Consider the following 57,671-nt stretch of genomic DNA (forward strand, 5'->3'; position numbering starts at 1 on the left):
ACGCTCGCGATCCCGGCATCCCGGCAGGCACGGGCGACACGAACAGCGATTTCGCCACGGTTGGCGATGAGCACCTTGCGCACGATGGCTCCCTCAGCTCTCTTAGAGCCACAAGCCTCCTAGGAGCCCCATATCCGCTTCAATGGACCGCCCTCCAGAAATGGGACCGGATCGGCAAGAGAGCGCAACACTTCCCCACCGGGGACAGGGGAACGTCAAATCCTCGTCAAACGCGGAAAAAGAATCCGCGCAGGCCGAATTCCTCGCGGAAGCCGGCCTGCGCGGACGGGGGGCGGTGCGGACTCAGTAGCGGTAGTGCTCCGGCTTGTACGGGCCCTCGATCTCGACGCCGATGTAGGAGGCCTGCTCCGGGCGGAGGGTCGTCAGCTTGACGCCGAGGGCGTCGAGGTGGAGGCGGGCGACCTTCTCGTCCAGGTGCTTCGGCAGCGTGTACACGTCCGTCGGGTACTGCTCCGGCTTCGTGAAGAGCTCGATCTGGGCCAGGGTCTGGTCCGCGAAGGAGTTCGACATCACGAAGGACGGGTGACCCGTCGCGTTGCCCAGGTTCAGCAGACGGCCCTCGGACAGGACGATGACGACCTTGCCGTCCTCGAAGGTCCACGTGTGGACCTGCGGCTTCACCTCGTCCTTGACGACGCCCGGGATCTTCGCCAGGCCGGCCATGTCGATCTCGTTGTCGAAGTGACCGATGTTGCCCACGATCGCCTGGTGCTTCATCCGGGCGATGTCGGACGCCATGATGATGTCCTTGTTGCCCGTCGTGGTGATGAAGATGTCGGCGGTCTCGACGACCTCGTCCAGGGTCGTCACCTGGTAGCCGTCCATCGCCGCCTGCAGCGCGCAGATCGGGTCGATCTCCGTCACGATGACACGGGCGCCCTGGCCGCGCAGCGACTCGGCGCACCCCTTGCCCACGTCGCCGTAACCGCACACGACGGCCGTCTTGCCGCCGATGAGGACGTCGGTGGCGCGGTTGATGCCGTCGATCAGGGAGTGACGGCAGCCGTACTTGTTGTCGAACTTCGACTTCGTCACGGCGTCGTTCACGTTGATCGCCGGGAAGAGCAGGAGGCCGTCCCGGTGCATCTCGTACAGACGGTGGACGCCCGTGGTGGTCTCCTCCGTGACACCCCGGATGCCGGCGGCGAGCGCCGGCCAGTCCAGCGGGCTGTTCTCCAGCAGGGCGCGCACGACGGCGAGTTCCTCGTTCTCCGCCTCCGGGAGCGCGCCGGTCTTGCGGTACTCGACGCCCTTGTGGACGAGGAGGGTGGCGTCGCCGCCGTCGTCGAGGATCATGTTGGGGCCGTCGCCGCCGGGCCAGGTGAGGGCCTGCTCGGTGCACCACCAGTACTCCTCCAGGGTCTCGCCCTTCCAGGCGAAGACCGGGATCCCGGCGGCGGCGATCGCGGCGGCCGCGTGGTCCTGGGTGGAGTAGATGTTGCAGGACACCCAGCGGACCTCGGCGCCGAGGGCGACGAGCGTCTCGATGAGGACGGCGGTCTGCACCGTCATGTGCAGGGAGCCGGTGATGCGGGCGCCCGCCAGCGGCTGGGCGTCCGCGTACTCGCGGCGGATCGCCATCAGACCGGGCATCTCGTGCTCGGCGAGGGTGATCTCCTTGCGGCCGAAGGTGGCCAGGGACAGGTCGGCGACCTTGAAGTCGGTGAAGTCAGCGGGCGGCTGCGAGGACATGCGGTGTGCTCCTTGGGTTCGTTGCAGGGGAGTTCAGGACGTTGCGGTGGATCTCGACCGTCGCCGTCGACTTGTTGAGCGTGATGTAGTGCAGGCCCGGCGCGCCCTCGGCGAGCAGCCGCTCGGCCATCGCGGTGGCGTGCTCGACGCCGATGCGGTGACCGCGCACCGGGTCGTCCTTGGCGGCCTCCAGGCGGTGCGCCAGGTCCTCGGGGAAGGCGGCGCCGCTCAGCTCGGCGAAGCGCCGGATCTGGCGGACGTCGGTGGCCGGCATGATCTCGGGGATGATCGGGGTGTCGCAGCCCGCGGCGGCGACCCGGTCGCGCAGCCGCAGGTAGTCCTCCGGGTCGAAGAACATCTGGGTGATCGCGTAGTCGGCGCCCGCCGCGCACTTGGCGACGAAGTGCCGGATCTCGCTCTCCCAGTCGGCCGACCGCGGATGGCGCTCCGGGAAGGCGGCGACGCCGATCCTGAAGTCGCCCAGCGAGCGGACGAGTTCGACCAGCTCGTGGGCGTAGGTGAAGCCCTCGGGGTGGGGGGTCCAGGGGCCCATGGGGTCGCCGGGCGGGTCCCCGCGCAGCACGAGCACGTCCCGGACGCCGGCGTCGGCGTACTGCCCGATGATGTGCCGGAGTTCGGCGACGGAGTGGCCGACGGCGGTGAGGTGGGCGACGGGCCGGAGCGTGGTCTCGGCGGCGATCCGCTTCGTGACCTCGACCGTCCGCTCGCGGGAGGAGCCGCCGGCGCCGTACGTGACGGAGACGAAGTCCGGCCCGAGCGCCTCCACGCGCCGGATCGCGTCCCACAGGGTCCGCTCGCCCTTGTCGGTCTTCGGAGGGAAGAACTCGAAGGAGAAGGTGGGCTGCACAGGTGTCGGGGTCACAGGCGTCGGCCTCCCGCGTTGAAGTAGCTCGCCTCGGGGTGGTGGACGACGATCGCGTCCGTCGACTGCTCGGGGTGGAGCTGGTACTCCTCCGAGAGCTCGACCCCGATCCGCTCCGGCCGGAGCAGGTCGGCGATCTTCGCCCGGTCCTCCAGATCGGGGCAGGCCGGGTAGCCGAGGGAGTAGCGGCAGCCCTGGTACTCGGTGCGGAGCATGCCGGCGAGTCCCGCCGGGTCCGCGCCGCCGATGCCCCACTCGCGCCGCACCCGCGCGTGCCAGTACTCGGCCAGTGCCTCCGCCAACTGCACGGACAGACCGTGGAGTTCGAGGTAGTCGCGATAGGCGTCGGCGGCGAAGAGCCGGGCGGTCTCCTCGCCGATCCGCGGACCGACCGTGACGACCTGGAGGGCGACGGCGTCGATCTCGCCGGTCTCCTCCGCCCGGTGGAAGTCGGCGAGGCAGAGACGACGCCCGCGCTCCTGGCGGGGGAAGGTGAAGCGGGTCCGCTCGCTCCCGTGCTCGTCCAGGAGGATCAGGTCCTCGCCCTTGGACACGCAGGGGAACCAGCCGTAGACGACGGCCGCCTCCACCAGGCCCTCCCGCTCGACCCGGTCGAGCAGCGCCCGCAGCCGCGGCCGCCCCTCGGACTCGATCGACGCGGGGTCCTTCAGCCCCCACTGGCCCTTGAAGAGCGCGCTCTCGTCGAGCCAGGAGGCGTAGTCCTGGAGCGGGATGCCCTCGACGACCCGGGTGCCCCAGAACGGCGGGGTGGGGACGGGGTTGTCGGTGGCCACGTCGGAGCGGCCGCCGGGCTCGGGCTCCCGCACCTCCAGGGGCACCTCCCGCTTCGGCACCCGCCGCTGCTTCAGCTCGGGCAGCACGGCTCCGGGAACGCCCCGCTTCACCGCCATGAGCGCGTCCATGAGACGCAGCCCCTCGAAGGCGTCGCGGGCGTAGCGGACCTCGCCCCGGTAGATCTCGTGGAGGTCCTGCTCGACATAGGCCCTGGTCAGGGCCGCACCACCGAGGATGACGGGGTACTTCTCCGCCAGGCCCCGGGTGTTCAGCTCCTCCAGGTTCTCCTTCATGATCACGGTGGACTTCACGAGAAGCCCCGACATGCCGATGACGTCCGCCTTGTGCTCCTCGGCGGCTTCGAGGATCGCGGAGACCGGCTGCTTGATGCCGATGTTGACGACGTCGTAGCCGTTGTTGGAGAGGATGATGTCGACGAGGTTCTTGCCGATGTCGTGGACGTCGCCGCGCACGGTGGCGAGCACGATGGTGCCCTTGCCGTCCGCGTCGGACTTCTCCATGTGCGGCTCCAGGTGGGCCACCGCCGTCTTCATGACCTCGGCGGACTGGAGCACGAACGGCAGCTGCATCTTCCCCGCGCCGAACAGCTCGCCGACCGTCTTCATCCCGTCGAGCAGCACCTCGTTGACGATCTCCAGCGCCGGCCGCCGGCCGAGCGCCTCGTCGAGGTCGGCCTCCAGGCCGTTCTTCTCGCCGTCGATGATCCGCCGCTTGAGGCGCTCCTCCAGCGGCAGCGCGGCCAGCTCCTCGGCCTTGCCGGCCTTGAGGGACTTGGCGGTCGCGCCCTCGAAGAGCGCCATCAGCTTCTGCAGCGGGTCGTAGCCCTCCGCGCGCCGGTCGTAGATCAGGTCGAGCGCGGTGGTGACCTGCTCCTCGTCGAAGCGGGCGATCGGCAGGATCTTCGAGGCGTGCACGATCGCCGAGTCCAGGCCGGCCTTCACGCACTCGTCGAGGAAGACCGAGTTCAGCAGGATGCGGGCGGCCGGGTTCAGACCGAAGGAGATGTTCGACAGCCCGAGCGTCGTCTGCACCTCCGGGTGGCGCCGCTTCAGCTCCCGGATCGCCTCGATCGTCGCGATGCCGTCGCCCCGGGACTCCTCCTGACCCGTGCAGATGGTGAAGGTCAGCGTGTCGATGAGGAGATCCGACTCCCTGAACCCCCAGTTGTCCGTCAGGTCGGCGATGATCCGCTCGGCGATGGCGACCTTGTTCTCGACGGTACGGGCCTGGCCCTCCTCGTCGATGGTCAGGGCGATCAGCGCCGCGCCGTGCTCCTGCGCGAGGCGGGTGACCTGCACGAAGCGGGACTCGGGCCCGTCGCCGTCCTCGTAGTTCACGGAGTTGATGACCGCGCGCCCGCCGATCTTCTCCAGGCCCGCCCGCAGCACGGGCACTTCGGTGGAGTCGAGCACGATCGGCAGGGTGGAGGCGGTCGCGAACCGCCCCGCCAGCTCCTCCATGTCGGCGACGCCGTCGCGGCCGACGTAGTCCACGCACAGGTCGAGCATGTGCGCGCCCTCGCGGATCTGGTCCCGCGCCATCTCCACGCAGTCGTCCCACCGGCCGTCGAGCATGGCCTCGCGGAACTTCTTCGACCCGTTGGCGTTCGTCCGCTCGCCGATGGCGAGGTACGACGTGTCCTGCCGGAACGGGACGTGGCTGTACAGGGACGCCGCGCCCGGCTCCGGCCGGGGCTCCCGCGCGGCGGGCTCCCTCCCCCGTACGCGTTCCACGATCGCCCTCAGGTGATCCGGAGTCGTACCGCAGCAGCCGCCCACCAGCGAGAGGCCGTAGTCGCGGACGAACTGCTCCTGCGCGTCGGCCAGCTCGGCCGGGCCCAGCGGGTAGTGGGCGCCGTCGGAGGTCAGCACCGGAAGGCCGGCGTTGGGCATCACCGAGAGCGGGATGCGGGAGTGACGGGCGAGGTAGCGCAGGTGCTCGGCCATCTCGGCCGGGCCGGTGGCGCAGTTCAGGCCGATCATGTCGATGCCGAGCGGCTCCAGGGCCGTCAGCGCCGCCCCGATCTCCGAACCGAGCAGCATCGTGCCGGTCGCCTCCACCGTGACGGAGACGATGAGCGGCACGTCGTGGCCGAGGGCGTCGAGGGCGCGGCGGGCGCCGATGACGGAGGCCTTGGTCTGGAGGAGGTCCTGGGTGGTCTCCACGATCAGCGCGTCGGCGCCGCCGGTGAGCAGACCCTCGGCGTTCTGCTGGTAGGCGTCGCGCAGCACCGTGTACGGGGCGTGCCCGAGGGTCGGCAGCTTGGTGCCCGGGCCGATGGAGCCCAGGACCCAGCGCTGCCGGCCGTCGGCGGCCGTGAACTCGTCGGCGACCTCACGGGCGACGCGGGCGCCGGCCACGGACAGCTCGTGGACGCGGTGGGCGATGTCGTACTCCCCCAGGGCCGCGTGGTTGGCACCGAAGGTGTTCGTCTCGACGCAGTCGACGCCGGCCGCGAAGTACTCGCGGTGCACCGAGGCGACGATGTCCGGCCGGGTGAGGCTCAGGATCTCGTTGCAGCCTTCGAGGTTCTCGAAGTCCGCGAGGGTCGGCTCCTGGGCCTGGAGCATCGTCCCCATCGCACCGTCGGCGACGACCACCCGCTCGGCCAGCGCCTCGCGGAGCGCGGTGACGCGGCTCGCGGTCATGACCGCGCTCCCCACGACGGTTCGACCTCCCGCGCGGCCTCCTGGCCGTACGCGGCGGCGAACACCTCCGTCAGCCGGGCGGTGTCGGCCTCGTACGCCTGCGAGCCCACCGACTCCAGGGCCGCGCCCGCGACCACGCACCCCAGCCTCGCTGCCGTCCGTTCGGACAGGCCGCGGCTGAGCGCGGTGAGGAATCCGGCCCGGAAGGCGTCGCCCGCGCCGGTCGGATCGAGGGCACGCACCCCGGGGACCGCGGGCACGGTGAGCGGCTCCTCGCCGCGGCGGTCGATGCGGACTCCGGCCGCCCCCAGCGTGGTCACCCAGGCGCCCACCATGTCGAGCACGTCGTCCTCCGTACAGCCGAGGCGTTCCAGGACCAGGGCCTTCTCGTACTCGTTGGTGAACAGCCAGGCGGCGCCGTCCACGAGCCGGCGCACCTCCTCGCCGTTCAGCCGGGCCAGCTGCTGCGAGGGGTCGGCCGCGAAGGGCACCCCGTGGTCCCGGCACTCCTGCGTGAAGCGCAGCATGGCCGCCGGCTCGTTCGGGCAGACGAGCACGAGGTCGGGCCGGGCGGGGCCCGACAGCATGCCGCCCAGGCCGGTGTCCGCGGCCTCGGCCATGGCGCCGGCGTAGAACGCGGCGATCTGGTTGCCGTCCTGGTCGGTGAGGCACATGAACCGGGCGGTCTGCCGTGTCGCGGACACGTGGACCGCGCCGGTGTCGACACCGTGCCGCTTGAGCCAGAGTTCGTACTCGGCGAAGTCGTCGCCCACCGATCCCACGAGCTGGGGGGTGAGGCCGAGGCTGCCGAGCCCGAAGGCGATGTTGGCCGCCACTCCGCCCCGGCGTACTTCGAGGTCGTCGACGAGGAAGGACAGCGAGAGGTGGGCGAGCTGGTCGGGGACCAGCTGGTCCGCGAACCGGCCGGGGAACACCATGAGATGGTCTGTTGCGATGGATCCAGTCACCGCGATGCGCACGTCGTCACTCCTGGGATAGGGGCCCTCAGGCCGTCAGGCACGTCACCGTCGAAGCCCTGACGGTCAAAGCCCTGCGGCGGCCTTCAGCTGCGCGGCCCGGTCGGTGCGCTCCCAGGTGAACCCTTCGTCGTCGCGGCCGAAGTGGCCGTACGCGGCGGTGGCGGCGTAGACGGGGCGCAGCAGGTCGAGGTCGCGGATGATCGCGGCCGGACGCAGGTCGAAGACCTCGCCGATCGCCCGCTCCAGGTCCTCCTGGGGGACGGTGGCGGTGCCGAAGGTCTCCACGAACAGGCCGACCGGCTCGGCCTTGCCGATCGCGTACGCGACCTGCACCTCGCAGCGCTCGGCGAGCCCGGCGGCGACGACGTTCTTGGCGACCCAGCGCATGGCGTAGGCGGCCGAGCGGTCCACCTTCGACGGGTCCTTGCCGGAGAAGGCGCCGCCGCCGTGGCGGGCGTAGCCGCCGTACGTGTCGACGATGATCTTCCGTCCGGTGAGGCCGGCGTCGCCCATGGGGCCGCCGATCTCGAACTTTCCGGTGGGGTTCACCAGGAGGCGGTAGTCGTCGGTCGCCAGCTTGATGCCGTCGGCCGCGAGCTGCGCCAGCACGTGCTCCACCACGTGGAGGCGGATGTCGGGGGCGAGCAGGGAGTCCAGGTCGATGCCCGGGGCGTGCTGGGAGGAGACGACGATGGTGTCCAGGCGGACGGGCCGCTCGTCCTCGTACGCGATGGTGACCTGGGTCTTTCCGTCCGGGCGCAGGTAGGGGACGATCCCCTCCTTGCGGACCTCCGTGAGGCGGCGCGACAGCCGGTGGGCCAGGTCGATCGGCAGCGGCATCAGGGAGGGCGTCTCGGCGGACGCGTAGCCGAACATCAGGCCCTGGTCGCCCGCGCCCTGCTTGTCGAGCTCGTCGCCCTCGCCCTTCGGTGAGCCGCCCTCGACGCGCTTCTCGTAGGCGGTGTCCACGCCCTGCGCGATGTCGGGCGACTGCTGGCCGATGGAGACCGAGACGCCGCAGGACGCCCCGTCGAAGCCCTTGGCGGAGGAGTCGTATCCGATGTCCAGGATCTTCGCGCGCACGAGGGTGGCGATGTCGGCGTACGCCGAGGTCGTCACCTCTCCCGCGACGTGCACCTGGCCGGTGGTGACCAACGCCTCCACCGCGACACGGGCGTTCGGGTCCTGGGTGAGAAGCGCGTCGAGGATCGTGTCGCTGATCTGGTCGGCGATCTTGTCCGGATGTCCCTCGGTGACGGACTCCGAGGTGAAAAGGCGTCGGGACATGGCTCTCCTGAGTGACGAGGGGCATGGGTGGGACAGGGGACGGTGCGGTGAGCAGGGTCCGGCTCAAGCATGTTCGGGGAGGGCGCCGGCCTCCAGATGATCCGTTGCAGGACTCTGTCGGGATCGGCAAGCGGCCGGTGGCAGTTCGCGGTGCCGCCAAGTCGGGGTCAGATCTTTGCCAAGAGCTCCGGGTCCGGTGGCTCGTCCACCGGACCCGGAACGGTCGGTTCACACACGTGCGGTCGGTACGCGGGGGGCCGGGGTTCGTCGGCCGGCACCGCCCGTCACCCGAGTGGACGGCGTACTCGGCGACGGGTGCGGGTGCTTCCTGGCGTGCGTACGCGCTGACGCGTGCGTGTGCGTGGTGGCGTGTGTACCCGACGCCGCGGGTCTGTGCGTGGTGGCGCGCGTACCCGGCGCCGCGGGTCTGTGCGTGGTGGCGGGCGACGGATCAGCGGGTCCGGGGCGCCACGACGAGGTCGGTGGTGAACACCGGCTTGCCCCGCTGGGTTCCCTCGACCCGCACCAGCACGCCGTCGCCCCGTTCGCCCGGAACGGTCCGGGCCTCGATCCAGCACGGCGCCTCGAACTCGGCGTAACAGGTGAAGGAGCTCTTCAGACCGAGCACGAGCGCGTCGGGCATGCCGCTGACCGCGTGCGCGGCCTGCCGGGCGGCCTCGAGGAGGACCATGCCCGGGACGTGGTCCACCGGGTGGTCGAAGTAGGTCGGGTGAGCGGTGTCGACCCGCAGTTCCCAGCGGCCGTCCGTGTCCGGCGCGGGCACGGCGAGCACGACGTGCCGGGGGCTGGTGTGCCCCACGAGGCCCGGCTCGACGGCCGGCGGGATCGGTTGATCGCTGTGGGTGGGTGTGCCGCCGCGCAGGCGCTGGAACACCTGTGGGCTCATGCACCGGAAGGAGGCCTCCGCGGTGCCGAGTCTCCTGCCGTCCCGCTCCACGGTGACGACGTACGCCATGGAGGCCAGCGCGCCGTTGCGGCGGACGATGTCCCGGCACTCGGTGCGGAGGACGATCTCGGTGGGCGTGCTTCCCGCACGCAGCAGCTCGGGTTCGAGCGAGACGGACATGTCGTGCATCAGGAACTGGTAGCCGAAGGGGACGTCGAACTCGGCGTGGGCCAGCAGGGATCCGACCTGTCTCACCGACTCGATCAGGAGCAGGGGGTCCTGGTACTCGCCGTCGCGGGCGAACAGGGAGTGGCTGCGCGGCCATTGGGCGCAAACCACGAACTCCTGGGAACCGCCCTGCGGGTCGACGGGGCCGACCGCGTCCCACCCCGTCAGGAAGACCTCGGAGACCGCCGCGCGGTGGACGTACTCCCGCGGGACCGTCGACGTCAGGCGCTGCGCCGGGACCCGGGTTAAGGCCTGCTCCGCCACCGAGACCGGTCGCGTTCCCATGACCCGTGCCGTGGACGACTGCTCAGCGAAGTGCGGCATGTGCAGGACTCCTGTCGTATGCGGGCAGGGGACACCTACGGCACGCCGTCGCCCCCCGCTGCGGCTAACCTTCCGTGCCCAACATACAGACAGGTCTGCGTGGTCCTGGTTAACAACGTGCCAAGCTTTTTGGATCGCGTCGCGCAGTCGGGGCGCCATCTAGCACGCCACAGCCACTTCAGGGCATGCATTCACCCAACTGAACCCTTGACACGCAGGGCTGAGATCCCCTTGACATTCAGACACGTCTGTTTGTTATCGTCCTCGTCGCCGACTGCAGCGCCCCAGCCGCTGCGGCCACGCCACAGGAGGAACAGATGAATCGGCAGGCCGTGGATCTCCTCACCGCACCGACCGAGCACCCCCGCCCCCGACACCCGCAGGGCGGCCCCTCCCGGCCCCAGTTCGCCGCCCCGGCGACCCCGCACCGGCAGGAAGGACTGCGCGTCCTGGTCGTCGAGGCCAACACCCGGGACGCCGACACGCTCCTCCAGGGACTGACCAGGCAGGGATATGTGACGCAGAGTGCGAAGAACGGCGCCCAGGCGCTGCGTTCCCACTGCGACGCCGACCTCGTCCTGCTCGACCTCGACCTTCCCGACCTCGACGGGCTCGAAGTGTGCCGGGGCATCCGCACCGTCAGCGAGACGCCGATCATCACCGTGACGGCGCGCGACTCCGAGCTCGACCGCGTCCTCGGCCTGCAGGCCGGGGCCGACGACTACCTGGTCAAGCCGTACGGGTTCCGGGAGCTGCTGGCCCGGATGGAGGCCATCATGCGGCGGGTCCACCGCCAGACCACGCCGGCGCGCGTCGCCGTCCACCAGGGCCTGCGCGTCGACGCCGACGCGCGGACGGCCACGCTGGACGACGAGCCGCTGGACCTGACCCGCAAGGAGTTCGACCTGCTGTTCCTGCTCGCCTCGCAGCCGGACACGGTCATCTCGCGCCGCCAGATCATGGCCCAGGTCTGGGGGGACGCCTGGTCGCCCCGGGGTCGTACCATCGACACCCACGTCGGGACCCTGCGGGGGAAGCTCGGCTCCAGCGAGTGGATCCACACCGTGCGGGGCATCGGCTTCCGCCTCGGATGCCCGTAAGCGGGCCAGGGCAGGCCGATCAGCGTCGATCAGCCTGCGTCCCGCCCCAGCCCCACACCACGTTGCGTTAAGATACAGACAAGTATGTCAAAATTTTTCGCGGCGAGAGAGTGAAGATGGCCAAACAAGAACGGGCACAACGGACGCGTCAAGCCATCCTCACCGCCGCGGCGGAGCTGTTCGACGAGCGCGGTTACGACTCGGCGAGCACCACCGACATCCTGGCGCGGGCCGGCCTCACCCGCGGGGCGCTCTACCACCACTTCCCGTCGAAGGAAGCCATCGCCCTCGCCCTGCTCGACGCGCACATCGACGCTCTCCAGGTGGAGGAGCAGCCGGTGAAGCTCCAGAGCCTGATCGACCTGACCCTCAGGTTCGCCCAGCAGCTGCAGCGCGATCCGGCGCTCCGCGCCAGCGTCCGCCTGTCCGTGGAGCAGTCCTCGTTCACCGCGTTCCAGACCGGTTACGAGCAGTCCATCGAGGTCATACGGAGCCTCCTGCGGCAGGCCATGGACCAGGGCGAGATGCTGCCCGGTCTGGACATCGACGAGGCGACGCTCTTCATCGTCGGCGCCTACACCGGCGTCCAGACCATGGACCAGGCCTACAACGGCCGCGCCGACCTCATCGACCGGATCGGCTCCATGTGGCGCTTCGTCCTGCCCGGCCTGGCCACGCCCGGCCTCATCAGCCGGCTGCGGACCACGCCCCCGCCGGGCGCCCCGCGGCCCTCATCGGACTGACGGCCGCTCGGGCCCAGCGGGCGAAGGCACCGACGACCCCACCCGCGCCGCCCCACGACCGTCACCGGAACCGCCGGCGGAGTCGAACAGGGCCTGGAGCATCGGCCACAGCCGATCGACGCTCCGCCCCTCCCACCACTTGGGGTCACTGCGCCCCAGGCTCTCCACGCCCGCGGCGAGGAGCACGACGAGGTCGGCGAGGTCCTCCACGGGAAACGCCGCCCGCCGCCCGGCGAGCACGAGCCGCTCGTGGAGCATGGCCAGCATCTGGTCCCGCAGCCGCGGCGCCTGGAACGTCCCGTCGCCCGCCAGCTTCATCCCGGCCCGCACGATCGGATCCGTGCGCAGCGACTCGCCCAAGGTGACGAGAAAAGTCCGCAAGGCCTCCGCCGGCTCCCGGCTGAACGCCTCGTCTATGAGCGCGACGATCCGGTCGTGCGCTTCCTCGTAGACCGCGGCGGCCAGCATCGCGGTGGAGGCGAAGTGGTGATAGAGCGCACCCCTGCTCACCCCCGCCTTCTGGCAGACGTTGACCAGCCCCGCGTCCGAGGGCGGACCGTCCGCGACCAGCTCGGCCATGGCCCGCACAAGTGCTTGCCGGGTCCGGTGCGACCGGGTCTGCATGGGCCCTCTTTTCATGGCATCCGTCGAATGTTCAACCCCCCGGGCGTGACAGCCACGCGGAATCATACAACACTGTCTCTTCTACGCCAGCCCTCCCCCGTTCCCCCCAACCACCAGGCACAGCAACCGGATTGTTTGGCCGGAATCACGGCCACTTGTCACCCACCCACCCCCCGATCGACCCTCTTCACCAAAAAAACAAAACAGGGAAGTCGGTTTACACCCCTCCCCCGCTCACCCCGAACCGCCCACCCCGCCCTCCATCGACTGAACTCCCGCCGCCCGGCACCCCATCCCCACCTCTGCTCCGCCTCCAGCGGGATTCGAGAAAACCTCCACCACCTCTCGACCACCCCTCGACCGCCCCGCCCCGCCCCGCGCAGGACGGTCGTCGCGGAGCGGCCGGCCCGGCCGTCAGGCGGAACGCGCGGCCCGGTCCGCCAGGGCGTCCGCCCTGTCGGCCAGGGCTGTGACCGCGTGCGCCGCCGAGGCCAGGGTGATGTGCCGGTGCCAGCCGCGGAACGTGCGGCCTTCGTAGTCCTTGAGCCCGGCGCTCTTGCCGGCCTCGGTGGACTCCCGCTCGACCCGGCAGCCCAGCTTCGTCAGCCGCAGCAGCATGTCGACCGGAACCGTCGTCATGTTGGTCACCCACACCGCTCCCGGGCAGTCCTGCGGATGCAGCCACTCCCCCAGGAGTACGAGGGGCCGCGCACCGTCCGCGGAGGGTGTGGACGGGTCCGCCGGCTCGGGGCAGCCGACCCTGACCGTGACCGCCAGCGAACTGCGCCGGACGTCCAGCCCTCCCGTCCCCTCGGTCCACTCGACGGGTTTGCGGAGCCGCCTGGCCGAGTCCACGATCTCCAGGGCGTCGAGTACGCCGCCGGCGTGCACGGAGGGTCCGGGGTCGTCCACCGTGAACGGCGTGGCTCCGCTGACGCGTGCGATCACCGGCACTCCGGCGTCCGTGAACCGGCCCAGGATGTGCCGCACGCCGCGGACCTCGGTATTCAGCACGACCGGCCGGGACGGTAACCCCCAGGAGTTCACGTGCGTCAGGAAGGCCGCGGCGGCACAGTCCTCCAGGGGCTGCTCCTCGGCCGTCTCGGGTATGTCGGCCTGGCGCCGTCTGGTGCCGTCCCGCATCCATGAACCCGGGAGGTACAAGCGCCAGTCGACCGGAACGTTGAGCGGTCCGGTGGCGTGCCACACGCCGAACGCGCGCTGCCCCCGGAACGACCCGAGACCGGGGTCCTGCCCGCGGTGGACGCCGACGGAGTGCTCGCCGGCCTTCGGGATCGATATCGGCTGCACCACCCAGGCCCGGGCGGCCTCCACGTGCGCGAGGTACTGGGCGAGTGCCTGGCGCACGGGCATCCAGTCCCAGGTGGAGCTGCTGATGAAGTGGTGCAGACCCTGCTCCGCGGCGGGGCCTCCGACGTTGGCCGCGATGTTGCGGACGGACTTGCGGCCCTGCGCCCGTAACAGTCCGCGCAGATACTGTTCGCCCTTGTCCCTCTGGTCCCGCCGCGCCAGGGAGGCGAACAGCTGGGGGGCCAGGTACCGCGTCACGGCCTCCCTCGTGTCCTGCGGCGCCTGCGCCGTGGGACCCGGCAGGGAACGGTAGTCGGTGTACGTCTCTCGCCCGGTTCCGTTGGTTCCGTCCTCGCCGATTGGCACGATCACGAACTCCCTCATGATGTGACGGCTGTACAGCCGCTGTGATCAAGACGTGCCCAGGGCTCGGCCACCTGACGGACGCCGGCCGGACAGCGGCCGGAAGACCGTTCTCATACAGGTGCTCGATCGACGCGACCGGTCAGGAGGGCCGGGCCGCGGCCGCTTGGGCGCATGTCGGAAATCGTGACGTGTCGCGGTCTCTGGTGCGACGGAAGCCGGGCCCGCACCCGGCTGAGGAACCGAACCGTACCGGCGAGGCGGCAGGAACTCGCCCTCGCCCATGGCTCGTTCGGCACCCTAACGGATGATCACATGTGGCTCAACCGTCGTCGGCGCGCAGAGCGGTGCGGGCGGCAGGGATGACCAAAATTGATCGATCATCGATCGAAATCCCCACCGCCCCGTTGACCTCCGACTTGCCCGAGTCATAGGTTCGTAATGGAATTCATATTCCGCTTGTCGGAAAGTCACGTGTCAGTCGGGGACCTCTCCACCCTTCGGTCTCCAGCCGGGCCCACCCGCACGCCCGGTCGCTCATGGACCGTCCCCGGAACGAGAAAGGCACCGCCATGCCTCAGCTAGTGAGAGATCCCGACACGCCGTGCTCCCGCCTGCCCTCCTCGTTCAGGCCGCGGCGTACCCGCCGTCCACGAGGTGGAAGCCTCCGTAGGCGAACGACGCCCGGTCCGACAGCAGGAACGCGGTCAGCTCCGCCACCTCCTCCGGGGTGCCGAACCGGCCCGCCGGGTGCAGGTCCCTGAAGTAGCGCTTGGCCTCGTCGTCGAAGTCCACGAGGAAGTCGGTGTCCACGAATCCGGGGCCGATCGCGTTGATCCGCACTCCCAGGGGGGCGTATTCGAGGGCGGAGGTCTTGGTGAGACCGATGAGGCCGTGCTTGGCGGTGGTGTACGCCGGGGACCCGGGCAGTACCTTCACGCTCAGGATGGACCCGACGTTGACGACGGCGCCGCCACCGGACGCGACGATGGCGGGCAGTTCGTGGTGCAGGCAGTGGAAGACGCCGGTCAGGTTCGTGGCGATGACCCGCGCGAACTCCTCGGGAGGAAACTCTCCGGTGATGCCCTTGGGCCCGGGCACCGCGGCGTTGTTGACCGCCAGGTGCAGCCCCCCGAAGGTGTCCACCGCGACACGGACGGAGTCCGCCACCTCGTCCGAGGAGGTCACGTCGGCCCTGAAGGCGAGCGCGCGGCCTCCCTCGGCGGTGATCTCGCCGGCCGTCTTCTCCAGCTTCCGCGGGTCGCGGCCGGTGAGCACGACGGCCGCTCCGGCCCGGGCGAGGCGCAGGGCGATGGCCCGGCCGATGCCGGAGCCCCCGCCGGTGACCAGAGCGGTCCGGCCGGCGAACTCCTCCGGCACGATGGGCTCCTTCGGCACGGTGGACTCCTTCGGCTCGGACAACTTTTCGGACATGGTTCGGCTTCCTTCCGGTCAGGTGTGCTGGGTCGTGGACCGCGCCGGCGAACGGCGGGACACCGTCAGCGCGCGCAAGGCCGTGCGCGGTCGCAGCACGGCGGTCGGTGGCACGAGGAGCTGCTGGACGTCCATGAGGGTGCGGTTGACCGTCGCGGAGACGTGGCTGGCCAACAGGACCCGCTGGGTGTACCAGTTGAGGACCCGGGTGCCGCGCGGGCGCGGGCCCGTGGTCTCCGGGTGGGTGAAGTCGTTGCCGGCCGCCATCTGCCAGGGCCCGTCGATGGCACGCGCGGCGGCGGCGAAATAGGCGCGGGCCATGGCGGCGCCCGTGCCGCCGTCCTGGTCGAGGGCGCGGCCCAGGGCCGCCGCCTGAAGGGCGGCGAGGGTCATGCCCTGCCCGTACAGCGGGTTGAGGCTGCACAGGGCGTCGCCGACGACGAGGTATCCGGACGGCGGGGTACGCAGCCGTTCGTACCGGCGCCGCCGGGCGGCCGGGAAGGTGAACCTGCGGGCCGGCGAGGCGGCCAGCGGTTCGGCGTCGCGCACGATCTCGCGCACGGCCCGGCTGGGCAGCGCGCCGGCGAACGCGGTGAATCCGGCCGGGTCCACCGGGGCGTGGGCGCGGTGCCAGCCGCCCAGCGTGACCATCCACCGGTCGTCCTCCACCGCGAACACGGCCGCGGCCCGCTTGTCGCCGCCGGCGCCCGCCATCAGGTGCAACAGGCCGCCGTCGGCGAGGCGTTCGCCGGCACGGCGGTGGTAGAGGCGGGTGGTGTACCCGACGTCCACCTTGACCGAGTCGACCTCGGGAACCTCGCAGCCGAGTCCGCTCATCAGGGGGTCCGCCGGAGCCCCGCCGCGGCCCGAGGCGTTGACGACGAGGGCGGCGCGCAGCGTCTCACCGGTGTCCAGTTCCACGCCGGTGACGTGGCCGCGGGTGCCGGTGAGCGACCGTACGGTGGTCCGGTCCCGGATCTCCAGGCCGGCCAGGGCCGCCGTCCTGGCCCGGACGGCGGTCTCCAGCAGGGCGCGGGTGAGGCTGATTCCCCGGCCGGTGCTGTGGAAGCGGCGTCGCACTGCTCCCATCTGGTGCATGGAGAGATCGTGGCCGGGGTCGAACGGCACGGCCCCGGCCCGCAGCAGGTCCGCCTCAAGCCCGGGGAAGAGCTCTTCCAGCTGCTGTTTGCCCCGGAGCAGCAGGGCGTGCCCGTGGTCCCCGTGCGGCACGCCACGCCGGGGTTCCGCCCGGCCCGGCAGGGTGTCGCGGTCCAGGACCGTCACCTTGCCGAACCGGCCTGCGAGCACCCGGGCCGCGGCCAGGCCGCCCATCGACGCTCCGATCACGACCGCGTGGCCGCTGTCGCCCCTCATGCGTTCCTCTCCTTCTGTGGTGCCGTGTGCCGGCCGGCGCGCGGTGAGCCCACCGGCTCAGAGCCGTACGAGGGCTTTGCCGAGGTTGTCGCCGCGGAAGAGACCGAGGAAGGCCCGCACGGCGCCGTCGATGCCGTCGGTATGGGTTTCCCGCCAGGAGAGTTCACCGGAGCGGACCCAGGCGGAGACCTCCTCGGTGAAGCGCGGCAGGAGGTCCTGGAAGTCGGTGACGATCATGCCGCGGAGGGTCAGCCGCTTGCCGATGGCCTGGGCGAGGTTGCGCGGCCCGGGTGGCGCTTCGACGTCGTTGTACTGGGCGATGGCCCCGCACAGCGCGATCCTGCCGTGCTCGTTCATGGTCTGGATGGCGGCTTCGAGGTGGTCGCCGCCGACGGTGTCGACGCAGAGGTCGATGCCGTCGGGCGCGGCGTGGGCGAGCTGCTCGGCGACGGGTGCGGTGCGGTAGTTGAAGGCGGCGTCGAAGCCGAGCTCCTCGACGAGCACCCGGACCTTCTCGTCGCTGCCCGCGGAGCCGATGACCCGGGCCGCTCCCCTGAGCCGGGCCATCTGACCCGCCTGGCTGCCGACGGCTCCGGCGGCGCCGGACACGAAGACGGTGTCGCCCTCGCGGAAGGACGCGACGTGGAACAGGGCGGCGTAGGCGGAGAGGCCGGTCATGCCGAGGACGCTCAGGTAGGCGGTGAGCGGGGCGGCTTGGGGGTCGACGCGGGTGACCTCGGCGGCCGGGACGACGCCGTGCTCGCGCCACCCCGCGAAGTGCAGCACGTGGTCGCCGGGGGCGAAGCCCTCGGCCTTGGAGGCGATGACCTCGCCCACGGCGTGGCCGGCGAGCGGCTCGTCGAGGGCGTAGGGCGGGAAGTAGGCGTAGCCGGGGGTGTCGCCCATGCGGCCCCGCATGTAGGGGTCGACGGAGAAGTGGGTGTTGCGGACGAGGAGCCGGCCGTCGTCGAGCGGGCCGAGGGGGGTCTCGCGCAGGGCGAAGTCCCGCGGCGACGGCTCGCCCACGGGGCGTGCCACGAGGTGCCAGGCGCGGGTGGTGGCGGGTGGTTCGAGCATCTGTGGGTCCTTCGGGGTCAAAGGGCAGGGTGATGCGGGGAGCTGCGCAGGTCGACGGGGTCCACGGGGTGGGGCTGGTTCAGCAGCCGGTCGAAGACCCGGTACTTGACGGGCAGCGCGTCCAGGGTCCGCATGCGGGCCCGGCGCAGGAAGGTCTGCCACGGCGTGTGCAGGGCGAGGGACGCCTCCTGACGGCGCTGGAAGCGGGTGACGAACTCCTTGTGCGCGCGGCGGGCGGCGATGAACGCGGCGAAGACGTCGGCCCGTACGACGCCGTCCCGGGCTCCGTCGGTGAGGGCGGCGGTGATCAGCGGGGTGAGGCCCACCACGTCCTGCAGGGCGAGGTTGACGCCCTGGCCGAGGGTGGGGGTCGCGGTGTGGGAGGCGTCGCCGACGAGGATCAGCCCGTCGCGGGACCACTGGCCCACCGACGCGTTGAAGACCTCCAGGAAGCTGGTGTCCTCCCAGGAGTGCAGGTGGGTGCGGATCAGGGGGGCGAGGCGGGGGTCGATGGCCGCCACGCGTTCCCGGAAGGCCTCGAATCCCTCGGCGCGCAGGGCGCCGAGCCCGCGTTTGGGCAGGTTGTGGCTGACTCGGATGGCGTCCGGGTAGGTCGGCAGGACGGCGAGGTGCCGGGCACGGTCCACGACGAGTTCGGAGCGGAGTTCCCACCCGTCGGGGCGGGGCAGCCGGAAGGAGAGCAGGTCGCGCTCGGCCTGGAGCACCGACGGGTCGAGTCCGGCCGCCTTGCGGACTTTCGAGAAGCGCCCGTCGGCGCCGACGACGAGGCGCGCGCGCACCTTGGTGACGGTGCCGTCCGGTCCGCGCAGCACCGCGCCGCGCACGGCGCCGTCCTCTTCGATCAGCGAGGTGAAGCGGGTTCCGGCGGCGAAGACGTGCTGGGGCAGGCCGGTGGCCGCCTCGTGGAACATCCGGATCAGCGGTGGCTGCGGGAACTCGATGGGAAGGGTGCCGATGGCGAAGCGCCGGTAGTCGACGTGGAAGACCTGGCGGCCTTCCAGCCACATCGCCACGCCGGTGCTGCTCAGGTAGCCGTGGGCCTCCAGCGCGTCGCCGAAGCCGAGGGCGCGCAGTGCCCGCACCGAGGGGGCGGCGAGGCTCTCGCCGCGGAAGTCGCGTTCGAAGTCGGGCTGTTTGTCGACGAGGAGGACGTGGACGCCGCGGCGGGCGAGCATGGTGCCCAGCAGGGCACCGGCCGGTCCGCTGCCCACGATCAGGACGTCGGTCTCGTTCGGGATTCCCATCTCAGCGGCTCCGGGGCGGCCGGCGCGGACCGCTCCGGCCGGCGCCGTGGACGACGCGGACGAGGCGGACGAGGGTGTTCATGGTCCGGGCGGACCGGCGGAAGGAGAGCGGCTGGACGGGCGCCCTCAGCCACTGCCGGGCCACCGCGTGGGTGCGGGTGAACTCGCGGAGGCCTTCGGGGCCGTGGACGCGGCCGAAGCCGGAGGCGCCGGTGCCGCCGAAGGGCAGGCCGGGGATCCCGGCGAAGGCAAGGACGGAGTTGACGGAGACCATGCCGACGCGCAGCCGGCGGGCGATGGCGGTGCCCCGGGTGCGGGAGAACACCGCGGCGCCGAGCCCGTACGCGCAGGCGTTGGCCCGGTCCACGGCCTCGGCCGCGGAGCGCACGCGGTTGATCACGAGTACCGGGCCGAAGGTCTCCCGGGTGAGCACGTCCGCGTCCTCGGGGACGTCGGTGAGGATGACCGGCGACACATAGGGGGCGCGCACGGACTCCGGGCCGCCGAGGACGGCGCGTCCGCCGCGCTTCAGGGCGTCGCGGATGTGGTCCAGGACGATGCCGGGCTGCTCCGCGGTGGTCATCGGGCCGATGTGGGCGTCGGGTTCGGGTCCGGTGCGCAGGGCCGCCGCCCGGTCGACGACGGCTTCGGTGAAGCGGTCGGCGACGTCCTGGTGGACGTAGACGCGTTCCACGCCGACGCAGGTCTGGCCGGCGTTGGCGAGGCCGGCCCAGACGACGGCGTCCGCGGCCGACTCCAGGTCCGCGTCCCGGTCGACGATGACGGCGTCCTTGCCGCCGCACTCCAGCAGGACGGGGGTCAGGTTCTCGGCGCAGGCGGCCATGACCCGCTTGCCGGTCTCCGTGGATCCCGTGAAGGCGACCTTGTCGACACCGGAGCGGCACAGCGCCGCACCGGTCTCCCCCCGGCCGAAGACCACCTGGAGCACCTCGGGCCGGCCCGTGGCCTCCGCGAAGGTGGCGGCGAGCCAGGCGCCGACGGCCGGCGTGTGCTCACTGGGTTTGAGGACCACGGTGTTTCCCGCGGCGAGGGCGTGGGCGACCGGCCCGATGGGGATGAACGCCGGGTAGTTCCACGGGGCGATGACTCCGACGACACCGAGCGGATGGTGCTCGACGCCGGCGGTGTGGTGGAACATGAGCATGCCGGCGGGAACCCGGCGGGGTCGCAGCACCCGGCCGGCGTGGGCGGCCGCCCAGCGCAGGTGGTCGGCGACCAGGATCACTTCCAGCTGGGCGTCGGCCCTGGTCTTGCCGGTCTCCGCGGAGATCAGCCGGATCAGTTCGCCGACGCGGCGCAGGATGAGGCCCCGCCAGGCGTCGAGCTCCCGTGCGCGGCCGGCGTGGCCGAGCCGGGCCCAGGCGGGTGCGGCGGCCCGTGCGGCGGCGACGCGTTCGGACACCTCGGCGGTGCCGTGCACGGGATACCGGCCCAGGACGCGGCCGTCGCGGGGGTCGGTCGACACCAGGTCGCCGGGGGCGGTGACGGTCATGCGCCCACCGCCTCGGCCGGTGCCTGGCCGCGGCGGCCGTCCGGGCTGCGGGGGTGCAGGCGTACGAGGACCTCGCTCATCGGCCGCAGGGAGATGGAGGTGTCGCCGTACCTGATGAAGTTGCCCGGCAGCAGGCTCAGCCGGAACCGCTGGCTGATCATGGCGACGGCGATGCGGAGTTCCAGCAGCGCCATGAAGTTCCCGATGCACATGCGGGCGCCCGCGCCGAACGGGAAGTACGTCATGCGCGGCCGTTCCTTGACGCGTTCGGGGTCGAAGCGGCGCGGATCGAAGGCCTCGGGGTTGTCCCAGTACCGCGGGTTGCGGTGCGAGACGAGGGGGGACAGCAGCACGGAGGAACCGGCCGGCACGTGGTAGCCGCCCAGTTCGTCCGCGGCGACGGCATCGCGCGGGTAGACCCAGATCGGCGGGTACAGGCGCAGGCTCTCATCGATGACCTGCCGGGTGTAGGGGAGGTTCCCCATGTCGTCGGCGCCCGGCTCCCGGTCGCCGACGACGCGTGCGATCTCGTCGTCCATCTCGTCCTGGACGGACGGGTTGTTCGCGACCGACAGCAGCGTCCAGAGGAGGGCCACGGCGGTGGTCTCGTGTCCGGCGAGGTAGATGGTCAGGATCTCGTCGCGGACCTCGTCGTCCGTCCACCGCTCTCCGGTGACCGGGTCGGTGGCGGCCTCGATCAGTTCCATGAGCCTGCCTTCGCCGGTCGCCGCGTGGCGCTCGCGGATCTCGGTGACCAGGCGGGTGAAGATCCTGCGGTCGCGTGCGATGGTCCGGTTGCGCTTGGTCGGTACCCAGGACGGCAGCATCTCGGTGACGGAACCGTGCTTGAACATGACCTCGATGACGTTGTCCACGACGTCCTTGAGGACGGGGACCGCCGGCCGGATGTCGTAGCCGAACAGGGAGCGGCTGAGCGTGACGAGGGTGAGCCGCAGGGTCTCGGCGATCAGGTCGACGGGCTCGCCGCGACGCGCCTTCTCCTCCCACTCGTCCAGCATCTCGCGGGTGGCGTCGACGACGTAGGGTGCGACCGCGTCGACCGCCTTGCGCAGGAAGACCGGCTGTACCGCTCGGCGGTGGGACTTCCAGAAGTCGCCGTCCGTGGTGAGCAGTCCGTCGCCCATGACGATCCGGAACTGTTCGTAGAGGGCGCCGCGGACGTAGTTGCCGTTGTTGTCCTTCAGGACACGGCCGACGGCGTCCGGATCGGAGACCAGGTACACCTCCTGGGGGCCGAGCCTGATGCGGCTGATCTCGCCGTGGTCGCGCTGCACCCGCAGCAGGAACTCGGCGGTGGACTTCTTCCACTGCGGAAGGCTGCCCAGGACGGGGATGCCTCGGGGGCCCGGTACCGGGCGCGCGGTGGATGTTCGCGACGTGCTGGTCATGATGGGGTCACCTCGTGGGTCGGGCGGTTCACGGCGCCGGGTGGGGTGGGCGGGCGGTTCACGGCACCGGGAACTGCCTGCGGATGAAGGCGTGGTCGAAGACGGAGTCGGGCACGGCGCGGCGCAGCGCCAGGGTGCCGGCGGCGAGGAAGCCGACGGGGTAGCGGGCGCGTGGCCGGCGGGCGCGGACCGCCTTGTGCACGGTGGCGGCCACCTGATCGGCCTCGATGGCGAACGTTCCGGCGAGGGTGCGTTCGGTGCGCTCGTAGATGGCCTGGTAGTAGGCGGCTGTGCGGGCGTGGAAGCGCTCGTACGGGGAGTCGGGGCGGCCGGCGGGCAGGTGGTCCAGGAAAGTGCGGCCCCAGGCGGTGCGTACCGGGCCGGGCTCGACCACGCTCACCCGGATGCCGAACCCGGCGGTCTCCAGGCGCAGGGCGTCGCTGAGCGCCTCGACCGCGTGTTTGGCGGCGGCGTAGAAGCCGCTGCCCGGGACCGCGTAGCGGCCGAAGATGGACGAGACGTTGACGACGGTGCCCCGGCCGCGTTCCCGCATTCCGGGGAGGACGAGCTGGGTGAGCCGCACCAGGCCGAACACGTTGGTCTCGAACTGGTCGCGGACGTGTGCGAGGCCGGTCTCCTCGAAGGTTCCGGACAGGCCGTAACCCGCGTTGTTGACCAGGACGTCGACGCGGCCGTGCCGTTCGGTGGCGTCCCGGACCGCCGCCCGGGCGGAGTCGGGGTCGGTGACGTCCAGGGGGAGGGTGGTCATCCCGAGGGCGGCCAGGTCCGCGAGGGCGGCCGGCTCGCGGGCGGTGGCGACGACCGTCAGGCCGGCCCGGTGCAGGCGCAGTGCGGTGGCCCGGCCGATCCCCGAGGAGCAGCCGGTGATGAGGACGACGTCCGGTGTCATCCGAAGACTCCGAGCTGTCGGGCGAGTTCCATGCCGTCCATCGAGAACCAGCTCTCGACGATCTTGTCGTTCTCGAAGTGGTCGATGACGATGCCCCAGATCTCGAAGGGGCGGCCGGACGCGGGGATGCCGTGGTAGTCCTCGCCGGTGTGGGTGCCGCGGGCCGTGAAGCGCTGGACGATCTTGTCGCCCTCCTCGATCCACTCGTCCACGGTGACGTGCAGGTCGGGGAAGGAGGCCCGCTGGATGCGGACCCATTCACGCAGGTGCTCCACTCCTTCGAACCCCTCGGCGACGGTGCCGTGGCTGATGTGTCCGGGTACGGCCTTCTCGTAGACGGCGTCGAGTTCGCCCTTGTTCAGGCAGGCCTCGTAGTAGTGCTCCAGGAGGCGGCGGCGGTTGCTGGTCATGATGGTTCTCCTCGGTCCGGCGAGTGGCCGGTGGGGTGGGCGGGACGGTGGATGACGGCCACCGGGGCGCCGGTGCGGGCGTCGGTGATCCGCCAGACGCCGAGCGCGGTGTCGGCGCTGACGCGGGTCCGCTCGGGCGGGCGCCCGTGCAGGACCACGCGGGTCAGGGTGAGCGGGTCGGGGGTGGTGGCCAGGCCGCGAAGGCGGGTGCTCACGGCGCGGACGACGTTCTCGATCTCGGCGACGGGCACCGCGCACGCGGGTGGGCGGGGCACCGCCCACAGATCGGCCGGATGGCAGCCGGGCACATCGGCGACGAGCCGTCCCGGCTCCCGCGCGTGCCAGGTGGCCACGGGGATGGCGAGGCCGCGCCAGTTCAGGACGGGGTCGCTCGTGAAGAGGGTGCCTTCGCGTCCGGGCGGGGCGGCGGCCGGTCGTGCCGGGTCCGCGGGGGCGGCGTCGCCTTCCGCGTACACCAGCCGCATCCGGGCCACCGGCCCGTCCAGCGGCCCGTCCACCGCCTCGTCCATCGGCCCGTCCACCGGGGCGGTCACGGCGCGGAAGGTGACGTCGACGGTCCACCGCCCCTCGTGTTCCCTGCCGCGCACGTCCCGGCGCAGCCGGACGGTCCCGTCCGCGCCGCGGACCAGCAGGCTCCAGGGCACCGACACGTCCTCGATCGCGGCCAGCCGGCGGGGTCCCGGCTGTTCCGGGGCGACCCATTCGGCGCCGCGTACCGCGCTCTCCAGGAGCAGCCCGACGGGCAGGGCCGGGTCTCCGTCCACGGTGAAGTCCCCGAGGGCGCAGGTGGTGGCCGGGTCGAACTCCAGCCGGGACACCAGGCGCCGGTGCGGCCGGTACCGTTCGGGCGTCCCGAGATGGAAGATCTTGGGCCAGGTGGCGGTGAATCCGGGCAGCGCCGGGGTCAGCGGGTGGCCCACGGCCTGGGTGAGGCCGAGCGAGGGACCGACCGGCCCCACGAACGAGACCTCCCCGCTGGTTCCGGCGAGCAGTTCGGCACGCCAGTGCCCGAGTCCCTCGGTGACGTCCATGGCGGCCATGTAGCGCAGGCTCGCCCGGAAGTTGGCGATCAGTCCGAGGCGGGCCCAGGTCGGCCAGGCGAGGGTCATCACCGGAAAGCGCGCCTGCCGCTGGGCCCAGCGGCCGAGGCGTGCCAGGCACTCGTTGGCGGCGGCGTAGTCGAACTGGCCGACCATGCCGCCGAGCCGCCCGGTCAGGGAGCCCACCGTGCAGAACACCTTCAGGTCCCGGTCGCGTACCGCCTCGAAGAGGTGGCCGAACGCGTCGACCTTGGTGGCGACCACGGCGGCGATGTCGGCGTCGGACTTGCCGGGCAGCCTGGTGGGCCGGTCCACACCCGCGTTGTGCACCACTCCGGTCAGCCCCGGCAGGCCGGCGACGAGCCGCCGCACCTGGTCGGGGTCGGTGAAGTCGCAGCGGCGGTACTCGACGCGGAGTCCCTGGGCGCGCGCGTCCCCGAGGTTCGCCACGACGTCCCAGGTCTGCTCCGCGCGGGCGATGCCGGCGCGGATCTCGGCGACGGCCGTGCCGTCGCCGCGCCGGGCCCACAGCGCGGTGCGGCGCGCGTCGAGGGCTTCGGGCGTGAGCTCGGGCCAGGTCTCCTCGGGCGGCAGCGCGGCGCGTCCGGTGACGACGACGCGGGCGCCCGACTCCCGCGCGATCCGCCGGGCCAGGGCCATGCCGATGCCCCGGCCGCCGCCGCTGATCAGTACGGTGTCGCCGCTGCTCCAGCGCACGTCCGGGGGGCCGGGTTCGGCGGCGTACGGGGTGAGCGTCCAGCGCCGCCCGTCGCGGTGGCCTATCTCGATCAGCCCCGACGTGGCGAGTTCGGCGGCCACCAGGTCGGGGAGCCGGCCGGTGTCGTCGAGCCCGATGTCCAGCACGCGGGCGGCGCAGGCGGGGAACTCGCGGTGCAGCGTCTTGGCGAGCCCGGCCCACAGCCCGCCGAGCGGCTGGGCCAGGTCGTCGTCCGGATGGTGCCCCATGCCGCCGCCGAGGTAGGTGACGGCCAGGTAGCACAGCCGTCCGGCCGTCTCCTCCTCGCTCCACCGCCGGTGGCAGCGGCGCAGCAGGGCGAAGGTGCGCAGCAGCGCCCGGTGCCACTGGCCCGGGGTGCCGGGTGCGTAGGGTTCGGCGAGCGTGAGGTCCACGATGGTGTCGGGGACCAGGTCCGGGTGGGGCGGTGTCCGGGTGCCGTCCTCGACGTCGGCGCCGTGCCCGCGCAGCGCCGCCCGCACCCGTTCGGCGTCGCCGGCGGTGCCGCCGATGACGGCGACGCGGCGGCCCGCGAGCGGCCGGGCGGCGGGTTGGGGTGCGGCGGGCGTCAGGTGCCACAGCATCCGCCGCACCGGATGGGTCGTGCCGTCCCGGTCCGGGTCGGACGTGTCCGGCCGGGTGGTCGGCGGCGCGTCGGTCGACAGGCTCATCGCGTACCCCCTCCGGCCGGGAGCGTGCCTGGCTCGTGCACCACTCCGGTCACCGGGTCCAGGAGGCCGATCACCACGGCGTCCAGGCCCTTCATCTGCGCCACGACGTGCCCGCCCGGTGCGACGGCCACGAAGCGGTTCTCGGGCGTCTCGTCCGCGCCGGTGGCGCGGAAGCCGGGGTTGGTCACGTACAGGTCCAGGTGGCCGTGCGCCTCGGTCAGCTCCCTGTCGTCGGCCTGCTGGTAGAGGTCGATTCGCCGGATGGACAGGGGCGCGGCCACCGGGACGAGGCCGTCGACGGGGTCGAGCACGCCGGTGCGGGCCATCGCGTCGAGCAGCAGGGTCGGCATCAGGAACGGCGGCCAGGGCCGGTCGTCGGAGAGCCGCGCCCGGAACACGGACCGGGCGCCCTCCGGGTGCCGGACGGTGTCGCCGGTGACCCTGAAGGGTCCGGTGAGCAGCACGGGCGCGCTCTGCGCGTGGTAGGGGTCGGTGACGGGCACCTCCGCCTCCCGGTCCCAGCCGGCCCACTTGGGGGCGTCGGGGAAGCGGCTGCTGACCAGGACGCGGGTCGTGAAGTGCGGCCGGTCGGCCACCAGGAGCACCCCGGACGGGGAGACCACGTCGTGGGTGATGTCCACGGCGACGGTCGTCAGGTCCCCGGCCCGCTCGACGACGCGCGCGGTGATCCGCTTCGGCCGCTGTGGTACGCCGGGGCGGACCTGCAGGAAGTGCAGGAAGCGTACGTCCTCGAAGGCGGCCACGGACCCGCCGGGCACCAGCGCGAGGGCGGCCTCCGCCGCGATCTCGGTGACGAAGGTGCCCGGGAGCGTGGGGACGCCGCGGACCAGGTGGTGGTCGAGGTAGGCGTCGGTGGCCAGGTCGAAGCGGCACTCGAAGCGGGCCGTGGTCCCCTCCTCCCCCGGCGGTGTGTCGAGGGCCCGTCGCAGGTAGAACCGGCCGCGGCCGTCGGCCGGAGCGGGCGCGGGCGGCCGGTCGAGGAAGCCGGGGTGGAACCGCTCCACGGTGACCCGTTCGGCGTCGCCGAGGTGGACGGTCAGGGGCGCGCGCGGGGCGGCGGACAGCTCGGCGAGGAAGTGCCGGATGCCCTCGGCGACCGGCATGTGGCTGTACGAGCCGGCCTTCCGGAAGTACTCCCGGGTCAACTCGCCGGCGCCCATGCCCACTTCGTCCCAGAGCGTCCAGCCGATCACGAACTCCTCGGTGCCGGTGGTGGCCGCCGCGTAGCCGGCGGCCGTGGCCAGGTAGTCGTTTCCGGACGCGTAGTCCGCCTCGCCGCGCTGCCCGAAGTAGCCGAGCAGGGATCCGAAGTCGCACCACAGCCGTGGCGGGCGTCCGGACAGCGCGCGGTGCAGGTTGCGGTGGGCTTCGACCTTGAGGTCACGGATGCGGCGGAACTCGTCGAAGTCCTTGTCGCGTATCAGCGCGGACCGGTTGAGGCCGGGCGCGTTGATCACCAGGTCGACGCGCCCGTGCTCGGCGGTGACCGCGTCGATGGCGGCGCGCACCGATCCCTCGTCGCGGGCGTCACAGGTGTGGTAGGTGACACCGGCCGCGCCGCCGGCGATCCGGGTGAGGTTGCGGCGGGCCGCGCGGGCGTCGGCCATCCGGTCGTAGCGGCGGCTGATCGCGGCGACGGTGCCGCCGCCCGCCTTGAGCTGTGCGGAGATGTAGGCGGCGCGTCCCGCCGCGAACTCCTCGTCGGTGCCCGCGAACACGTCGGCGGGATAGTCGTCCAGCGGGTTGCTGCCGAGGAGATGGATGTGGCCGCCGTGGCGTGCGGTCAGCGCGACGAGGAGTTCGGCGGTGATGCCGCGGGCCCCGCCGAGGGCGACGACCACGGGGTCGTGGCCGAGCGCGGTCGTGGCCGCGGTACCGGGCGGGCCTGTGGTGTCCGCCTCGCCGGCCGGGGGCGGGGTGCCGGGGCGGCGGGCGTCCGCGGCGGCCACCGCCGGGCCGGGACCGGCCTGGCCGGGGTGCGCGGGGTGCGTTCCGTCCGGTGCCCGGGCCGGGCCGGGGCCGGCCGGGTCGTCCGGTCGCCGTACGTCGAGCGCGGGGACCAGGCGACGGTCGCCGTCATGGTGCACGACGGGGAAGACCCGGCGGGTGACCCGCTCACGGGCGACGAGTCCGGCGCCCTGTCCGGGGTCCCGGGTGGCGGCCACCAGGGCGAAGCAATCGGCGCGCTCCAGCTCCAGGGCCACGCATTTCGCGAGGCCGGTGAAGAGTCCGGCGAAGGGGTGGGTCACCCCGCCGGGTGCGGCGCCGAGCAGGGCGAACACCACCGAGGCCGCCGGGGTGTCGAGTTCCTCCCCGCGTTCCTTCAGCGCCAGGAACGCCAGGTCGTGCAGGGCGGTCACGGGCGAGGCGTCGCTCGTGAGGGCGGTCGCCGGGGGTGCCGTCGTGGTCAGGTCGGTGACGACCAGGAGGTGGCGCACGGGCCCGCCGACGCCGGCCAGGGCCGCGCGCACCGACTCCGGTGTGGGCTCGACGTGCCGCCACCCGGCCTGCTCGCCCTCGAAGGCGCGCGTGCTCAGCACGGTGATGCCGGTGGCCGCGCCGGCGAACCGCCGGACGGCCTCGGGCACGTCGGTGAGGAGCACCGCTCCGTCGGGTACGGCCGCCGGCGGAGGGCCGTCCGGCTCCCCCGGCTCGGCACGCAGTGCGGGAACGTACCGGCGCACCAGGTCGCCGTCCTCCGGCCGCTCCGGGGCCGGGGTGCCGGCTCCGCTGACCAGCAGGCCGTCGGTGGCACCGCTGCCCGGTTCATGGCAGCGCAGTTCGGTGGTGGTGCCGGCCAGGCCCAGTGCGCGCAGGATCTCCGCACCGCCCGCGGCGCCGAGGTAGCGGCTGTAGTCGCCGTCGGGGCCGCAGTCGACCACCCTGTCGGCGCCGCCCGGCCGCCCCCCGGCCGGAGGCGTCTCGTCGACGTAACCGAGGACCGTGAGTCCGGCCCGGCGCGCCCTGCTCTCCGTTGTCAGGCCGAACAGGAAGGCGCCCTCGGCGAGTTCGGGGGGCGTCGGGCCGAACACCTCGGTGAGCAGACGCCGGTACTCGGGCAGGCTGTTGCCGTTGATCCCGCCGGCGAGGACGAAGTCGAGCTCCCCGCCGCGCAGGTACCGGGCCGCGGTGGCGAACGCGGACAGGGCGGAGGCCAGGCCCGCGTCGACGGTGATGTTGGGGCCGTGCAGGTCGAAGTAGTTGGCGACCCGCGCGGAGATGACGTTGGGCATCATGCCGGGGAAGGAGTCCTCCGTGGAGGGCGGCACGAGCGCGCGGACCTGCTCGCGCAGCCGTCCCAGGACGGCGGTGAGGCCGGGCTCGGCGGCGACCCCCGGGTCGGCGCGCAGGGCCCGCTCGATGTCGTCGAGGTAGCAGCGGGCGGCGTAGAGCATCGCGGCCCGGGTCGGGCCCATGTGCCCGATCACCACTCCGGTGCGCGCGGCGTGCTCCTGCCAGAACTCGGGCAGCTGGTCGCGCAGGGCGTGCGCGCACTGGAGGATCATCAGCTGGCAGCGGTCGATGGTCCGTACCGTCGCGGGCGGCATCCGCACCTGCTGGAACGGCGGGGCGGGATAGGTGTCGCCGAATCCGGACGGCAGGTCACGCGCGCCGGTGAGCCACGCCCCGACGTCCTCGGCCGTGTCCGCGCCGGGCAGCTTGGCGGACCAGCCGACCACCGCGATCCGCTCCGCGGCGGCCCGGCGACCGGGAGCCTGCGGGCGGGGGGCGGGGTCGCCGGCCGGCGTGGTGACGCTTGCCGTTGCCGCGCCCGCTGCGGTCGCCCCCGCCGCGCCGGCTCCGGCCGACCGGTCGTTCCCGGGTTCCGCCGGCGCCTGGGCCGGTGACTCCGTCTCGGTCCTCGGCCGCACCTCTGCCTCCTCCGTCGTGGCCGCCGCCTCCGCTCGCTCATGCGCCGGGTCCCGGTCCGTGCCGGGTTCGGCCACGATCAGGTGGGCGTTGGTGCCGCCGAAACCGAACCCGGAGATCGCCGCGGTGCGGCAGCGGCCCGGAACGGCGGGCCAGGAACGCCGCTCGGCGGAGATCTCCAGCCCGGTCGTGCCGAGTTCGAACGCCTCGGGCGCCCGGTCGAAGCGGTACTGGCCCGGGATCGTCTCGTGCTGCAGCGCCAGCACGGACTCGATCAGGGACACCACGCCGGCCGCCCATCCGGTGTGCCCGATCAGCGACTTGCTGGAGGTGACGCTCGTGGTACGCCCGACGCCGTAGTGCCGGCGCAGCGTGGAGAACTCCGCGAGGTCGCCGGCGGGGGTGCCGGTGGCGTGCGCGTTGACCCAGTCGACGGCGTCTCCGGTGAGGCCGCCCGCCTTCAGCGCGCGCTCCACGGCCAGGCTCTGCCCCTGGGAACTCGGGGCGTAGATCGCCTTGCCCTTGCCGTCGGAGGACGAGCCGAAGGCCTTGAGCACGCCGAGCACCCGGTCGCCGTCGGCCCTGGCCCGGCTCAGCCGCTTCAGGACGACGACGCCGGCGCCGTCGGCGAAGATCACGCCGTCCGCCCCGGCGTCCAGCGCGCGCACCCTGCCCTGCTCGGACAGCCCCTTCAGCTTGGAGAACAGGACGGTGCCTCGGGGGGCGAGCCCGAACGCGCCACCGCACACCGCGATGTCCTGCCGGCCCGAGAGCAGCCCCTTGATGCCGATGTCGATGGCGTACAGGGAGGAGGAACAGGCGGTGTCCACCATCTGCACCTCGGTGCCGTCCGGCAGCACGCCCGCCATGGCCTCCCGGCCGACCTGGTGGGGCAGGAAGCGCGGGGCGGGGGCGGCGCCCCGGTGGTAGCGCGCGGAGAGCACCCGGTCCATCCCGGCGAGCAGCCGCTCGGGCTCGGAGACCTTGAGCTCCCCCACCGCCCGGGCGGCGAGACGGGAGGCCGTGGCGAGCACGCCGGCCTCCTCCAGGTGCTGGCTGCCGTCGGCGGTGTAGCCGACGTGGAAGGAGAACCGGTCGGAGGGTGTCCGCCGGACCCCGTCGAGCGCCTGGACCAGCGAGTGGCGCAGCCACAGGGTGGTCAGTTCGGTGTCGCCCGGGTCCGCGGACAGGCCCTCCAGCGCACCGGGCTCGGGCGCGAAGTCGGTGATGAAGACACAGGTGTCCTGGTACGACTTGTCCTCGTCGGCGCGGTCGGGCGAGGAGAAGCCGGAACGCTCCCAGCGGTCCTCGGGCACCTCGGTGAAGAGTTCGCGCCCGGTCGTGCGCAGCTGCCAGAACTCCTCGGGAGTACTGGCTCCGGCCACGGCGAGTCCCATGCCGACGACGGCGATGTCCTCGGTGTCGTCGATTTCGTCGATCTCGTCGGTGTCGACGGTGCCTGCGGTGCCGGTGGTGCCTGCGGTGCCTGCGGTGCCTGCGGTGCCGGTGGTGCCTGCGGTGTCCTCCGTGCCGGCCTCCGGCGGGTTCGGCACGTCCTCCGGGAGTCGTGCGCCGGTGCGCTCGGGCGGGGCGTCGACGCCTCCCGCCGGTACCGGCGCCGCGGGGGCGGGGTCCGTGCGGGGGCGCGGCGGCGACAGCAGCGGGGCACCCAGACTCAGGCCTCCGTCGGCGAGGATGGTCTGGCCGGTGATCCAGGCCGCCCGGTCGGAGGCAAGGAAGGCCACGACCTCCGCGAACTCCTCCGGGGTGCCGAGGCGTCCCAGCGGTGTCGCCGAGACGATCGCGTTCCGCATGGCCTCGGCGTCGGGGAAGGCGTCGGCGACCTCGCTGGTGAGCATGGCGGCGGAGGCCGTGTTGACCCGGATGTTCTTCGGGGCGTATTCGACCGCGAGATGGCGGGTGACGGCCTCGACGGCCGCCTTCGCGGGGGCGCAGGCCAGGTAGTTCGCCATCACCAGCCGGGAGCTGCCGAGCGCGGACAGGTTGACGATGGAGCCGCCGCCCGCCCGTTCCATGAGGGGTGCCGCGGCGCGCGCGCAGCGCAGGCCGCCCTTGAGGTTGGTGTCCAGCGCCTTGTCGAGGTGCTCGTCGGTGAGTTCGTCCAGGGGGACGAGCGCGCCGTTCGCGGCGTTGTTGACGAGGATGTCGAGCGAGCCGTACCTGCGGTCGATCTCCTCGAACATCCGGTCCACCTGCTCGGGCCGTGCTACGGACGCGCGCAGCAGATCCACCCGGGCGCCTCGTTCGCGCAGTTCCTCCTGGGTCCGCTTGGCCTGTTCGTGGGAGTGGAAGTAGTTGATGAGGACGTGGGCGCCCCGCTCGGCGAGCACGGTGGCGATCGCCCTGCCGATGTTCTTCGCCCCGCCGGTCACCAGGGCGATCCGGCCGGTCAGGTCCTGGTGCCCGGTCATACCGCGGCACCTTCGACGCTGTGGCGGGACAGCTCCTCGTGCAGCAGGTCGACGATCCTGTCGAGGCAGTCGTAGTCGGAGAGACGGAAGCCCGAGTCGCGTGCGGGCAGACCGAACAGCTTGGAGGCGCGGGCCAGCAGCTCCACCTGTTTGACGGAGTCCACGCCGAGTTCCGCCTCCAGCAGGGCGTCCGGGGTGAACACGTCCTCGGGGTATTCGAGCGCCTCCGCGTACAGGGTCCGTACGGTCCGGAGGAGTTCGGACCGCGGGGGCGGGGCGGTGGTGGACGGCGCGGCCGTGTCGTCCGCCGGGGCGGCGAGCGGCTCCGGGGCGGGTGCCGCCTCGCCGGAGGGGGCCGGGCGGGCGGGCTCCGAGGGGGCGGGCGCGGTGCCGGAGGACGTGCCCGTGACGGGGTCGTGCCCGTCGGAGGGTCCGCCGGCCCCGGGGCCGCCGCGGAAGGCGTTGGCCATACGGGTCACCAGCGTGACGACGTCGGTGCCCTCGGCCGCCCAGAACGTCTCGAACTCCTCGTCGGTCAGGGCGGGGGCGAGCCGGCGGCGCAGCTCGGGGAGCACGTCCGCCTCCGCCTGGCCGTGCTCGTGCAGGGTCCGCAGGGTGGCGGCGAGAGCGGGGACTCCGCCGCGGCCGGTGGTGAGGGTGGTGAGGACGGTCACCTCGGCGGGCGCCCCGCCGCCGCCGGCCGCCAGGGCCCTGGTGACCAGGGAGGCGAGCGCCGCCCGCCCCCCGGACTCGATGAAGAGGCGCTCGCCCGCGTCGTACAGGTCGCGCACGGCGGCGGAGAAGCGCACCGGCTGGGTGAAGTGGGCGGCCAGCGGCCCGGCGAGGTCCTCGTCGGGGGCGTAGCGGCGCTGGTGGATCGGCGAGAGGACCGGCACGGTCAGCGGGTGCCGGGGAACACCGCGGACGAACTCGCCGAAGCGGGCCCCCGCCTCGGCCAGGGCGGGGTTGTGGAAGGCGAACGGGGTGTCGAGTTCGACGACGCCGATCCCCAGCGGTCCGCCGACGGCCCGCACGCGCTCGATGGCCTCACGCGGGCCGCTCAGCACCGTCTGGCCGTCGTGGTTCTCCGCCGCGACCGCCAGACGCGGATCGGCCAGCAGGCCGAGCAGGTGCAGGCAGCGCTCCACGGGTGCGGCGACCGCCGCCATGGCACCGTCGCGGAAGGCTCCCTCCGCGACGATGCCCGTGCGGCGTGCCACGATCCTCGCGCCGTCCTCCACGCTGTACGCCCCGGCCGCGACGAGCGCGGTGATCTCGCCGAGGCTGTGGCCGACGAGGACCGAGGGGGTCACACCGCGGCCGGTCAGGATCCGGTGGGCGGCCAGTCCCGAGCCGTAGACGGCGAGCTGGGACATCCAGGGGTCCTGCTCAAGGAGGCGGGGCAGCTCGACCGGCCCGTCACCGAAGAGGACGTCCGACAGGCGTCTGCCGAACAGCTCCGCGGTGACGGCGTCGATCCTGCCGAAGACGTCCTCGACCTCGGGGTGCCGGGCCCTGGCCCGGTGCAGTGCGGCGCCGTCGTAGCCGCCCTGGCCGGGGAAGAGCAGTACGGGGCGTAAGTCCTTCTCCGTGGTGTTCATCGGTGGTTTCCTTCCGTACGTGGCGTGCGGTCGGGGCGGGCGCTGCGGAGCAGGAGCCGGCCCATGGGCCCCAGTCGGGCGGCGATCAGCCGGTCCGCGAGTGCCCGGGGGGCGGCGGACAGCGCTTCGGGGGCGCCGTGCAGCAGCAGACGCAGGGCCCGGATGCCGAGTGGCAGTCCCGCCGCGTCGTTCAGGTAGTCGAAGAGCTCCCGGAAGCCGGCCCGGGTGTAGAAGTCGGCGGGCGGCACGGCCGTCGCGAAGACCCCGACCATGGCGCGCGCGTGGTGCGGACTGCGGCTCATCGCCTCGATGAGGGCCTGTTCCTCGGCCGAGTGGGCCGCGATCCTTGCGTAGTCGCGGGTGTAGTCGTAGTGGTCACGGACGAGTTCGTCGCGACGCCGCCCGTAGGCGGCCAGGGTCCGCGGCAGGGGCGCGCCGCCGGTCAGGCCGGTGTGGACGGCGTCGGCGAGGAGTTCGGCACTCAGCAGGGCGTGGGTGATGCCGGAGGCCGTGATCGGGTCGCGGGTCGCGCCTGCGTCACCGACCAGGGCCCAGCCCGGGCCGTGGGGCCGGCGCAGGAAGTTGGGCACGGCCCCGGTGAGCCACTGGCCGGCCCGCGCCGTGCCGGCCAGCCGGGCCGCGAAGTCGGGATCGACCTCGGTGAAGGCGTCGACGACCAGTCGGTCGATCTCGTTTCCGGCGGCCGCGGCCGGGAATGCGGCGGACGGCCAAGCCACGCCGACAATAGTGAGGCCATCGTGTGTGGGCCATGTGAAGGGGTGAATTCCAGAAGCCCGATAGGTGCGTACCAATGATTCCTGCGGCAAGCCTTCCCAGTAGGTCCAGTAGCTCTTGCTGAGAACCGGCTCCGCACGATAGGAGGGCGCCCCGACCAACCGGGCCGTCTTGGAGTTCTTTCCGTCGGCCCCGATAACCACCGCACCCTTTTCGGTGAAGGCGCCGGCGGTCTTCGAAACACCCCGGACCCCGACGACCGTTCCGTCCGCGTCGCGCAGCAGCTCCTGGACGGAAGCCCCCTCGCGGACGTGGGCGCCGGCGTCGGCCGCGCACTGCACCAGCGCGAGGTCGAGTGCCGTGCGGGGTGGCGACAGCGCGTAGGAGACGCCGTTGACCTCGGGCAACGGTGCCTCAAGGGATACCGGGCCACTCCGCAGTCCGTACCGGGTGATCCGGGGAACCCGGGTCCCCGTGAGCCGCTCCAGCACGCCCCATTCGCGCAGCCGGGCCACCCCCGGAGGGTGGATCAGGTTCGTGGCGGACGCCGTCGGGCTCGGAAATGTAGCCCGGTCGAGCAAAAGCACCCGGTGTCCGCGTCGGGCCAGAAGAAACGCCACGGCCGCCCCGGAAATTCGGGCGCCCACGACTATTGCGTCATACATTCCGCTCCCCCATAGCCAGGAGACCAGGACTGTAATCAGGAATGCCGGGGCATGGCCAAAGGTCAGCCGTCTACTTTGTCAGATGACCGGTGACCTGACAAAGTGGAGAGGCGTTTATTGCCAGGGACGCATGTAGTCACCAATGATGCGGAACATGAGCGAGCATTATGATGTCGTGGTTCTCGGCGCCGGGCCTGGCGGCTACACCGCCGCGGTGCGTTCCGCGCAACTCGGCCTCACAACCGCGGTGGTCGAAGAAAAGTACTGGGGCGGTGTCTGCCTGAATGTGGGCTGCATCCCGTCGAAAGCCCTTCTCCGCAATGCCGAGCTGGCGCACACCGTCACACGGCAGGCCGAGACCTACGGCATCCGGTCGGAGTCCCCCATCACGCTCGACTTCGGCGCGGCCTTCAAGCGCAGCCGCCAGGTGGCCGACGGGCGGGCGGCCGGCGTCCACTACCTGATGCGCAAGAACCGGATCACGGAGTACGACGGCCGCGGCACCTTCACCGACGCCCACACCCTCCAGATCGCCCACGCCGACGGCAGCAGCCGGACCATCACGTTCGACCACTGCGTCATCGCCACGGGCGCCACCACCCGGCTGCTGCCCGGCACCCGGCTGAGCGACCGAGTCGTCACGTACGAGGAGCAGATCCTCACCGAAGAACTGCCCGGCAGCATCGTCATCGCGGGGGCCGGCGCGATCGGCGTCGAGTTCGCGTACATCCTCCACAACTACGGCGTCGAGGTCACCGTGGTGGAGTTCGCCGACCGTGTCGTACCCGCCGAGGACGCCGAGGTCTCGAAGGAACTCGCCAAGCGGTACCGCAAGCTCGGCATCGAGATCCTGACCTCGACCCGGGTGGAGTCGATCGACGACTCCGACCCGGCGCGGCCGGTCCGGGTGACCGTCGACAAGGGCGGCGAGCGGCAGGTGCTGGAGGCCGACAAGGTGCTCCAGGCCGTCGGCTTCGCGCCGCGGGTGACCGGCTACGGCCTGGAGACGGCCGGGGTGCGGCTCACCGACCGGGGCGCCGTCGACGTGGACGCGCGCGGCCGCACCAGCGTGCCCCATCTGTACGCGATCGGCGATGTGACGGGCCGGCTGATGCTGGCGCACGCCGCGGAGACCATGGCCATCATCGCCGCCGAGACGATCGCCGGAGCGGAGACCGTGGAGGTCGACTTCCGGATGATCCCGCGCGCGACCTACTGCCAGCCGCAGATCGCCAGCTTCGGCTACACCGAGGCACAGGCCCGCGAGGCGGGCTTCGACGTGAAGGTCGCCAAGTTCCCGTTCACCGCGAACGGCAAGGCGCACGGCCTCGGCGAGCCGGGCGGGTTCGTGAAGGTGATCAGCGACGCGGCGCACGGCGAGCTGCTCGGCGCGCACATGATCGGACCCGAGGTCACCGAGCTGCTGCCGGAGCTGACGCTGGCCCAGCAGTGGGACCTCACCGTCCACGAGGTCGCCCGCAACGTCCACGCCCACCCGACCTTGGGCGAGGCGGTCAAGGAAGCGGTGCACGGGCTCGCCGGCCACATGATCAACATCTAGGCGGGTCACCCGCGACGGCACCACAGGCACAGGAAGAGCGTGAGGTGGACGACCCTTACCCCGACATCTACGGGGCGCGGCCGACGACGGCCGGTCCCGCGGCGCACCCGTGGCTGACGCCGGTGCTGCCGCTGCTCGGCAGGTGGCGCGGCCCGGGCAGGGGCCGGTACCCGACCCTGGAGGAGGAGTTCGACTACGAGCAGGAGCTCACCTTCGCGCACGACGGCCGGCCTTTCCTCCGCTACGAGGCGCGCGCCTGGCTGCTCGACGGCACGGGGGCGCCCCTGCGCCCCTCCGGCCGGGAGAGCGGCTGGCTGCGCGTCGGCCCCGACGGCTATCTGGAAGCCCTGGTCAGCCATCCCACCGGTATCGCCGAGGTGTACACGGGCCGGGTGTCCGGCTCCTCCGCCGATCTGGCCACCCACGAGGTCGTACGGACCCCGCTGGCCAAGGAGGTCACCGCGGCCCGCCGCCGCTACACGTTCCAGGGCGGCGTGCTCTCGTACACCCAGGACCTGGCGGCCGTGGGTCAGCCGCTGAGCCGGCACCTCGTCGCCGAGCTGCGGCGGGTATCCGATACGGACGAGTGAAGGGCATCGCCTGCGGGGCCGTCCCCCCGCGCGCCCTGCGCGCCGGGGGCCGGCCCTGCCGGTAGTGCGGTGCGGTGCGATGCGGTACGCGCGACCCGGGTACCGCTCGCCCGGATCGCGCGTTCGCCAACCAGATACGGGGGATGAAGTGCAGATTGAGATCCTGGGGCCGTTGCGGGTCAGCAGTCAGGGAGTCCGCATCGACATCCCCGGCGAGAAGCTCAGGGCCATCGTCGCGACGCTCTCCCTGTCGCCCGGAGTCACCGTCTCGACATCCGACCTGCTCGACGAACTCTGGGGGGAGCGGCCACCGCGCAGTGCGGTGAACTCGCTCCAGGGGCACATCGCCCGGCTGCGGCGAGCACTGGTGACGCGGAGCGGCAGGGAGGACATGCGTCATGTGATCAGGACCTCCGGATCCGGTTACCTGCTCGCACTCTCCTCCCAGGACGTGGACGCCTCACGGTTCGTCGCCGATGTGCGGCTGGCGGGGCGCAAGAGCGTCACCGATCCCGCCGGGACCATCTCCCTCCTCGGCCGCGCACTGGACGGGTGGCGCGGGCCGGCCCTCCTCGACACCGGCCACGGAATGATCTGCCGCACCGCCGCCGCCCATCTGGAGGAGACCCGGCTGCTGGCCAGGGAGATCGTGATCGACGCCAGACTGGCGCTGGGCGCTCATCACGAGGCCGTTCCGGAGCTTGAGCAGCTCCTGTCGCGGCATCCGCTGCGGGAGCGGCTGTGCGAGCAGCTGATGCTGGCGCTGTACCGCTCGGGCCGGCAGGCCGAGGCGATCAGCACCTTCCACCGTGTCCGCCACCGCCTGTCCGCCGAGCTCGGTCTCGAACCGGGCCCCGGGCTGCGGAACACGCTGGCCGAGATCCTGCGCCAGGAGGAGAGCCTGCTGCACAAGGCGAGCTGACCGCCGCGCCGGACGGCCGCGGGGGTGCCGCCGCACGGACGGCTGGCTGGCTGGCTGGCTGGCTGGCTGGCTGGGTCAGACCGACTTGGTGACCCGCAGGATCCGCCAGACCGCCCCCAGGCTCGCCTTCCCCTCGAACGCCAGATACTCGGGCAGTATCACCTGCGGTGCCCATTTCTCCTTGTACGCGAGCTGGGTCGCCGCCGGATACACGGCGCCGCCCTTCTCCGCGAGCAGCCGCATGAGTTTTCCCGTCAGAGCGCTGTTACCGGGAAGCTCGCAGGACGGGTCCAGACCGGTGAACGGGGTGAATCCGAAGTGCAGCCATTCGGCGCCCTCCTGGGAGAACGCCTCGATCGCGGTCGCGTTGACGGCCTCCATCACCCCTGGAACCACGTCCGGGCGCCGGCGGCTCAGATCGTGCAGCCAGCCCGGACGGCTTCCGTGGGCGGGTGAATACGAGATGTAGGCGACCGGCGTCTCCTCCATGAGACCGACGAAGAGCCTGCGGTGGTGCTGGACCGGGCCGCCCATCTGACCCACCAGGAATTCGATCTCCTTGGTGTGGCCGCCCTTGGCACGCAGCCACAGCCGGTCGACCTCCGCGACGCGCTCGCGCACCTCGGCGTACGCCATTTCCCTGACCACGAGCCCGCTGCGCCTGGCCCGGGAGATCTTGTTGCGCAGCTTGACGAACCGCGAGCCGCGCAAGGTGTGTTCCGGCAGGTGCACGGAGTACGAGGATCCCACCTGGTTCACCGTGAAGCCCTCGGCCGCGTACAGCTCCGCGTCGGCCCGCTGGAGCTGGATCCCGACGATCCGGCGCCGGGTCGAGCGGGCGTACGCCCGGAACTCGCGGACGAGATCCCGCTGCCGGCCCTCCGGGGCGAAGGCACCGCCGAACTGAATCAGGTACCGGCCAGCCTCGCGATAGGCGATGACGCCCTTTCCGGCGCCTTCGAAATAGCTGTTGCCTTCATTCACGGCGAGGAAGGCGCTGGGATTGTCACCGAACTCGCCGATGGTCTCAAGTACGTATTCGAGCCTCCCCTGACCGGCCGGGGAATGATTCACCGAGCGACTCACGAGCGCACTCCTTCTTCCTGTTTCTGCGAGTGGCCCGGAACGTAACAGAAATCGGCGGAGTTGCGCTGAAACAGCGGTATCAGCGAGATCTAAGCGGCCTCTCAGAAGGCTCTGCCAGCATTTCTCGCGTTGACGGTCCCCACCGATCGCGAGGAGTTTTTTCGTGGGCAGTACGCAGCTGTCTCGGCCGGCCCCGCAGAGCCGATCCGATCCGTCCGGGAAGGGGACGGCTCTGCGCACTTATCATTCCTATGTCCGGGGTGAGCGGCAGGAAAGTACCGACTGGGTGTACGTGCTGGATTCCGGCACGCTGCTCGACGACGTCTTCGCCAGCCTGACGCTCAAGCGCAAGCTGGAACAAGGACGGATCACCGCCGCGGAGCTGCCCGGCGTGGTCGTCGGGCGGGTCGCCAAGGCGGACCGGGCCACGGTCCAGCGCGCCATCGACGCCGCCGCCGAGGCCGCGCCGGCCTGGGGCGCCTTCCCTCTCGACGTGCGCGTCCAGCGCCTCGGCGCGCTCCTGCACGACAGACTCGCCGAGCGGGCCGAGGAGATCGCGGAGATCCTCGTGCAGGAGGGTCATCCGCGGATGCTCGCCGAATGGCAGGTCTCGGGGATGCTGGAGTGCTTCGGCCCCGAGTCCGTGTCCTTCTACCGCTCCCAGATGCTGCAGGAGTTCCACCGCGGGGAACGGCGGCTCCAGGTGCGCCGGGTGCCCGACGGCGTCGTCTGCCTCAATCCTCCGCAGAACGCGCCGCTGTCCAGCGCGCTGCTCGGGGTCACCAGCGTCATGGGCGGCAACGCGCTGATCGTGCGCGCCCCGCGCAGCGGTCCCCTCGGTGTCATGTACGTGATGCAGGAGATCGTCGCCCCGGCCCTCGACGAGATCGGTGCCCCGCCCGGCACGCTGAACGTGGTGTGCGGGGACCCCGGACCGATGCTCTCCGCGTGGCTGTCCAGCCCCGACGTCGACGACATCATGTACTTCGGCTCCAGCGAGAACGGCACGAAGTTCGAAGCGCGCTGCCTGGCCGAGGGCAAGAAGCCCATCCTCGAACTGGCCGGCAACGACGTCGTCTCCGTCTGGAAGGACGCCGACATCGACCTCGCCGCCGAGGCGCTCACCGAGAGCTTCTACGGCTCCGGCCAACTGTGCATGATCCCCAACCAGGTCGTCGTCCACCCCGACGTCGCCGACGAGCTGGTGGCCGCCCTGGTGCGCGAGGTGGGCCACATACGGCCCGGATACCCGGGTGAGCCGGACGTGCTGCTCACGCCGGTGCTGCGCAACGAGAAGTTCTTCGCGTGCCTCGACGACGCCCGTGCCAAGGGCGCCGAACTGGCGTGCGGCGGGCATGCCATGCAGCTGGACGAGAGCCGTGACCCCCACGGGATCTTCCTGGAGCCGACCGTGATCGTCGTCCGCGGTCTGGCGGACGCCCGTGACATCGAGGCCGTCGCCCACGAGACGTTCTTCCCCCTGCTGCCCGTCATCGTGGCCGAGCCCGCGCCCGACGCCGAACTGCTGGAGCGGTTCGTCGACTTCGTGAACTCCAACGCCTACGGGCTGCGCAACTCCCTGTGGGCGAAGGACCCCGAGGTCGTCGACCGGTTCCTCGCCCGGGTCGGCAACGGCGGACTCGTCAAGGTGAACGACTCGCACATCGGCTTCCTGCCCTGCCTGCCCACCCACGGCGGCACCGGCCTGACCGGAGGAGTCTTCGGAGAGGCCAACTACCCCATCCTGCGCACCACCCACCTCCAGGGCGTGAGCGTCTCCACCGGTTCCCGTCCACGCGACGCGGTCTTCGGGGCCTGGCGGACGCTGCGCGAGACGAGGACCCCCTGACCAGGCCCCTGCCGAGGAGTTTCCATGCGTGCTCTGGACGCCGCCCGCGAGACATGTGAACGCCATCTGCCCGGACTGCTCGACGCCCTCGGCGCTCACCCGCTCGACGAGCTGGAGAAGCCCGGCAGCCCGGCCGTCGAACTGTTCCGCGCCCACGGCGGACCCGCTCTGGTGATCCCGAAGACCTACTCCGGGCTGGGCGCCGACCCCCTGGAGGCGATCGAGACCACGCGGGCCCTGGCCGCCGCCTGCCCCTCGCTCGCCGTGGCGACGACGATGCACCACTTCTCCGTCGCCACGCTCTTCTCGCTCGCCGACAGCCTCCACGCCGACGGCGTCGCGTGGGCTCTGCTCGAAGGGATCGCGGAGCAGAAGCTGCTGGTCGCCTCGGGATTCGCCGAGGGACGCCCCGGGCGGGGCATCCTCAGCCCCGTCATGCGGGCCCGCCCGGACGACAGCGGCAGGGGCTACCGCGTCGACGGCTCGAAGAAGCCGTGCAGCCTGTCGGCCTCCATGGACCTGCTCACCGCCAGCGTGGCGCTGCCCGCGGCCGACGGCACCAGCGAGATGGCGGTGCTGCTCGTGCCCCGGGGGACGGAGGGGCTGAGCGTCCGCCCGTTCTGGTCCAGCTGGGCCCTGGCCGGCGCGCAGAGCGACGAGGTCCGCCTCGATGACGTCCTCGTCGACGAACAGCAGGTCATGCGCACCGAACCGGGTGCCGGCGGCGAGCTGGACGAGCTCCAGACGGTCGGACTCATCTGGTTCGAGATGCTGACCTCCGCCTCCTACCTGGGCGTCGCCAGCGCGCTGGCCGAACGGGTCGTGGCCGGCGGGCGAGGGTCGGTGTCCGAGCGGGCCCGGCTGGTCACCCGCCTTGAGACGGCCGCGCTGCTGCTGGAGGGCGTCGCCCGGATGCTCGCCGACGGGGCGACCGGCGACGCCGCGCTCGCCAAGGCCCTGGTGGCCCGCTTCGGCGCCCAGGACGCCATCGGCGACGTGGTGCGGCACGCCGTCGAACTCCTCGGCGGCATGGCCTTCCTCGGCAGCGGCGACATCGCCTACCTGGCGGCGGCGTCGAACGGGCTCTCCTTCCACCCCCCGTCCCGCTCCGCCTTCGCCGAGCCCTTCGTCGACCACGTCGGCGGCGCGCCGCTGCGGCTGACCTGAGGAGTCCACAGATGACGACCACCACGGCCCCGGACGTCCCGGTTCACGACCCGGACCGCGTCGGACAGCTGTACCGTGCCCACCTGAGCAAGGGCCGGGCCACCCTCGGTGAGCTGTTCGGCGGCCATGTCGAGACCGATTCCGAGGGCGCCTGGATCACCACCCACGACGGCCGCCGCTTCCTCAACTGCGGCAGCTACGGCGTGCTGATCGCCGGCGCCCGCCATCCCGTCGTCGTACGCCACGTCACGGAGCAGCTGCACCGGCATCCGGTCGCCAGCCGGGTCTTCCTGGAACCGCAGGCGGCGCTCGCCGCCGAGGCCCTCGCCGCGAGAGCCCCCGAGGGGCTGGAGCGCGTGCACTTCGCGGGTTCGGGCGCCGAGGCCGTGGAGACCGCGATCAAGCTCGCCCGCACGCTCGGCAAGGACCGGCTGATCGCGACCGACGGGGGCTACCACGGCAAGACGATGGGTGCGCTCAGCCTCACCGGAAAGGACCTCTTCCAGGCCCCGTTCCGGCCGCTGCTGCCCGGCGCCCACCATGTCCCCTACGGCGACGCGGAGGCGCTGGAGGAGCTGCTGCGGACCATGCCCGGCCGGGCGTGCTTCGTCGTCGAGCCCGTCCAGGGCGAGGCCGGCGTGGTGCTGCCCCCGCCCGGCTACCTGCGCGCCGTCCAGGAGCTGTGCCGCGCCTACGACGCGTTCTTCGTCCTCGACGAGATCCAGACGGGCCTGGGGCGGCTCGGCAGCTGGTGGGGCGCCGACGAGGAGGCGATCACCCCCGACGCGCTGCTCGCCGGAAAGGCGCTCGGCGGGGGTGTTCTGCCGGTCTCCGCGGTCGTCGCCACCCCTCGGGCGTACCGGGCCTTCGACAAGGACCCCTTCCTGCACACCTCCACGTTCTCCGGCACCCCGCTGGCCATGGCCGCCGTACGCGGCGCGCTCGCCGCCATCGAGCAGGACGGTCTGGTGGGCCGCGCCCGCGAGCTGGGCGCCGAGCTGCTCACCACCGTCCGGTCCATCGTCACCCGCCACTACGGCCCCGTCGTACGCGAGGTGCGCGGCAAGGGCCTGCTGATCGGCGTCGAGTTCGCGGTCCCGGGCCCGGCCGGCGACCTGCTGATCGAGCTGATCCAGCACGGTGTGATCGCCAACCACTCCCTCAACTCGCATCTGGTGCTCCGGCTGACCCCGCCCGCCGTGCTCACCGCCGCGGACACCCGATACCTCTACGAGGCCCTGGAGCGCGCCTGTCGCGCGCAGGCCGCCCGCTACCTACCGACTCTCGAAGGTGACTCCGCCCATGCGTAGTGTGCACGTGGCCGTCGAACTGCCCGGCGTCTCCCCGGCCGCCGGCTACGAGCGGGTCAGGCGGTTCGCCGACTACCCCCAACTGGCCCCGGTGGTGCGCGCCGTGACCGTCCACCAGGCCGGCGCCGGCGAGGAGACCAGCGACTGGGAGGTGTACTTCCGCAACGGCATCCTGCGCTGGACGGAGTCCGACCTGTTCGACCCGGAGAAGCTGGAGATCACCTTCGCCCAGACCGACGGTGACTTCGAGGCCTTCCGGGGAACGTGGCGGCTCGCCTCCTCCGCCGCCGGATGCCTGGTCGACTTCTCCGCCGAGTTCGACTTCGGCATCCCGAGCCTCGCCGGGATCCTGGACCCGGTCGCCGAGCGCGTCATCAAGGAGACCATCGCGCGCGTCGTCATCGGCCTGTTCGGCGGTGCGGGCCGCGTCATCGGGGACGACGCCCTCGCCGCGGCGGTGGCCCCGGCGCCCGCGGACCTCCGGCGGGCCGGGGCACAGGTGGTGTGAGGTGGACAGCAGGAACCTGTTCATGACACCCACCACGGCCTGGCTGGTGCGGGCCGAGTTCGGGCTCGGGCTCGTGGTGTCCGTCGTCCTCCTCCTCACCCATCTCGACGAGGTCGACTGGTGGGTGGCCGCGGGTCTGTTCGTCTCCATCGACCTCATCGGCTACCTGCCGGGGGCCGTCGCCTTCCGGCGCGCCGGACACGGCGACATCCACAAGGGCTACCACGTCGCGTACAACGTGATGCACAGCCTCGTCACCCACGGCCTGCTGGCACTCGTCTGGATCTGGCTGTGGGGCCCGGAATGGGCCCTGCTCGCCCTGCCCATCCACCTCTTCGGTGACCGTGCCCTGTTCGGCAACTTCCTCAAGCCCTTCGGCCTGCGCTTCGAACCCGAGCGCCACCCGGCCTACGGGGCGTTCCGCGGCGCGTACGCGGCCGCCGCCTCGCGACCCATCGAAAGGAAGCAGCAACCATGACCACCGCGAACGTTCCCACCGAGGCGGACTGGGACCGGGCCCCGTCCCTGATGGACGGCGCACTGAACCTGGAGCTGTCCGCGGCCGGGTGCAACCTCGCGTACTGGCTGCGGGCCGTTCCGCACGGAACGCTGCGCGGCCTGATCCGGGGGCACGCCGACGGCGTACGGCCGCTGGACGTCGTGGCCGCGCCGGGTCCGCTCAACAGCGCCCTCACGCAGGAACTCGCCTTCCGGTCGATGGCGGAGGAGAAGGCCACCCGGGCCATCGGGCACCTGGTCTCCCTCGCCCCCGACAACGACACCATGGAGTTCTACGCCACCCAGCTGGTCGACGAGGCCCGGCACGCCATGGTCTTCCGTGACCATCTGCTCCAGCTCGGCATCGCGCGGGACGAGCTGCCCACCGCGCTCGACCGGCTCGCCGCCCAGGACGCCGCCGCCATCCTCGTACCGCTGGAGGACTTCGGGCTCCGGGTGCTGCGCGACGACCGGGACTTCATCGGCGGCGTCCTGGTCCTGACCGTCCTCGTCGAGGGTGTCCTCGCGCCCGCCGCCGAGCTGAGCGAGCGCAAGTGGCGCGTCTTCGACCCGGCCGCCGCCGACATCGAACGCGGCGCCGGCATCGACGAGATCCGCCACCTGGCCGTCGGCAGCTCCGTGCTGCGCGAGCACCTCCTCAAGCACCCGGAGGAGAAGCCGCGTCTGCTGGAGCTCATGGCGGAGGGCTACGAGCTGTGGGGCAGGCTGCCCACCGAGGAGCAGCTGCTGCGCCGCGAGACCCTCTTCCAGCAGGGCATCGAGGAGCACGGCCGGCTGCTCGGCGACTACGAGGCGTGGCCCGGCCGCCGGCTGGCCGACACCACCGCCGAGGAGCGCATGGAGACGGGCCGGGAGTGGGCCGAGCGGATGCAGCACGCCCGGCTGGCGTACATGGGGCTCCAGGAGGCGATATGAGGTCGAGCGGAGGAACGACCGCGCCGGCCGGAGGCCTCCCGCCCGGGGCAGGGGGCGCCTGATGGCCCGCGCGGCGGTCGTCTGCGGCCTGGGTACGCACCTCCCGTCCCGTGTCGTCGGCAACGACCACCTGGCACGGGAGCTGGACACGTCCGACGAGTGGATCCGCAGCCGCACCGGAATCGGGCGGCGCCACGTCGCGGCCCCCGGCCAGGCCACGTCCGACCTCGCGGTCGAGGCGGGCCGAAGGGCCCTGGAGTCGGCCTCCTCGGGCACCGGCCGGACCGGGGCGGACGCGGTCGTGCTGGCCACGACCACCCCCGACCACCCGTGCCCGGCGACGGCTCCGCTGGTCGCCTCCCGGCTGGGGCTCGGCACCGTGCCCGCGTTCGACGTGGCGGCGGTGTGCACCGGCTTCGTCTACGCGCTCGCGGCCGGGGCCGGGCTCATCGCCGCCGGGACCGCCGACCGTGTCCTGGTCGTCGGAGCCGAGACGTACTCCAGCATCCTCGACCCCGCCGACCGCTCCACCCGCGCGATCTTCGGCGACGGCGCGGGGGCGGTGGTACTGCGCGCCGGCGATCCGGACGAGCCGGGAGCGCTGGGGCCGATGGTGCTCGGCAGCGACGGCACCGGCAGCGAGCTGATACGGGTGCCGTCGGGCGGCTCACGCGACCCGCTGCGCGCCGACAACGCGCACCGGGCCGATCCCTATTTCCGGATGACGGGACGCCCGGTGTTCCGCCACGCGGTGGAGCGGATGGCGCAGGCTGTCACCGAGGCCGCCGACCGCGCCGGATGGCCGCCCGAGAGCGTCGACGTCCTCGTCGCCCACCAGGCCAACGTGCGCATCCTGCACGCCGTGGCCGACCGGCTGGGGCTGCCCAGGGAGCGCTTCCCCGTCCATCTCGACCGTGTGGGCAACACCTCCGCCGCCTCCGTCCCGCTGGCCCTCGCCGACGCCGTCACGGCGGGAACCCTGCGCCCTGGGCACAGGACGGCGCTGGCCGCCTTCGGCGGCGGTCTGACGTGGGGCGCGGTCACCCTGACCTGGCCACAGCTCGTCCCCGCCTGACGCCCGAGAGGGACAGCGCCCCTCCCGCACCGACGACCGACCGTAAGCCAACCCTGCTCACATCCGAGGAGAACAGTCATGAGCGCCGTCTACGACCGTCTGGTCCAGCTGCTGGTCGCGAACTTCGGCTTCGCCACCGACGAGGTCACACCCGAGGACACCTTCCGCGGGCTGGAACTGGACTCGCTGGCCCTGGTGGAGCTGACCCTGGCGGTCCAGCAGGAGTTCGGCGTCGAACTCACCGACGACGACCTGAACGCCGACGACACGCTGGAGCAGGCCGTCAAGCTCATCGAGAGCAAGCCGGCGGTGGCCTGATGCCGGGCGCAGCCCCGTTCGACGCCGCGATCACCGGAATCGGCATGGTGACCGCGGCCGGGATCGGCACCCACCGGACGTGGGAGGCGATCGTCGCCGCCGAGGGCACGGCGGCCGCGCCGGTGCCGGCCCTCGACGGCACGCCGTCCGCCATCGGCTGCTGGATCCCCGGCTACGACCCCGTCGAGGCGATCGGGCGGCGCAGGGCGTGGCGCTTCGACCGCAGCAGCCAGTTCGCGATCACGGCCGCCGCCGAGGCGGTCGGCGACAGCGGCCTCGACCCGTCGGCCTGGGACGGCACCCGGGTCGCCGTCGTCCTGGGCAGCGGCATCGGGGGCGCCGCCAGCTGGGAGAAACAGCACCGCGTCCTTCTCGACGACGGCCCGACCAGGGTCTCCCCGCTGCTGATCCCGATGCTCGCCGTCAACATGTCCGCGGGATACGTTGCCATGGAGCACGGCGCCCGCGGTCCCAATCTGGTCACCGCCACCGCCTGCGCCTCGGGCACCACCGCGGTCGGCACGGCCCGCGAGCTGCTCCGCCAAGGGGTGTGCGACGTGGTGATCACCGGGGGTACGGAGGCGTGCCTGATCCCCTCGATCGTGTCCGGCTTCGGCCAGATGGGGGCGCTGACCGGCCGCCAGGACGACCCGCGCGCCGCCTCCCGCCCGTTCGACGCGGACCGCGACGGCTTCGTGCCGGCCGAGGGGGCCGCCGTCCTCGTCCTGGAACGGGCCGCCGACGCGAGCGCCCGCGGCGCCCGTGTCTACGCGCACGTATCCGGATACGGAGCCTCCGCCGACGCCCACCACGCCACCGCGCCGGAGCCCGGCGGAGCGGGCGCCGAACTCGCGCTGCGCGCGGCCCTCAAGGACGCGGCGATGGCCCCCGGCGCCGTGGACCACGTCAACGCGCACGGCACCTCGACCCCGCTCAACGACGCCGCCGAGTCACAGCTGATCCGCCGGGTCCTGGGGGAACGGCCCGCCGTCACCTCCGTCAAGGGCGTGCTGGGCCACGCGCTGGGTGCCGCGGGCGCCATCGAGGCCGCCGCCACCGCGCTCACCCTCCACCGGCGGCTCGTCCCGCCCACCGCCAACCTCGACAGCCAGGACCCGCGGATCGAGCTGGACGTCGTCGCCGGGAAGGCACGCGCGGTCACCGTCGAGGCCGCCGTGAGCAACTCCTTCGGCTTCGGCGGCCAGAACGCCGTCCTGGTCCTCACCCGGGCCTGACCGCCCCCGGCCGCGTGGACCGCGCACGGTCATGGCCGGCGTCACCCGCGCCCGGAGCGGCTCAGGCCTCCAGGCCGGCGCTGTGCCAGCGGCGCAGGCGGGCCCGGGCGCGGGTGAAGGCGCCCTCGGCGGCCTTGACCGAGATGCCGAGACGTCCCGCGGCCTCGCGTGTGCTGGTGCCCTCGATACGGGCCAGGATGATGTCGCGCTCCCGGCCGCCGAGGCGCCTGACCTGCTGGAGCAGCCAGGCCGCCTCGGCCGCCACGCAGACCGTCTCCTCGGGACCCTGCGCGGGCTCCGGGTGAAGACGGTGCAGGTGACGGCGGCTGCGCTCGCGGTGGCGGTGGACGTCGACGCACAGCCGCAGGACGACCGAGGTGAGGAACGGGCCGACCCGGTCCTCGTCCAGGTCGCGGTGGAGCGCGGCGCGCAGCATCGCCTCCTGGACACAGTCCTCCACGTCCTGACGCGACGACAGGCGCATCCAGGCGAGCCCGCGAAGCCGGTCCTGGTGCGGCAGGAGCAGCTCCCACCGGCGTGCCGCGGGCGCGTGCTCGGCCATACGGGGTCGTTCCCTTCGCTCGGATGAACGCGTCGGACGCCGCCCCGTACCTGCTCCGCCGGCGCTTCGCCTCTTCGGTCCCGCTGTCCGCGGGTGGCGTCGCCGACGAGCGGCTGTGCGCTCCGGTCGTCCTCCGCGAGACGGGATCCACGCTTTCAGAGCGTCCTGGCAGGCCACTGGCACAGCGCTGAGACGGCCGTCTCAGCCCGGCGTCCGCGCGGGGTCCTCCCGGCGCCGCGGCGGTTGCACATCCCTACCATTGGTATGTAACCTCGGCTCCGTCGACCGACGGGCGGCCGAACGCTCTCCTTACTATGTGGTTCGGGACAGCCGGCGCCGCAGCGTGTCGGCGAGCAGGGAGGCGCACGGACATGACGCGGCAGACGGTGACGGCGGAGCGACAGACCGCGCGGCGCTCCCAGCAGGAGCGGTCCTCCGCGACCACGGGACAACTCCTGACCGCCGCACGGAGGCTGTTCGCCTCGGACGGCTACGCGGCCGCCTCCCTGGACGCCATCTGCTCGGACGCCAAGGTCACCAAGGGCGCGTTCTACCATCACTTCAAGAACAAGGAACAGCTCTTCCGCGCGGTGTACGAACGCGAGCAGCAGGACCTGTCGGCCGCCATCGCGGAGCGGTACTCGCACTACAGCGACCCGAAGGAAGCCCTGTTCCAGGGCATCCGCGAGTTCCTGGTCAGCTCGATGGAGCCCAGCACCCAGCGGATCACCCTGATCGACGCCCCCGGCGCGCTCGGCTGGGAGGCGATGCACGAGATCCGGACCGGCTGCCGGCGCATGCTGTTCTACGGGGTCTCCCGGGCCCTGGGAAACGGCCGCCTCTCGCGGCACGAGACCGAGTCCCTCACCTCCATGATCTACGGAGCGCAGTGCGAGGCCGCCATGGCCGTGGCGCACGCCGACGACCCGGACGCACTGCTCGAAGCGGCCCTGAGCCAGTTCCGCTACCTGTTCGACGCCATCGCGCGGACGCCTCCCGCCGCACAGCCGTAACAGCGCAGACCGACCCCGGAGGCCCGCATGTCAGAGTCCGTCATCGTCGCGGGGGCGCGTACGCCGCTCAGCGGGCTCCTGGCGACGCTGGGAGCTCCCTCACCCGCCGAGCTGGGCATGGTGGCGATCAGAGAGGCTCTGGGCCGCACGGGGATCGACGGCGGCGACGTGGACCGCGTCGTGGTCGGCCACGGCCCCACGGCGGACGCCGGGTGGGGGCTGACCCGGCGGGCGGCGCTCAGGGCGGGGGTCGCGCCGGACGCCGCTCCCCCGTCGGCCGACGACGTGGCGCGCGCGCTGGGCCTGGGGGCCATCGCCCTGGCGGACGAACTCGTCCGGAGCGGAAAGCACCGCGTGGTCGTGGCGGTCGGCCTTGAGTACCTGCCGGCCCGGCCCCGCACGGCGGTTCCGCCCGACGGCACGCAGCCGCCCGCCGCGCTGTTCCCGCGAGACCTGGTGGAGTTCTCCGGCAAAGAGGCGTACGCCGCCCTGGCGAGCCGTGCCGGCTTCGGGCACGGGGTGGGCGGACCGGGGCGCGCCCGTACGGGGACGGCCCTGCGCGGCGTGAGCGGCCCGGGTGGACCGGTGACGCCCTTCGCCCGTTCGCGCCCTTCGGCGGTTCCCGCCCCCGCACGGCCCCGGATGACCGGCCGGGTGCCCAACGGAGCCAGCGCCCTGATCGTCATGCGCAAGGCATCGGCGAGGGCGCTCGGCATCGACTGGCTGGCCGAGATCGCCGCGTACGCGACGGCGTCCCCCGCGGACGGGGAGCCGGGAGCCCGGCCGGCCGCCCCCTCGCCGGTCCGAGCCCTGACGAGGGCCCTCGCCTGCGCCGGAGTGGCCCCGGCGGGCCTGGCACTGACGGAGGCCGACCCCACGCTGCCCACGCAGGCCAGGGCCTCGCTGCGCCGCCTCGGAGGCGGCCCGCACCCTGTCGGCTCCCCCGCGGACGGGAGCACGCCCGGGCTTCCCCCCGGCGCCTCGGGTCCCCGTATCGCGCTTCATCTGGCACAGGCCCTCAACCGGCGCGAAGGCGGCCTGGGCGGCGTCGTCATGTGCGCTCCGGAGGGCCACGGCGAGGCCCTGCTCATCCGCGCCGCGCCCCAGGAGCGCCGCGCCCTCTGAGCGCCGCACCCTCTGAGCGGTGCGCCGGTCGCGGCCGGGCGGGTTCAGCGGTGCGAGGGCGGCCCGGGCACCCCGAGGTGGGCGCCCAGGCGCCGGATGACCGCCGCCGCGGCCAGGGCGTGGCCGCGCGCGTCGGCGGGCCGGCCGTCGCCGCCGTGGACGTCCGGATCCGCGCCGGCGGGCCGCGTGCCGAGGCCCACGTGGATCGCCCCGTGGCGCAGGGCCAGGGCGCGGGTGCGCTCCGTCAGCAGGCGCAGCCTCCGGGACAGGACGTCCCCGTCCCCGGGCGGCCGCGCCGCCCCACCACGGCCGCCGAACGGCGCGAGCACGACGACGTCGACACCGCCGTCCCTCAACGGCCCGATGATCCTGGCCAGTTCCGTCTCCGTGGCGTCCGCGTCGAAATGGTCGCTCAGCACATCGTTGCCGCCGGCCGCGACGGCGGCCAGGTCGGCCCGGAAGGTGAGCGCCCCGGCCAGCTGCCGGGCCCTCACCTCGGTGGCGGTCGACCGCGGCCGCGCCAGGTTGAGATAGGCGAGTTCGGGCCGGACCGAACGCAGGGCGGCGGCCACCCGGTCGGACCAGGGGGCACCGCCGGGGCCCTCGTGGGGGCCGCCGGGGCCCAGGGCGCAGTCGTCGCCCAGGACGACGAACCGCCGCCAGGGCGCCCGGGCCAGCAGCTCCGTGGCCACGTCCGGTGCGATGCGGCGGGGGTCGAACCGCTCTTCGGCGAAGCCGGCGTTCACGATGTCCTCCTGTTGTTTCGCGGCTCCCGTTCCGGTCTCGCCACGTCAGGCGGAGCGCGGGGGGATACGAGGCGACCCCCGCGGGCCGGAGGCGAGTCGGCGTACGCGGGGGCCGGTGGGCACGTGCGGGACCGGGCGTTCACGGGGCCGCGCACGGCGAAGCCCGGGCCGCCCCGGGGACGGGGAGCCCGGGGCGGCCCGGAGGGCGCGGTCCGGCGGGGACGTGACGGTCCGTACGCCCCTGCCGGATCCGATGCGGCGCGGGAACCGCCGCCGGCCGTCAGGCCCGCCCGGCGGCGAGGTGCTCGCCGAGTACGCGGACCACCTCGGTCGCGACGACCGCGTGGCCACGGGCGTTGAGATGCAGGCCGTCCGAGGCGAAGATCGGCTCCTTGCCCGCCGGGTGGGCGGGCAGGTCCACGTGCAGGCCGCCCATCCGCTCCGTCACCCCCCGGGTCAGGTCCGAGAATTCCCGGATCCGCTGCCGCATGACCGCCTTGTACTTCTCGGGGACGTACGGGGTCCAGGTGTTGTCGAACAGGCCCATCGTCACGACGGTGCAGCCGCGTGCGCGCAGCTGCGAGACGATGCGGACCTGCTCGGCCTCGACCGCGGCGGCGTCGAAGTGCTTCCCCAGCAGGTCGTTGCCGCCGGCCACCACGACCGCGATGTCGGGCCCGAAGGCGAGGGCGGGCTCCAGCTGCGTCGCCCGGATCTGCTCCGCGGTGCGGTCCCGCTCGCCGAAGTTGCGGTATTCGAGACCGGGGTTGGCGCCGCGCAGCGCGGCGGCGACCCGGTCGGCCAGGCTCAGGTCCGCGTACCCCTCCACCGGCTCCCGGGTGCCCTCGACGATGCTGTCGCCGAGGGCCGCGTACCGGGTCCAGGGGGCGCCCTGGAGCCGGACGGCGATCTCCGCCGTGCCGAGGAGGTGCGGATCCTTCAGCTCCTGGGTGAGCTGTGCGGGCGAGTCGGTGCTCGTCATGACTGCCGTCTCCTTCGGGGACGAGGCGTGGCGTGGGTTCCGGCCGGCCGGTCAGCCGGCGGAGTCGGCGGCGGGTGCCTTCCGGTCGGCCGCCGAGGCGGTCTCGGCGTCGGCGGCGGGGGCCGGGGCGGGGGCCGCGGCGGCGGGCGCGGGCGGCAGCTTGATCGTCAGGCCGAGACCCAGGAGTCCGACCACGACCGCGGCGCAGGCGGCGATCAGATAGATCCGCTCGAAGTCGGCGATCTCGGTGACCTCCCCGGCGACCACGGTGGCCAGGACCGCGATACCGAGGGCGCCACCGATCTGGCGGGCGGTCTGGTTCAGGCCCGTCGCCCCCGCGAACCGCAGGGGCGAGACGGAGAGCGCGGCGGCGGTGGAGGTGCCCGTGGTGATGGCGCCCATGCCCACACCGGCGAGGACGCCGAGCGGCAGCCAGTAGGCCAGGAACATCGAGTGGTCGGGCAGGGTGAAGGCGAGCAGGAAGCCGGTGCCCGCGAGGATGGCCGCGCCGCCGGCGGTGGCGAGACGGGGACCGTACGAGGGCGGCAGCTTGCCCACGCGCAGGGCGACGATCGTCGCGGCGAGGGCGCCGGGCGTCATGGCGAGTCCGGCCTCCAGCTCGGAGTAGCCCCACACCTGGGTCACGTACAGGACGCCGACCAGGAGCCAGGCGAAGAGCGCGACACCGTAGAAGAACGCCGCGGCGTTGGCCAGGGCGAAGGTGCGCGAACGCCACAGGGAGATGTCGACGGCGGGGGCCGGGTGCCTGGCGGAGCGCAGCAGGCTGAGGGCGATCAGCACCGGGCCGCCGATCAGGCAGACGAGGGTGGACGCCTCGGACCAGCCCCAGTCACCGCCCTGGCTGATGCTCAGGCAGAGCGCGCCGACGCCGCCGCCGAGCAGGAGGGTGCCCAGGACGTCGGGGAGCTTGCGGTCTCCGCCGCCGGTCGTGCGCGGGATGCCGGTGGCGGCGTACAGGAAGTACAGGCCGAACGGGATGTTGATGAGGAACAGCGAGCGCCAGCCGGCGAGATCCACGAGGGCGCCGCCGAGCGCCGGGCCCACCGCCGCCGCGAGCGCGGCCGCGGCGCTCCACTGCCCGATGGCCGCGCGGCGGCGCTCGGGCGGGGAGTCCATCAGCACGATGGCGAGGGAGGCCGGGATCATCGCGGCGGCGCCGAGTCCCTGGATCGCGCGGGCGGCCAGCAGGCTCCCCAGGTCGGGCACCACGGCGACCAGCACGGACGCGGCCGTGAAGACGCCGACGCCGCCGAGGAACAGCGTCCGCCGGCCGAGCACGTCGGCGAGCCGGCCGGCGGGTGCGAGCAGGGCGGCGAAGACCACGGCGTAGACGGTGATGACCCAGGACAGGTCCTTCAGTCCGGAGCCCAGGTCGTCGTGCAGGTCGGGAATCGCCAGGTTCACGACGGTGACATCGAGGACCGCCAGGAAGGAGGCTCCGGACGCCAGACGGAGTAACGATGCCCCGGACCGCGGCTTCGCGGCCTCGGAACCAGTGGTGGTCACGGAGCTTCTCCCTCAAGTTAGATACCGTTGGTAGGAATGTATGGGCCGCGGAGATCGACTGTCAACGAACCCCGCACCGGGTGACCCGCATCACATACCGAAGGTAGGTATCGAACTTTCGCGCACGACTGGGCCCCCTGGTCGCACCAGGCCCCCGCCAGGCCCCGGCAGGCCCCTCCAGCCCCCGGCCAGGTCACACCGGGCGACCGCCGGCGTCCGGGGAGAGGACCGGCAGAACGCCGGGAAGGATGTCGATGCTGTAGCGCGACGCCTCGGAGGTGCGCAGTTCGCCGTCGTGCTCGAAGGAGAGCGGCCGGCCGTCGGTCCGCTCGATGACGACGCGCGCGCCCCGCGCGTAGACCACTCCCGGCCGGCCCAGGTGACTGCCGTCGCGGGTCAGTCCGGCCAGTTCCGCCACCCCCGTCTCCCCGCCCACCACACAGACGTCGAGCAGCCCGTCGTCGATGACCGAGTGCGGCAACAGCTTGAACCTGCCCGCCCGGTAACGCCCTCCCCCGACGTTGACCAGGGCGACCGCCCCCTCGTGCACGACCTCGCCGTCCACGCTCACCCGCCCCTCATGGGGCAGGTGCGCGCGCAGGCTCTCGCCGACGGCCCGCTGGTACCGGTCCCGTCCCTGCACGTCGGCCATGCCGTGCGCCCTCTCCAGCACGTCCGCGACCAGGCCGGACCCGGCACCGAGCAGCGCGAGCGCGTCGATCTCGCGGATGTGCGCCATGTCCACGTGGCGCAGCCGGGGCCGGGCGCCGGTCAGGGCGCGGTCGAGCACCCGCCGCCAGGGAGCGTCCGCCCAGATCTCCCGGTAGAACGAATTGCCGGTCCCGAAGGGCAGGTTGAGCAGGGCGGGCCGCCGCGCCGGCTCCGTCACCGAACGGGCCAGCCCCGAGGCGACCTCCCGAGTGGTGCCGTCGCCGCCGAGCACGACGACAACGTCGGTGCCGGACCCGGCCGCCTTCGCGGCGGCGGCCTCCGCGTGACCGGGATACGCGGTGCGCACGACGTCGAGCCGCGGCACGAGACGGGCGCAGTGGTCGACGGCCTCGTCGAGGCGCCGCCGGTCACGGGTCCCCGCCTCGGGGTTGGCGATCAGCAGGGCGCCACGGGCCCAGCCCGGCTCAGTGGTCACGGCCGCTCGGCTCCCGGCGTGCCGTGACCAGGCCCATGAAGTCGTCATCGGAGCAGTACGGCTCGTCGCCACCGTAGCGGCGGACCAGGTCCGGTACGCGCAGCTGCTCCAGCGGTTCGAATCCCGCCGCGCGGGCGGTGGCGGCGGCGGACCGCGGGGTCATCCCGTGGACGTACGGCTCGCCCTGCTCGGCGACCTGGCGGGCCATGGCCAGGGCACCCTCGTAGCGGCTGGTGCCGTCGACCACCGACTCGTCCATGTAGTCGAACAGCAGCAGGCTCCCGGGGGCGACGGCGGCGGCCAGCTCGGCGAAGGTCGACCGGCAGGCCTGGACGGGCAGGAAGAAGGTGACGCCCAGCCAGCCCACGACGCACGGGGCGGCGTGGTCGAACCCGCGGGCGCTCAGCGCGTCGCGGAGCGAGGCGCCGGCGGTGAAGTCGAACGGCACGGAGACGACCGCGTCGGTGCGCACGCCCGCCTCGGCCAGCGTCCGGGCCTTCTCGGCCTGCGTGGCGGGGTGGTCCACCTCGAAGAATCGGACGTCCTCCGTCCCGCGGAAGCGCAGGGCCGTGGTGTCGTACCCCGCGCCGAGCAGCAGCACCTGGCGTGTCCCGGCCTCCACGGCCAGGGCCACCAGGTCCTCGAAGCGGCGCTGGCGCAGCAGGATCTCCGCGAGGAAACCGCCGTGGGCGCGGTCGAGACGCTGGAGCCGGTCCAGGGCCTCCTCGGACGTGGCCGGGGGTGGCACGGTGACGAAGAGATGGGCGTAGGTGTCGCTCAGCAGACGCCGGCCCGGCTCGATGACGGCGTCGGCCGCGCGGGCGCGGGCCGTGAGATGGGCCGTCTCGCTGGAACGACCGGCGCGCAGCCGGGTCTGTGGTGCTGGGGCAGTCATGGCGGAGGCCTCCCGCTCGGATGGTGAGGGCGAACACTCCGTATACGCGCGGAGCCCTCCGCACCCTCGAAAAATTGTTCTTCCTTCTTTTGAAGGGGTGGAGCCGCCCGTCGCGTAACACCCGCACAGGCACCGACACATGTGGGAGGAAACCCGTGACGACGCTCACCGAAGAGCTGGCGGAATGGGCGAGCGGCATGCGCCTCGACGACGTACCGGACGACGTCGTGGCCACCGCCAAGCTCCAGATACTGTCCCAACTGGCCGCCGTGCGCGCCGGGATGGACCACCCCCTCGGGCAGCGGTTCATACGCGCCTTCGGGGCGCCGCTGCAGGATGATCCGGCCCGCTCCGCCTATGTGCTGGCCGGCCTCGGCTCGTGGCTCCACTTCGACGACACCGCGTACGCCGGGCACCTGTCCAACTCGACGGTGACGGTGCCCCTCGCCTACGCCCGGCACCAGCGGCTGACCGGGGAACGGTTGCTGACCTCGGTCATCGTGGCCAACGAGGCGGCCGCCCGGATCACCGCGGCCACCACCCTCGGGCCGTTCCGCGGCCAGAGCGCCGCCTTCACCCATGTGACCGGCGCGATAGCCGGGCGCCTGCGCGGCGAGGATGCTCCGGCACAGCGCTGGGTGGACACCCTGGGGCTGGGCCTCGGACTGCCGCCGCGCACGGTGCCGGTCGGATTCCTGGACGGGGACGCGAAGCTCTTCGGGGCCGCCACCCCGGTGCGGGTGGGACTGGACGCGTGCGACGCGTCGGCGGTGGGCCTCGCGGGCAGCCCGGTGATCATCGAGCACCCCGAGGGATTCCTCTCGCGATTCGCCACCGTTCCCCTTCCGGAGGCGGTCGTGGCGGGGCTCGGCCGGCGCTGGCACACCCGGACCACGTCGTTCAAGGTGCATCCGGGCGGGCCGGGAATGGACGCGGCGATCGACGTGGGCCTTGAACTGCACCGGCTGCTGTCGACGCCCGGACGCCCGCTGCGGGCGACGGACATCAAAAGGATCAGTGTCGACACCTCGCTCTACACGGCCTTGGTCGAGCGGCGGGCTGCGGAGTACGTGCACGGTCCCGCCTCACCGGTCAGCGCGCTGGTGTTCTCGCTGCGTTACACACTCGCCACCGCGCTGCTGACCGGCCGGCTGGGCACCGACGACTTCACCGGTAAGGGCATGTCGGACGAGGAACGCTGGGCGCTCGCGGAGCTGATCGACGTGCGTCTGGACCGGGAGATGACGCGGGAGCTGTTCCACTGCGAGGTGCCGTTCGGAGAAGCGCTGCGGCAGGCCGGGGACCGGGGCAAGGAGTGGCTGCGGCAGTTCGGCGCGGGCTGGGAGGGCGACGGGTCGTGGCTGGTCGATCTGGTCGGTGAACTGCCGCCGCCGAGCCCGGACTTCAAGAACGCCCGCAAGGTGACCGGCGCCCGGGTGCGGATCGTCCTGAAGGACGGGCGCACGGTCGCGCGGGAGCTGGACGTACCCGTGGGCGCGGTCGGCACG

The 57,671-nt window shown here is 72.6% G+C and carries 45 protein-coding genes and 1 pseudogene (1 of these 46 running past the window's edge); 17 read left to right on the forward strand and 29 right to left on the reverse strand.

Annotated elements, in window-relative coordinates:
• The 7 genes from AB0E19_RS31750 to AB0E19_RS31780 form a co-directional block, all read right to left on the reverse strand.
• The coding region (locus tag AB0E19_RS31750) for a biotin carboxylase N-terminal domain-containing protein (protein WP_355335748.1) at nt 1-83 on the reverse strand (83 nt) is incomplete at its 3' end.
• A gap of 220 nt (nt 84-303) precedes the next feature.
• Entirely contained in the window at nt 304-1,713 is a 1,410-nt protein-coding gene (gene ahcY, locus AB0E19_RS31755; protein WP_362186140.1) for an adenosylhomocysteinase, read from the reverse strand.
• The gene (metF, locus tag AB0E19_RS31760; protein ID WP_362186143.1) at nt 1,691-2,596 is read right to left on the reverse strand and encodes a methylenetetrahydrofolate reductase [NAD(P)H]; all 906 of its coding nucleotides are present in this window, start codon (nt 2,594-2,596) and stop codon (nt 1,691-1,693) included. Before metF ends, ahcY begins: the two co-directional genes overlap by 23 nt.
• Nucleotides 2,593-6,060, reverse strand: a complete 3,468-nt coding sequence (gene metH / locus AB0E19_RS31765) for a methionine synthase (protein ID WP_362186146.1) — start codon at nt 6,058-6,060, stop codon at nt 2,593-2,595. The genes metF and metH overlap by 4 nt, the downstream gene beginning before the upstream one ends.
• Nucleotides 6,057-7,040, reverse strand: a complete 984-nt coding sequence (locus tag AB0E19_RS31770; RefSeq protein ID WP_362186149.1) for a carbohydrate kinase family protein — start codon at nt 7,038-7,040, stop codon at nt 6,057-6,059. The genes metH and AB0E19_RS31770 overlap by 4 nt, the downstream gene beginning before the upstream one ends.
• Nucleotides 7,041-7,103: 63 nt before the next feature.
• Entirely contained in the window at nt 7,104-8,327 is a 1,224-nt protein-coding gene (metK, locus tag AB0E19_RS31775; protein ID WP_362186152.1) for a methionine adenosyltransferase, read from the reverse strand.
• Between the two features lie 451 nt (nt 8,328-8,778).
• Complete coding sequence (locus AB0E19_RS31780) at nt 8,779-9,786, reverse strand: ScbA/BarX family gamma-butyrolactone biosynthesis protein (RefSeq protein WP_362186155.1); 1,008 nt, start codon at nt 9,784-9,786, stop codon at nt 8,779-8,781.
• A gap of 317 nt (nt 9,787-10,103) precedes the next feature.
• Between AB0E19_RS31780 and AB0E19_RS31785 the strand changes: the two genes are divergently transcribed.
• Together AB0E19_RS31785 and AB0E19_RS31790 are read left to right on the forward strand one after the other, a co-directional pair.
• Entirely contained in the window at nt 10,104-10,886 is a 783-nt protein-coding gene (locus AB0E19_RS31785; RefSeq protein WP_362186158.1) for a response regulator transcription factor, read from the forward strand.
• 116 nt (nt 10,887-11,002) lie between these two features.
• A complete protein-coding gene (locus tag AB0E19_RS31790) occupies nt 11,003-11,629 on the forward strand; it encodes a ScbR family autoregulator-binding transcription factor (RefSeq protein WP_362186161.1) in 627 nt (208 codons plus the stop codon).
• Here the strand turns inward: AB0E19_RS31790 and AB0E19_RS31795 are convergent.
• The 15 genes and pseudogenes from AB0E19_RS31795 to AB0E19_RS31865 form a co-directional block, all read right to left on the reverse strand.
• Nucleotides 11,618-12,208, reverse strand: a complete 591-nt coding sequence (locus AB0E19_RS31795) for a TetR/AcrR family transcriptional regulator (protein WP_362186164.1) — start codon at nt 12,206-12,208, stop codon at nt 11,618-11,620. The genes AB0E19_RS31790 and AB0E19_RS31795 overlap by 12 nt on opposite strands.
• A 459-nt stretch (nt 12,209-12,667) precedes the next feature.
• Nucleotides 12,668-13,822 carry a transposase gene (locus AB0E19_RS31800; protein ID WP_362186167.1) on the reverse strand — a complete coding sequence of 385 codons (1,155 nt, stop codon included), beginning with the start codon at nt 13,820-13,822 and terminating at the stop codon, nt 12,668-12,670.
• A 732-nt stretch (nt 13,823-14,554) separates the two neighbouring features.
• Nucleotides 14,555-15,361 (reverse strand): SDR family NAD(P)-dependent oxidoreductase, encoded by an 807-nt coding sequence (locus tag AB0E19_RS31805; protein WP_362186170.1) that lies wholly within the window; start codon nt 15,359-15,361, stop codon nt 14,555-14,557.
• A gap of 18 nt (nt 15,362-15,379) precedes the next feature.
• Nucleotides 15,380-16,735 (reverse strand): monooxygenase, encoded by a 1,356-nt coding sequence (locus AB0E19_RS31810; protein ID WP_362186173.1) that lies wholly within the window; start codon nt 16,733-16,735, stop codon nt 15,380-15,382.
• A 57-nt stretch (nt 16,736-16,792) separates the two neighbouring features.
• Entirely contained in the window at nt 16,793-17,812 is a 1,020-nt protein-coding gene (locus AB0E19_RS31815; protein WP_362186176.1) for an NADP-dependent oxidoreductase, read from the reverse strand.
• 17 nt (nt 17,813-17,829) lie between these two features.
• The gene (locus AB0E19_RS31820) at nt 17,830-19,077 is read right to left on the reverse strand and encodes an FAD-dependent monooxygenase (RefSeq protein ID WP_362186179.1); all 1,248 of its coding nucleotides are present in this window, start codon (nt 19,075-19,077) and stop codon (nt 17,830-17,832) included.
• A 1-nt stretch (nt 19,078) separates the two neighbouring features.
• On the reverse strand, nt 19,079-20,590 hold the full coding sequence (locus AB0E19_RS31825; RefSeq protein WP_362186182.1) for an aldehyde dehydrogenase family protein: 1,512 nt from the start codon (nt 20,588-20,590) through the stop codon (nt 19,079-19,081).
• Nucleotides 20,587-21,999 carry a cytochrome P450 gene (locus AB0E19_RS31830; RefSeq protein ID WP_362186185.1) on the reverse strand — a complete coding sequence of 471 codons (1,413 nt, stop codon included), beginning with the start codon at nt 21,997-21,999 and terminating at the stop codon, nt 20,587-20,589. The genes AB0E19_RS31825 and AB0E19_RS31830 overlap by 4 nt, the downstream gene beginning before the upstream one ends.
• A gap of 58 nt (nt 22,000-22,057) precedes the next feature.
• Nucleotides 22,058-22,909: an SDR family oxidoreductase gene (locus AB0E19_RS31835; RefSeq protein ID WP_362186188.1), complete on the reverse strand. Its 852-nt coding sequence runs from the start codon at nt 22,907-22,909 to the stop codon at nt 22,058-22,060.
• The gene (locus AB0E19_RS31840; RefSeq protein WP_362186191.1) at nt 22,906-23,319 is read right to left on the reverse strand and encodes an ester cyclase; all 414 of its coding nucleotides are present in this window, start codon (nt 23,317-23,319) and stop codon (nt 22,906-22,908) included. The genes AB0E19_RS31835 and AB0E19_RS31840 overlap by 4 nt, the downstream gene beginning before the upstream one ends.
• Nucleotides 23,316-25,787: a KR domain-containing protein gene (locus AB0E19_RS31845; protein WP_362186194.1), complete on the reverse strand. Its 2,472-nt coding sequence runs from the start codon at nt 25,785-25,787 to the stop codon at nt 23,316-23,318. The genes AB0E19_RS31840 and AB0E19_RS31845 overlap by 4 nt, the downstream gene beginning before the upstream one ends.
• A complete protein-coding gene (locus AB0E19_RS31850) occupies nt 25,784-32,110 on the reverse strand; it encodes an SDR family oxidoreductase (RefSeq protein WP_362186197.1) in 6,327 nt (2,108 codons plus the stop codon). Before AB0E19_RS31850 ends, AB0E19_RS31845 begins: the two co-directional genes overlap by 4 nt.
• A complete protein-coding gene (locus AB0E19_RS31855) occupies nt 32,107-33,711 on the reverse strand; it encodes an acyltransferase domain-containing protein (RefSeq protein ID WP_362186200.1) in 1,605 nt (534 codons plus the stop codon). The genes AB0E19_RS31850 and AB0E19_RS31855 overlap by 4 nt, the downstream gene beginning before the upstream one ends.
• The gene (locus AB0E19_RS31860) at nt 33,708-34,448 is read right to left on the reverse strand and encodes a hypothetical protein (RefSeq protein WP_362186333.1); all 741 of its coding nucleotides are present in this window, start codon (nt 34,446-34,448) and stop codon (nt 33,708-33,710) included. Before AB0E19_RS31860 ends, AB0E19_RS31855 begins: the two co-directional genes overlap by 4 nt.
• Nucleotides 34,449-34,595: 147 nt before the next feature.
• Nucleotides 34,596-35,111 (reverse strand): annotated as a pseudogene (locus AB0E19_RS31865) (FAD-dependent oxidoreductase); the annotation flags it as partial.
• 154 nt (nt 35,112-35,265) lie between these two features.
• Between AB0E19_RS31865 and lpdA the strand changes: the two are divergent.
• The 3 genes from lpdA (at nt 35,266) to AB0E19_RS31880 (ending at nt 38,184) form a co-directional block, all read left to right on the forward strand.
• Complete coding sequence (gene lpdA / locus AB0E19_RS31870) at nt 35,266-36,672, forward strand: dihydrolipoyl dehydrogenase (RefSeq protein ID WP_362186203.1); 1,407 nt, start codon at nt 35,266-35,268, stop codon at nt 36,670-36,672.
• A gap of 44 nt (nt 36,673-36,716) precedes the next feature.
• Entirely contained in the window at nt 36,717-37,262 is a 546-nt protein-coding gene (locus tag AB0E19_RS31875) for an FABP family protein (RefSeq protein ID WP_362186206.1), read from the forward strand.
• Between the two features lie 148 nt (nt 37,263-37,410).
• Complete coding sequence (locus AB0E19_RS31880) at nt 37,411-38,184, forward strand: AfsR/SARP family transcriptional regulator (RefSeq protein ID WP_362186209.1); 774 nt, start codon at nt 37,411-37,413, stop codon at nt 38,182-38,184.
• Between the two features lie 75 nt (nt 38,185-38,259).
• Here AB0E19_RS31880 and AB0E19_RS31885 read toward each other — a convergent pair whose 3' ends face one another.
• Nucleotides 38,260-39,270: a DUF2156 domain-containing protein gene (locus AB0E19_RS31885; protein ID WP_362186212.1), complete on the reverse strand. Its 1,011-nt coding sequence runs from the start codon at nt 39,268-39,270 to the stop codon at nt 38,260-38,262.
• Between the two features lie 286 nt (nt 39,271-39,556).
• Here AB0E19_RS31885 and AB0E19_RS31890 point away from each other — a divergent pair, with 286 nt between their 5' ends.
• From AB0E19_RS31890 to AB0E19_RS31930, 9 genes are all read left to right on the forward strand, one after another.
• Nucleotides 39,557-41,119, forward strand: a complete 1,563-nt coding sequence (locus tag AB0E19_RS31890; RefSeq protein WP_362186215.1) for an aldehyde dehydrogenase — start codon at nt 39,557-39,559, stop codon at nt 41,117-41,119.
• A 24-nt stretch (nt 41,120-41,143) separates the two neighbouring features.
• Nucleotides 41,144-42,286 carry an acyl-CoA dehydrogenase family protein gene (locus AB0E19_RS31895; protein WP_362186218.1) on the forward strand — a complete coding sequence of 381 codons (1,143 nt, stop codon included), beginning with the start codon at nt 41,144-41,146 and terminating at the stop codon, nt 42,284-42,286.
• A gap of 11 nt (nt 42,287-42,297) precedes the next feature.
• Complete coding sequence (locus AB0E19_RS31900) at nt 42,298-43,596, forward strand: aminotransferase class III-fold pyridoxal phosphate-dependent enzyme (protein ID WP_362186221.1); 1,299 nt, start codon at nt 42,298-42,300, stop codon at nt 43,594-43,596.
• A complete protein-coding gene (locus tag AB0E19_RS31905; RefSeq protein ID WP_362186224.1) occupies nt 43,589-44,104 on the forward strand; it encodes an SRPBCC family protein in 516 nt (171 codons plus the stop codon). Before AB0E19_RS31900 ends, AB0E19_RS31905 begins: the two co-directional genes overlap by 8 nt.
• 22 nt (nt 44,105-44,126) lie before the next feature.
• Nucleotides 44,127-44,582 carry a hypothetical protein gene (locus AB0E19_RS31910; RefSeq protein WP_362186227.1) on the forward strand — a complete coding sequence of 152 codons (456 nt, stop codon included), beginning with the start codon at nt 44,127-44,129 and terminating at the stop codon, nt 44,580-44,582.
• A complete protein-coding gene (locus AB0E19_RS31915) occupies nt 44,579-45,538 on the forward strand; it encodes a VlmB-like protein (RefSeq protein WP_362186230.1) in 960 nt (319 codons plus the stop codon). Before AB0E19_RS31910 ends, AB0E19_RS31915 begins: the two co-directional genes overlap by 4 nt.
• 61 nt (nt 45,539-45,599) lie before the next feature.
• Entirely contained in the window at nt 45,600-46,613 is a 1,014-nt protein-coding gene (locus tag AB0E19_RS31920) for a beta-ketoacyl-ACP synthase III (protein ID WP_362186233.1), read from the forward strand.
• A 78-nt stretch (nt 46,614-46,691) separates the two neighbouring features.
• Nucleotides 46,692-46,931, forward strand: coding sequence for a phosphopantetheine-binding protein (locus AB0E19_RS31925; RefSeq protein WP_362186236.1), 240 nt, complete (start codon nt 46,692-46,694; stop codon nt 46,929-46,931).
• Entirely contained in the window at nt 46,931-48,166 is a 1,236-nt protein-coding gene (locus AB0E19_RS31930) for a beta-ketoacyl-[acyl-carrier-protein] synthase family protein (RefSeq protein WP_362186239.1), read from the forward strand. Before AB0E19_RS31925 ends, AB0E19_RS31930 begins: the two co-directional genes overlap by 1 nt.
• Nucleotides 48,167-48,227: 61 nt before the next feature.
• Here the strand turns inward: AB0E19_RS31930 and AB0E19_RS31935 are convergent, their stop codons facing one another.
• The gene (locus AB0E19_RS31935) at nt 48,228-48,728 is read right to left on the reverse strand and encodes a sigma-70 family RNA polymerase sigma factor (protein ID WP_362186242.1); all 501 of its coding nucleotides are present in this window, start codon (nt 48,726-48,728) and stop codon (nt 48,228-48,230) included.
• 371 nt (nt 48,729-49,099) lie between these two features.
• Here AB0E19_RS31935 and AB0E19_RS31940 point away from each other — a divergent pair, with 371 nt between their 5' ends.
• Nucleotides 49,100-49,741 (forward strand): helix-turn-helix domain-containing protein, encoded by a 642-nt coding sequence (locus AB0E19_RS31940; protein WP_362186245.1) that lies wholly within the window; start codon nt 49,100-49,102, stop codon nt 49,739-49,741.
• A 27-nt stretch (nt 49,742-49,768) separates the two neighbouring features.
• On the forward strand, nt 49,769-50,866 hold the full coding sequence (locus AB0E19_RS31945; RefSeq protein WP_362186248.1) for a hypothetical protein: 1,098 nt from the start codon (nt 49,769-49,771) through the stop codon (nt 50,864-50,866).
• A gap of 44 nt (nt 50,867-50,910) precedes the next feature.
• On the opposite strand, the gene AB0E19_RS31950 is transcribed toward AB0E19_RS31945, so the two are convergent.
• The 5 genes from AB0E19_RS31950 to AB0E19_RS31970 all read right to left on the reverse strand — a co-directional run bounded on the left by AB0E19_RS31950 (nt 50,911) and on the right by AB0E19_RS31970 (nt 56,163).
• Nucleotides 50,911-51,612, reverse strand: a complete 702-nt coding sequence (locus AB0E19_RS31950) for a GDSL-type esterase/lipase family protein (protein ID WP_362186251.1) — start codon at nt 51,610-51,612, stop codon at nt 50,911-50,913.
• 280 nt (nt 51,613-51,892) lie between these two features.
• A complete protein-coding gene (locus AB0E19_RS31955) occupies nt 51,893-52,594 on the reverse strand; it encodes an SGNH/GDSL hydrolase family protein (protein ID WP_362186254.1) in 702 nt (233 codons plus the stop codon).
• Nucleotides 52,595-52,645: 51 nt separating this feature from the next.
• Nucleotides 52,646-54,121 carry a DHA2 family efflux MFS transporter permease subunit gene (locus AB0E19_RS31960; RefSeq protein WP_362186257.1) on the reverse strand — a complete coding sequence of 492 codons (1,476 nt, stop codon included), beginning with the start codon at nt 54,119-54,121 and terminating at the stop codon, nt 52,646-52,648.
• 193 nt (nt 54,122-54,314) lie between these two features.
• Nucleotides 54,315-55,268: a diacylglycerol kinase family protein gene (locus AB0E19_RS31965; protein WP_362186260.1), complete on the reverse strand. Its 954-nt coding sequence runs from the start codon at nt 55,266-55,268 to the stop codon at nt 54,315-54,317.
• Complete coding sequence (locus AB0E19_RS31970; RefSeq protein ID WP_362186263.1) at nt 55,258-56,163, reverse strand: SAM-dependent methyltransferase; 906 nt, start codon at nt 56,161-56,163, stop codon at nt 55,258-55,260. The genes AB0E19_RS31965 and AB0E19_RS31970 overlap by 11 nt, the downstream gene beginning before the upstream one ends.
• Before the next feature lie 155 nt (nt 56,164-56,318).
• Between AB0E19_RS31970 and AB0E19_RS31975 the strand changes: the two genes are divergently transcribed.
• Nucleotides 56,319-57,671, forward strand: partial view of an MmgE/PrpD family protein gene (locus AB0E19_RS31975; protein ID WP_362186266.1) — the 5' portion only. It continues 144 nt past the right edge of the window; 1,353 of the gene's 1,497 nt are visible here — the first part of the coding sequence; it begins with the start codon at nt 56,319-56,321; its stop codon lies beyond the right edge, outside the window.

Source organism: Streptomyces sp. NPDC047974 (genome assembly GCF_040653375.1).
In the GTDB taxonomy this organism is placed as follows: Bacteria; Actinomycetota; Actinomycetes; order Streptomycetales; family Streptomycetaceae; genus Streptomyces.

Bases quoted from the DNA above. Each gene is read 5' to 3' on its own strand.
- metH (WP_362186146.1), bottom strand. From the start codon at position 6,060: ATGACCGCGAGCCGCGTCACCGCGCTCCGCGAGGCGCTGGCCGAGCGG.
- AB0E19_RS31780 (WP_362186155.1), bottom strand. From the start codon at position 9,786: ATGCCGCACTTCGCTGAGCAGTCGTCCACGGCACGGGTCATGGGAACG.
- AB0E19_RS31895 (WP_362186218.1), top strand. From the start codon at position 41,144: ATGCGTGCTCTGGACGCCGCCCGCGAGACATGTGAACGCCATCTGCCC.
- AB0E19_RS31850 (WP_362186197.1), bottom strand. From the start codon at position 32,110: ATGACCGGGCACCAGGACCTGACCGGCCGGATCGCCCTGGTGACCGGC.
- AB0E19_RS31910 (WP_362186227.1), top strand. From the start codon at position 44,127: ATGACACCCACCACGGCCTGGCTGGTGCGGGCCGAGTTCGGGCTCGGG.
- AB0E19_RS31930 (WP_362186239.1), top strand. From the start codon at position 46,931: ATGCCGGGCGCAGCCCCGTTCGACGCCGCGATCACCGGAATCGGCATG.
- AB0E19_RS31830 (WP_362186185.1), bottom strand. From the start codon at position 21,999: ATGACCAGCACGTCGCGAACATCCACCGCGCGCCCGGTACCGGGCCCC.
- AB0E19_RS31805 (WP_362186170.1), bottom strand. From the start codon at position 15,361: ATGTCCGAAAAGTTGTCCGAGCCGAAGGAGTCCACCGTGCCGAAGGAG.
- AB0E19_RS31955 (WP_362186254.1), bottom strand. From the start codon at position 52,594: ATGACGAGCACCGACTCGCCCGCACAGCTCACCCAGGAGCTGAAGGAT.
- AB0E19_RS31835 (WP_362186188.1), bottom strand. From the start codon at position 22,909: ATGACACCGGACGTCGTCCTCATCACCGGCTGCTCCTCGGGGATCGGC.
- ahcY (WP_362186140.1), bottom strand. From the start codon at position 1,713: ATGTCCTCGCAGCCGCCCGCTGACTTCACCGACTTCAAGGTCGCCGAC.
- AB0E19_RS31810 (WP_362186173.1), bottom strand. From the start codon at position 16,735: ATGAGGGGCGACAGCGGCCACGCGGTCGTGATCGGAGCGTCGATGGGC.
- AB0E19_RS31905 (WP_362186224.1), top strand. From the start codon at position 43,589: ATGCGTAGTGTGCACGTGGCCGTCGAACTGCCCGGCGTCTCCCCGGCC.
- AB0E19_RS31915 (WP_362186230.1), top strand. From the start codon at position 44,579: ATGACCACCGCGAACGTTCCCACCGAGGCGGACTGGGACCGGGCCCCG.
- AB0E19_RS31785 (WP_362186158.1), top strand. From the start codon at position 10,104: ATGAATCGGCAGGCCGTGGATCTCCTCACCGCACCGACCGAGCACCCC.
- AB0E19_RS31820 (WP_362186179.1), bottom strand. From the start codon at position 19,077: ATGGGAATCCCGAACGAGACCGACGTCCTGATCGTGGGCAGCGGACCG.
- lpdA (WP_362186203.1), top strand. From the start codon at position 35,266: ATGAGCGAGCATTATGATGTCGTGGTTCTCGGCGCCGGGCCTGGCGGC.
- AB0E19_RS31815 (WP_362186176.1), bottom strand. From the start codon at position 17,812: ATGCTCGAACCACCCGCCACCACCCGCGCCTGGCACCTCGTGGCACGC.
- AB0E19_RS31795 (WP_362186164.1), bottom strand. From the start codon at position 12,208: ATGGCCGAGCTGGTCGCGGACGGTCCGCCCTCGGACGCGGGGCTGGTC.
- AB0E19_RS31925 (WP_362186236.1), top strand. From the start codon at position 46,692: ATGAGCGCCGTCTACGACCGTCTGGTCCAGCTGCTGGTCGCGAACTTC.
- metK (WP_362186152.1), bottom strand. From the start codon at position 8,327: ATGTCCCGACGCCTTTTCACCTCGGAGTCCGTCACCGAGGGACATCCG.
- AB0E19_RS31935 (WP_362186242.1), bottom strand. From the start codon at position 48,728: ATGGCCGAGCACGCGCCCGCGGCACGCCGGTGGGAGCTGCTCCTGCCG.
- AB0E19_RS31840 (WP_362186191.1), bottom strand. From the start codon at position 23,319: ATGACCAGCAACCGCCGCCGCCTCCTGGAGCACTACTACGAGGCCTGC.
- AB0E19_RS31855 (WP_362186200.1), bottom strand. From the start codon at position 33,711: ATGAACACCACGGAGAAGGACTTACGCCCCGTACTGCTCTTCCCCGGC.
- AB0E19_RS31970 (WP_362186263.1), bottom strand. From the start codon at position 56,163: ATGACTGCCCCAGCACCACAGACCCGGCTGCGCGCCGGTCGTTCCAGC.
- AB0E19_RS31900 (WP_362186221.1), top strand. From the start codon at position 42,298: ATGACGACCACCACGGCCCCGGACGTCCCGGTTCACGACCCGGACCGC.
- AB0E19_RS31790 (WP_362186161.1), top strand. From the start codon at position 11,003: ATGGCCAAACAAGAACGGGCACAACGGACGCGTCAAGCCATCCTCACC.
- AB0E19_RS31920 (WP_362186233.1), top strand. From the start codon at position 45,600: ATGGCCCGCGCGGCGGTCGTCTGCGGCCTGGGTACGCACCTCCCGTCC.
- AB0E19_RS31845 (WP_362186194.1), bottom strand. From the start codon at position 25,787: ATGAGCCTGTCGACCGACGCGCCGCCGACCACCCGGCCGGACACGTCC.
- AB0E19_RS31940 (WP_362186245.1), top strand. From the start codon at position 49,100: ATGACGCGGCAGACGGTGACGGCGGAGCGACAGACCGCGCGGCGCTCC.
- AB0E19_RS31945 (WP_362186248.1), top strand. From the start codon at position 49,769: ATGTCAGAGTCCGTCATCGTCGCGGGGGCGCGTACGCCGCTCAGCGGG.
- AB0E19_RS31825 (WP_362186182.1), bottom strand. From the start codon at position 20,590: ATGACCGTCACCGCCCCCGGCGACCTGGTGTCGACCGACCCCCGCGAC.